The sequence below is a fragment of the Agaribacterium sp. ZY112 genome (assembly GCF_041346925.1).
Lineage (GTDB): Bacteria > Pseudomonadota > Gammaproteobacteria > Pseudomonadales > Cellvibrionaceae > Agaribacterium.
The window spans coordinates 3,549,117-3,590,000 of record NZ_CP166840.1 but is presented as its reverse complement, the minus strand read 5'-3'; the positions used below and the strand labels follow the sequence as shown (position 1 = coordinate 3,590,000).

General features: G+C 45.0%; 39 protein-coding genes (2 of these 39 running past the window's edge). 27 read left to right on the top strand and 12 right to left on the bottom strand.

The window, feature by feature from the left end; genetic code table 11:
* Positions 1–241, bottom strand: partial view of a hypothetical protein gene (locus tag AB1S55_RS15605; protein WP_370979107.1) — the start only. 746 nt of this gene lie to the left of the window's left edge; the window shows 241 of its 987 coding nt (coding positions 1–241); its start codon is at positions 239–241; its stop codon lies off the left edge, out of view.
* 304 nt (positions 242–545) lie between these two features.
* Between AB1S55_RS15605 and dbpA the strand changes: the two genes are divergently transcribed.
* From dbpA to AB1S55_RS15590, 3 genes are all read left to right on the top strand, one after another.
* On the top strand, positions 546–1,928 hold the full coding sequence (dbpA, locus tag AB1S55_RS15600; RefSeq protein ID WP_370979106.1) for an ATP-dependent RNA helicase DbpA: 1,383 nt from the start codon (positions 546–548) through the stop codon (positions 1,926–1,928).
* 32 nt (positions 1,929–1,960) lie between these two features.
* Complete coding sequence (arfB, locus tag AB1S55_RS15595) at positions 1,961–2,374, top strand: alternative ribosome rescue aminoacyl-tRNA hydrolase ArfB (RefSeq protein ID WP_370981609.1); 414 nt, start codon at positions 1,961–1,963, stop codon at positions 2,372–2,374.
* 233 nt (positions 2,375–2,607) lie between these two features.
* On the top strand, positions 2,608–2,817 hold the full coding sequence (locus AB1S55_RS15590; RefSeq protein ID WP_370979105.1) for a cold-shock protein: 210 nt from the start codon (positions 2,608–2,610) through the stop codon (positions 2,815–2,817).
* Positions 2,818–2,883: 66 nt separating this feature from the next.
* Here the strand turns inward: AB1S55_RS15590 and pfkA are convergent, their stop codons facing one another.
* Entirely contained in the window at positions 2,884–3,852 is a 969-nt protein-coding gene (gene pfkA, locus AB1S55_RS15585; protein ID WP_370979104.1) for a 6-phosphofructokinase, read from the bottom strand.
* Positions 3,853–4,552: 700 nt separating this feature from the next.
* Between pfkA and AB1S55_RS15580 the strand changes: the two genes are divergently transcribed.
* The 3 genes from AB1S55_RS15580 to AB1S55_RS15570 all read left to right on the top strand — a co-directional run bounded on the left by AB1S55_RS15580 (position 4,553) and on the right by AB1S55_RS15570 (position 8,566).
* Entirely contained in the window at positions 4,553–5,155 is a 603-nt protein-coding gene (locus tag AB1S55_RS15580; protein ID WP_370979103.1) for a peroxiredoxin, read from the top strand.
* A gap of 298 nt (positions 5,156–5,453) precedes the next feature.
* Complete coding sequence (locus tag AB1S55_RS15575) at positions 5,454–7,499, top strand: hypothetical protein (protein WP_370979102.1); 2,046 nt, start codon at positions 5,454–5,456, stop codon at positions 7,497–7,499.
* Positions 7,500–7,612: 113 nt separating this feature from the next.
* On the top strand, positions 7,613–8,566 hold the full coding sequence (locus AB1S55_RS15570) for a diguanylate cyclase domain-containing protein (RefSeq protein WP_370979101.1): 954 nt from the start codon (positions 7,613–7,615) through the stop codon (positions 8,564–8,566).
* Positions 8,567–8,588: 22 nt separating this feature from the next.
* Here AB1S55_RS15570 and rnt read toward each other — a convergent pair whose 3' ends face one another.
* A complete protein-coding gene (gene rnt / locus AB1S55_RS15565; RefSeq protein ID WP_370979100.1) occupies positions 8,589–9,254 on the bottom strand; it encodes a ribonuclease T in 666 nt (221 codons plus the stop codon).
* Positions 9,254–10,300 (bottom strand): dihydroorotase, encoded by a 1,047-nt coding sequence (gene pyrC / locus AB1S55_RS15560; protein ID WP_370979099.1) that lies wholly within the window; start codon positions 10,298–10,300, stop codon positions 9,254–9,256. The genes rnt and pyrC overlap by 1 nt, the downstream gene beginning before the upstream one ends.
* Positions 10,301–10,477: 177 nt before the next feature.
* On the opposite strand from pyrC, the gene AB1S55_RS15555 reads away from it, so the two are divergent.
* The 13 genes from AB1S55_RS15555 (at position 10,478) to AB1S55_RS15495 (ending at position 22,918) form a co-directional block, all read left to right on the top strand.
* Positions 10,478–11,389: an OmpA family protein gene (locus AB1S55_RS15555; RefSeq protein ID WP_370979098.1), complete on the top strand. Its 912-nt coding sequence runs from the start codon at positions 10,478–10,480 to the stop codon at positions 11,387–11,389.
* A gap of 184 nt (positions 11,390–11,573) precedes the next feature.
* Positions 11,574–12,803, top strand: a complete 1,230-nt coding sequence (locus tag AB1S55_RS15550; protein ID WP_370979097.1) for an argininosuccinate synthase — start codon at positions 11,574–11,576, stop codon at positions 12,801–12,803.
* Positions 12,804–13,018: 215 nt separating this feature from the next.
* Positions 13,019–14,464 carry a cytochrome-c oxidase, cbb3-type subunit I gene (ccoN, locus tag AB1S55_RS15545; protein ID WP_370979096.1) on the top strand — a complete coding sequence of 482 codons (1,446 nt, stop codon included), beginning with the start codon at positions 13,019–13,021 and terminating at the stop codon, positions 14,462–14,464.
* 16 nt (positions 14,465–14,480) lie between these two features.
* A complete protein-coding gene (gene ccoO / locus AB1S55_RS15540; protein ID WP_370979095.1) occupies positions 14,481–15,092 on the top strand; it encodes a cytochrome-c oxidase, cbb3-type subunit II in 612 nt (203 codons plus the stop codon).
* Positions 15,093–15,094: 2 nt separating this feature from the next.
* Positions 15,095–15,283: a cbb3-type cytochrome oxidase subunit 3 gene (locus tag AB1S55_RS15535; protein ID WP_370979094.1), complete on the top strand. Its 189-nt coding sequence runs from the start codon at positions 15,095–15,097 to the stop codon at positions 15,281–15,283.
* A gap of 2 nt (positions 15,284–15,285) precedes the next feature.
* Complete coding sequence (gene ccoP / locus AB1S55_RS15530) at positions 15,286–16,179, top strand: cytochrome-c oxidase, cbb3-type subunit III (RefSeq protein ID WP_370979093.1); 894 nt, start codon at positions 15,286–15,288, stop codon at positions 16,177–16,179.
* A gap of 147 nt (positions 16,180–16,326) precedes the next feature.
* Positions 16,327–17,793 carry a cytochrome c oxidase accessory protein CcoG gene (gene ccoG / locus AB1S55_RS15525; RefSeq protein WP_370979092.1) on the top strand — a complete coding sequence of 489 codons (1,467 nt, stop codon included), beginning with the start codon at positions 16,327–16,329 and terminating at the stop codon, positions 17,791–17,793.
* A 10-nt stretch (positions 17,794–17,803) separates the two neighbouring features.
* Positions 17,804–18,310, top strand: coding sequence for a FixH family protein (locus tag AB1S55_RS15520; protein ID WP_370979091.1), 507 nt, complete (start codon positions 17,804–17,806; stop codon positions 18,308–18,310).
* An 8-nt stretch (positions 18,311–18,318) separates the two neighbouring features.
* The gene (locus AB1S55_RS15515) at positions 18,319–20,748 is read left to right on the top strand and encodes a heavy metal translocating P-type ATPase (protein WP_370979090.1); all 2,430 of its coding nucleotides are present in this window, start codon (positions 18,319–18,321) and stop codon (positions 20,746–20,748) included.
* A 15-nt stretch (positions 20,749–20,763) separates the two neighbouring features.
* On the top strand, positions 20,764–20,982 hold the full coding sequence (gene ccoS / locus AB1S55_RS15510; RefSeq protein ID WP_370979089.1) for a cbb3-type cytochrome oxidase assembly protein CcoS: 219 nt from the start codon (positions 20,764–20,766) through the stop codon (positions 20,980–20,982).
* Positions 20,979–21,836, top strand: a complete 858-nt coding sequence (locus tag AB1S55_RS15505; RefSeq protein ID WP_370979088.1) for a sulfite exporter TauE/SafE family protein — start codon at positions 20,979–20,981, stop codon at positions 21,834–21,836. The genes ccoS and AB1S55_RS15505 overlap by 4 nt, the downstream gene beginning before the upstream one ends.
* Positions 21,837–21,853: 17 nt before the next feature.
* On the top strand, positions 21,854–22,237 hold the full coding sequence (gene gloA / locus AB1S55_RS15500; protein WP_370979087.1) for a lactoylglutathione lyase: 384 nt from the start codon (positions 21,854–21,856) through the stop codon (positions 22,235–22,237).
* A 60-nt stretch (positions 22,238–22,297) separates the two neighbouring features.
* Entirely contained in the window at positions 22,298–22,918 is a 621-nt protein-coding gene (locus tag AB1S55_RS15495; protein WP_370979086.1) for a ParA family protein, read from the top strand.
* 92 nt (positions 22,919–23,010) lie between these two features.
* On the opposite strand, the gene AB1S55_RS15490 is transcribed toward AB1S55_RS15495, so the two are convergent.
* The 4 genes from AB1S55_RS15490 to AB1S55_RS15475 form a co-directional block, all read right to left on the bottom strand.
* Complete coding sequence (locus AB1S55_RS15490) at positions 23,011–23,706, bottom strand: MBL fold metallo-hydrolase (RefSeq protein WP_370979085.1); 696 nt, start codon at positions 23,704–23,706, stop codon at positions 23,011–23,013.
* A 115-nt stretch (positions 23,707–23,821) separates the two neighbouring features.
* The gene (locus tag AB1S55_RS15485; protein WP_370979084.1) at positions 23,822–24,643 is read right to left on the bottom strand and encodes a sulfite exporter TauE/SafE family protein; all 822 of its coding nucleotides are present in this window, start codon (positions 24,641–24,643) and stop codon (positions 23,822–23,824) included.
* Between the two features lie 30 nt (positions 24,644–24,673).
* Positions 24,674–25,237: a rhodanese-like domain-containing protein gene (locus AB1S55_RS15480; protein WP_370979083.1), complete on the bottom strand. Its 564-nt coding sequence runs from the start codon at positions 25,235–25,237 to the stop codon at positions 24,674–24,676.
* A gap of 12 nt (positions 25,238–25,249) precedes the next feature.
* Complete coding sequence (locus AB1S55_RS15475) at positions 25,250–25,555, bottom strand: ArsR/SmtB family transcription factor (RefSeq protein WP_370979082.1); 306 nt, start codon at positions 25,553–25,555, stop codon at positions 25,250–25,252.
* 453 nt (positions 25,556–26,008) lie between these two features.
* On the opposite strand from AB1S55_RS15475, the gene AB1S55_RS15470 reads away from it, so the two are divergent.
* From AB1S55_RS15470 to AB1S55_RS15450, 5 genes are all read left to right on the top strand, one after another.
* The gene (locus AB1S55_RS15470; protein ID WP_370979081.1) at positions 26,009–26,464 is read left to right on the top strand and encodes a hypothetical protein; all 456 of its coding nucleotides are present in this window, start codon (positions 26,009–26,011) and stop codon (positions 26,462–26,464) included.
* A gap of 105 nt (positions 26,465–26,569) precedes the next feature.
* Complete coding sequence (locus AB1S55_RS15465) at positions 26,570–27,373, top strand: DUF2971 domain-containing protein (protein WP_370979080.1); 804 nt, start codon at positions 26,570–26,572, stop codon at positions 27,371–27,373.
* A gap of 127 nt (positions 27,374–27,500) precedes the next feature.
* Positions 27,501–27,977, top strand: a complete 477-nt coding sequence (locus AB1S55_RS15460; RefSeq protein WP_370979079.1) for a hypothetical protein — start codon at positions 27,501–27,503, stop codon at positions 27,975–27,977.
* Positions 27,974–28,279 carry a hypothetical protein gene (locus AB1S55_RS15455; protein ID WP_370979078.1) on the top strand — a complete coding sequence of 102 codons (306 nt, stop codon included), beginning with the start codon at positions 27,974–27,976 and terminating at the stop codon, positions 28,277–28,279. The genes AB1S55_RS15460 and AB1S55_RS15455 overlap by 4 nt, the downstream gene beginning before the upstream one ends.
* Before the next feature lie 317 nt (positions 28,280–28,596).
* Positions 28,597–29,256, top strand: a complete 660-nt coding sequence (locus AB1S55_RS15450; protein ID WP_370979077.1) for a hypothetical protein — start codon at positions 28,597–28,599, stop codon at positions 29,254–29,256.
* Positions 29,257–29,458: 202 nt separating this feature from the next.
* Here AB1S55_RS15450 and AB1S55_RS15445 read toward each other — a convergent pair whose 3' ends face one another.
* Complete coding sequence (locus tag AB1S55_RS15445) at positions 29,459–31,177, bottom strand: protein kinase (RefSeq protein ID WP_370979076.1); 1,719 nt, start codon at positions 31,175–31,177, stop codon at positions 29,459–29,461.
* A gap of 181 nt (positions 31,178–31,358) precedes the next feature.
* A complete protein-coding gene (locus tag AB1S55_RS15440) occupies positions 31,359–32,840 on the bottom strand; it encodes a NarK family nitrate/nitrite MFS transporter (protein ID WP_370979075.1) in 1,482 nt (493 codons plus the stop codon).
* Positions 32,841–33,210: 370 nt separating this feature from the next.
* Here AB1S55_RS15440 and AB1S55_RS15435 point away from each other — a divergent pair, with 370 nt between their 5' ends.
* From AB1S55_RS15435 to AB1S55_RS15425, 3 genes are all read left to right on the top strand, one after another.
* Positions 33,211–33,885, top strand: coding sequence for a DUF1461 domain-containing protein (locus AB1S55_RS15435; protein ID WP_370979074.1), 675 nt, complete (start codon positions 33,211–33,213; stop codon positions 33,883–33,885).
* Positions 33,886–34,063: 178 nt separating this feature from the next.
* Positions 34,064–34,735: a putative glycoside hydrolase gene (locus AB1S55_RS15430; protein ID WP_370979073.1), complete on the top strand. Its 672-nt coding sequence runs from the start codon at positions 34,064–34,066 to the stop codon at positions 34,733–34,735.
* Between the two features lie 289 nt (positions 34,736–35,024).
* Positions 35,025–37,853, top strand: a complete 2,829-nt coding sequence (locus AB1S55_RS15425) for a DUF5060 domain-containing protein (RefSeq protein ID WP_370979072.1) — start codon at positions 35,025–35,027, stop codon at positions 37,851–37,853.
* 83 nt (positions 37,854–37,936) lie between these two features.
* Here AB1S55_RS15425 and AB1S55_RS15420 read toward each other — a convergent pair whose 3' ends face one another.
* Together AB1S55_RS15420 and AB1S55_RS15415 are read right to left on the bottom strand one after the other, a co-directional pair.
* Complete coding sequence (locus tag AB1S55_RS15420; protein ID WP_370979071.1) at positions 37,937–39,109, bottom strand: alginate export family protein; 1,173 nt, start codon at positions 39,107–39,109, stop codon at positions 37,937–37,939.
* Between the two features lie 47 nt (positions 39,110–39,156).
* On the bottom strand, positions 39,157–40,884 hold the 3' portion of the coding sequence (locus AB1S55_RS15415) for an ABC transporter ATP-binding protein (protein ID WP_370979070.1). It continues 45 nt past the right edge of the window; the window shows 1,728 of its 1,773 coding nt (coding positions 46–1,773); its start codon lies off the right edge, out of view — the gene reads right to left on this strand; it ends in the stop codon at positions 39,157–39,159.

Genomic DNA, 40,884 nt, shown 5'->3' with positions numbered 1-40,884 from the left:
CCGCTTGTTCTACATGTTCGGTACTGAATTGAGCTGAAAATGCACTTGTAGGCTGTAATTGCGTTTGGGTTAGGTACTTTGTTGTATGTTGATGAACAACACTGTCTTGCCTGTAGACATGTTGCTGGCTTGTTGCTTTTTCACTGCTACTACTGAGTGTATTAAATTCGCTGCTATCAATGGTAAAAGCTTGGCTAAGTGCAGGTAGCATGCTTGCAGCAAGAAAAAGACATCGAAACAACTCGTTTGACTCCTAGTAGGTTTGCTTAAAAAGTGAGCGCATTTTAGGGGGCATTGGTGGTTTTGTAGAATATTGTTTTGTTATCGAAAAGATGAAAATCGTGCCATGAGGTTATACCTGCTTTGTTTTGGTTTGTATGGGGGTATTTCTTAGAACTTAAGTGCAGTTTATGATCGATTCATTTTTATTGATTGCATGATGGATGTTGCTTTAGAGCTGTTTTACTGTCGCTTCAGAAGGCTCATCGGGTATGGGGCAAATGTGCTAATATGCGCGCCTACCAATATCTTGTTTGAGTATTCCTTTGTCTTCCTTTTCTGATTTCCCTTTACGCCCTGAATTACAAGTAAACCTTGCAAGCTTGGGGTTTAAATCGCCAACAGCAGTACAGCAGTTGACCTTGGAGCCAGCCCTTGCCGGACGTGATCTGATTGCTCGGGCAAAAACGGGATCGGGCAAGACCCTTGCTTTCGGTTTAGGGCTGTTAAATAAATTAGATGTGAAGCGCTTTCGTGTGCAGGCCTTGGTGCTTTGTCCTACACGAGAATTGGCGGACCAAGTTGCCAATGAGTTACGTAAATTGGCAAGGCAACTACCTAACGTCAAGATTCTAACTTTATGTGGTGGTCAGCCAATGGGGCCACAAATAGGCTCTTTAGAGCATGGCGCTCATATTATTGTTGGCACACCTGGGCGTATTGATGACCATGTACGTAAAGGCCGTTTGGCTTTAAATAATGTTGAGACCTTAGTCCTAGATGAAGCTGATCGCATGCTCGATATGGGCTTTCGCGATGTGCTTGATGAGCTTATTTCGCTTACGCCTCAGTCGCGACAATCGCTGTTATTTAGTGCGACCTATCCGGATGGCGTTGCTGATATTGCTAAGCGTTATTTAAGTAATATGCTTAGCTTGGAAGTCGAAAGTGAGTCTAATAACACGAATATTGAGCAGCGCTTTTATCAGATCTCACACGGATCAGATCGCTTTGATGCTGTTATGCGTTTGTTACATGAGTTGCGCCCGAGTAGCGCTATTTTATTTTGTCACACTAAAAAAGAAGTGGCAGAGTGCGCGGAGCTGTTATGTGAACAGGATGTGGAAGCTCTTCCTTTACAAGGAGACATGGATCAACGCGATAGGGATAGAACCTTAATTCGTTTTGCTAATCACAGTGCGACGATTTTAGTCGCGACAGATGTTGCGGCACGCGGTTTGGATATCGACAACGTTGACCTTGTGATTAACTACCAGTTAAGTCGTGACGCTGAAGTTCATGTTCATCGAGTGGGTCGTACCGGCCGCGGTGAAGAAAAAGGGGTGGCGTGTACGATTTTTACTGAGCGTGAGCAATACAAACTTGAAGAGTTAAATCGTATTCGCGGTCAAGAAGCCGAGATGTGGGAGCTGCCACATGTTTCTGTATTGGACGAACCTTTAGCTAAGCCAAGCATGCATACCTTGCAGTTGGATGGTGGTAAAAAACAAAAGATTCGTCCCGGTGATATTGTTGGAGCTCTGTGTGGCGATAAGACATTGAGTGTTGATGATTTGGGTAAGATAAAAATCGAACCGATGAGTTCCTTTGTGGCCGTTAAGCGTAAGCAAGCAAAAAAAGCGCTTGAGCGTTTGAAGAATGGCAAGATAAAAGGCCGCCAACTTAAAGCACGGCTTTTACGCCGTTAATAGTTACGTAGGAAGCCCTTGTGCCGGAAGCTCTGCTTGTTCTCTCTAATGCCGTTTCTCTGTCTCTTGATGAGATAGAGCTCAATGGTATTCGCGCTCAGGGAGCGGGAGGGCAAAACGTAAATAAAGTGAGTTCAGCCATTCACTTGCGCTTTGATGTTCGTGCCTCGTCTTTACCGGAATTTTATAAAGAACGTTTACTGGCATTAAGCGATAAGCGCTTAAGTAGTGATGGTGTGCTAGTTATTAAAGCTCAGCAATATCGCACCCGAGAGAAAAATCGTCTTGACGCGTTAGAGCGTTTGCAAAGCTTAATTCGTGATGCGGTCAAGCAGCAGAAATCCAGAAGGGCGACAAGGCCGACACGCTCTTCTCAGCGCAAGCGTGTTGATAATAAAACGGCTAAGGGGAAAAAGAAGGCTTTACGCGCCAAACCCAGTTATTAAGTACTTTAGCGTGACATAGAGCGCTTAACAGCGTTGACCTCAGGATTCTCGCCTATATATACTCAGCCTCGGCTAGAAAGTTTGGCTTATCTCTTTTGTTTCGACCTGCCGCCCTTTTACCTAATCAGTTGAGCGTAGGAAGTACTAAGCAGTAAACCACTTTTTGCATAGGGCCTGCATAGGATCTGCCTAGGAAAGGCTAAGTTTATTTTTTTGTTTTATAGGAAATGATTATGTCAGAGAAAGTGACTGGTACCGTTAAATGGTTCAACGATAGTAAAGGTTTTGGTTTTATTGAGCAGCAAGGTGGCGAAGATGTTTTTGCTCACTTTAGTGCTATTCAAGGTGACGGTTTCCGTACCTTGGCCGAAGGTCAAAAAGTTGAATTTAAAGTGACGACAGGTCAGAAAGGTCTGCAAGCAGAAGAGATTGTTGCTATATAAATCAGCACTACTCCGAGCTTAACTAAAAACGCCTGCATAAGCAGGCGTTTTTGTTTCTACAACTAACTAGCTAAGCTTGTGGCAAAGCTCTAATAGGTGAGGGTTATAAGGGCGAGTCATATTCTCAAGAGCATCGATAATATCGTGATGTACAAGTTTGTTTGCTTGAGTACCGATACAGCGCCCACCGTGACCTTGGATTAATAGCTTAACTGCATAAGCTCCCATGCGGCTGGCAAGTAAACGGTCGAAGGCTCCGGGTGCGCCTCCTCGTTGAATGTGGCCAAGAATCGTGCCGCGAGTTTCAAGGTTGGTGATCTTCTCTATCTTTTTAGCTAATTCATTAACGTCGCAGATCTTTTCGGTCACACAGACAATAGCGTGATTCTTTTTGCCTTCCTGTACGTGAGCTCGTAAATCTTCAAGCAAAGTCTCTTCGTTGTATTCAACCTCGGGAACAATTGCAAACTCAGCGCCAGAACAAACAGATGCCGCAATGGTTAAGTCGCCACAGTAACGGCCCATAATTTCAACTACTGAGATACGCTTATGAGAGCTGGATGTGTCACGCAAGCGGTCAATGGCATCAAGTACGGTGTTGAGCGCTGTAAAAAAGCCAATAGTGTAGTCGGTGCCGGCGACATCATTATCGATAGTGCCTGGAATGCCTATGCAAGGGAACCCCATTTCTGTGAGTTTTTTGGCCCCCATATAAGAGCCGTCACCACCTACAACCACAAGTGCTTCAATGCCGTGTTTTTGTAAGTTTTTTATCGCGTCTTTACGAATGGCTTCCTCTTTAAATTCAGGGAAGCGGGCGGAGCCTAAAAAAGTACCACCGCGGTTTAAGGTGTCGGCGACAGAGCGGCGGTTAAGTGTTTCGATTTCATCATGATAAAGGCCGTAATAGCCGTTATAGATACCCGCAACCTCAATGTCATGATGGATAGCGGTGCGCACGACGGCGCGCACGGCTGCGTTCATGCCAGGCGCATCGCCACCACTTGTGAGAACACCGATTTTTTTGATCATCATCGCTTCCTAATTTGTCGAAAATTCACTGAAATTGTCTGTGAGTATGGCCGTAAATGGGCCGCTTTTCGCAGCATCATAATGTGTTTATCTGCCAGCAAGAATAGCTGATAAACATAAATAAGAAATGACAGTGGAAAAGTAGTAATTCGAGCACAAATTTTAACAGAAATTTGGTGCTGGGCGTGGAGATTTATCTGATTTGAAACAAAGAGGAGGGGGGCTTTTCGCCCCCTGCCTCTCCAAAAGGGAGAGGGGGGCGCTTCCATTGACCGTCACTGGCCTTACGAGTCGTCCGTGAATACTTCCGTGTGTTCGTCCTTGATTGCTTCCATAAATGCTTCCTAGCTGGTCGTCCTAACCAATTAAGTCTGCGTCCTGCAATCCATGAACACATTATGGTCGAGAACATTCAAAAGTTCCTCCGAAGCTGACACCGCAGTGTGTAAGCCAAACGACTTTTGTTTTGTGAGATATATCCTACAAAATAAAGGTTATGGTTAGAGACTATGGCACTTATTTAGAAATTTAATGAGCCTGCCATAAAAGAGGGTGTATGATTAGCCCGCTCTATCAAAGTGTCTTTACTCATTGTTAGTCTTGAGTGTTTAGTGAGCGTTTTGATGGCAGAAAGAACACATAACTGCGAGTAAGTTTCTATACTCGCAGCTACCCCAAAATTTAAACTTGTATGGAGATAACCATGGCGGTATTAGTTGGAAAACCAGCACCGGATTTTACTGCACCTGCAGTACTTGCTAGCGGCGAAATCGTAGACGCTTTTAACTTGGCAGAAACCATTAAAGGTAAGAAGGCTGTTGTTTTCTTCTACCCGTTAGACTTCACCTTTGTTTGTCCTTCTGAGCTATTGGCTTTTGATCACCGCGTTGCTGAGTTTGAAAAGCGTGGTGTACAGGTTATTGGTGTAAGTATTGATTCTCACTTTACTCACAATGCATGGCGTAATACTGCTATCGAAGATGGTGGTATCGGTGCGGTTAAATACCCTCTAGTTGCCGACATCACTCACTCAATCTGTCAGGCATACGATGTTGAGTCTGAAGGTGGTGTTGCTTTCCGTGGTTCATTCTTAATCGACGAAGACGGTCTTGTACGTCATCAGGTTGTTAATGATCTTCCTCTTGGTCGTAATGTTGATGAAATGTTACGTATGGTAGATGCGTTAGCTTTCCATCAGGAGCACGGTGAAGTTTGTCCTGCTGGTTGGAGTGACGGTGATAAAGGTATGGACGCAAGCCCTGAAGGTGTTGCTGCTTACCTTAAAGAGAATGCCGATAAGCTGTAATTGCTTTTCAGCTCACTCTTTCGAAGACGCCGGCTATATGCCGGCGTTTTTCTTGGCAAAACATTATCACTCGTTTTGTTTCCCCTCATATTTTGTTGCTTTTTTATGTGCCATAGCTCCGTTTAGGTGTAATTGCAGTGTCATGCTCCATGCTTTTAGCCGGTTTGTCGTTGTAGAGTGACAGAAAGTCTGTGGTTTTTTTGTACAATCTAAGTATATAAATAGAGCTTGTGCAAGCGATGACCTTGCTCGCAGGGCTCACAGCCAGATAATTATAATTTATGGTGGGGGGCTCTTAATGATGGCTTACTATAAGCGTATAAGTGTTTTTTACGTTCTTGCTTTTTGTGTCTCTGCTTGTAGTGGCGGGGCAGGTTCAGCATCGCAGCCAACGCCTAGTGCGAGTCCTGTAGCTTCTCCTAGCTCGGTGCCATCTCCAAGTAGCCTTCCAACTGTTCTTCCTTCACCAGTGCCATCAGTGCCGCCAACACCTGAAGCTTCAGCTTCTCCAGAGCCTTATTTTCCGAAACCCTTAAGTATCCCTTCGAACCGAGATTTCTCTAAATCTGCGGTTTGGTATACCTATCCAAGCAATCAAAACCTAGCGGGTTATGGTGATTTTGGAGCTAATGGCGCATTCTGGGGGCACCCACCAAATACTAATTTTTATGATGATGCGACCATTAATAACTGGGTTGCCTACGTGCAGTCAGTTCGTGATTCGGGGCTGGATTATGTTGCTCGTGGTGAGTTTGATTGGGCTTGGAAGTGGTTTATCGAATACGAGAGTGAGCCTGCCGATGATTGGGTTCGCACCTTAGATGGTGAACTTGTTTCTTGGCATTTTGGTTCCGATGAGCCTTTGTATTATATGGGGCAGCCATCTGGTTGGGTGAGTAACCACAGCCCAGTTTTTGTTGATTGGTTAAAGTCCCAGGTCGATCAAATTTTAAAGTCGAATGCATCTTATATTATGTTTGATTCACAAACGTCTTCGACGCGTTCTACGGATTTAAATCAATTTGGCGGTGACTTTTCTACCCACGCGATGACGGCATTTCGCGAGTATATGCATGAGCGCTACAGCATCGAGCAGCTAAGTGCTTTAGGTATTGATGATATAAGCACGTTTAATTATCGCGATTTTTTAATCTCTGAGGGCTACACCCATAGTTCGTATTCGGCTGCTGCCAATCTAATCAGCGGTGGGGTGCCCTTATTTGATGATTTTATTTACTTTAATCGCCAAGTTTTAAATCAAAAAATGGCTGAGGTTTTTCGCTATATTCGCACTATTGATGCAGATATAGCTATTGGTGCAACAACTGCTGTAACTGAAGCCCGTGGTTATATTTTTGATGAAAACCTTACCTTTCTGGCTGGGGAGCACGCTGTTGGTGCTAGTACCTTTGCCTCCGAAATACCTATTAATATTATCTCTCACTTAAAAGCGGCTGAGGCGGTCGATAAAACGCTGGTCTATTTTACTTATCCTTGGGAATTTCAAAATTTACGAGAGCGTAATGCACCCCAGGCGGCACGGGGTTGGATCGCACAGTCTTATGCCATGGGGGCAATATTTTCTATTCCCGCAGCGGTATGGGTTGGGGGGGATGGTACATGGAATATTCCAGCAGATAATTACCGCGATATTTATCGTTTTGTAAGTGATAAACCTGATTTGTTTGATGCTTATATAGACTATACAAAAGTGGCTTTAGTATCGCCGATGATGGCCTACCTAGATTCAACTTGGATTGATGGTAGCTCGACAATGCATAGAAGTATTCGCTACTTGTTAGAGCGTAACTTGAATTTTTCTTTATTGCTTTTTGGTGATGAAGGGCGCCCTTTAGTACCGAGGTCTGAAGAGTTTGAGCGTTACGATACGATTGTTGTCGATGCTGACCTGAGCTACTTAAATGCTGAGCAAAACGCTTTGTTATCTGAGCACAGCGATAAAATTTTAGATTTACATGATCCTGACGATCAGGCAGCCATAGAGGCTCTCAGAGCTGAAAACATATCCGTGAGTATTGCCAATGCCCCTGCAGATAATATCGTTAGTGCGTTGTCGCGTGTTCATAAGAGTAACAGTGGTGCGCCTTATATCATTCACCTATTAAATCGCCCAGTGAATGCTACGGATGGCACAACACCGGTTTTAAGCAATGTCCGTGTTTCTATTCCGCAAAACTATTTTTCTGAGGATATTCGCTCTATTACCTTGCATGCCTTGAACGGCGCTGGCTTAGAGCTGCCTCTATCGGTTAATGCTGATGGTGACTATCTGTTTATTGTTCCTAATCTTGGCGTCTGGGCCATTCTTGAGCTTGAACATTAAGCTCCCGTGTTAAAACAGTGTGTTCTTAATCAGTTCTGTGAATGATAGAAGAACTGCTAAGCAGGCTTTTTTCTGCATCTTTGCCATACTTTGATAAATAGCTCTACTTTCATATGTTTATGGCTGATTTTTATAGCGGCAAGGACGCTAAACTGGTTACTACGCTTCTTAATGCTTCTCCAGTAGGAATGTTGCTGGTCGATAGCTCTATGCATATTGCTTTTAGTAATCAGCGTATTCATGACATGCTTGGTTGGTCGAAAACAGAGCTTCAGGGGCAAAGTATTTTACTTATGATTCCGCCTCGTTTTCATGAGCGTCACCAAGGCTATGAACAAGCTTATTTGTCTAAGCCTTCTGCTAAGGGCATGCAGTTTGATCGTGATGTACTTGCCTGTGCGAAAGATGGAACTGAGCATCCTGTAGAAATCAGTTTATATCCCATTGAGCTTGAGGCCGGTTCCTATACCTTGTTGGGGGTTTTAGATGTCAGCGACAAGCTGCGTATCGAAGCGGTAGAGGCGCTGAATGAGCGGCTTAGTGAAAGTGCGAGTCGGGATGCATTAACTGAGCTACCTAATAGGCGGGCTATCTTGCAAAGCTTGACCCGGGCAATTGCTGAGTTGCGCAGAGACAGTGAAACCTTAACAGTCGCTTTTTTAGATTTAGATGGATTTAAAGCGGTAAATGATGAGCTTGGGCATGCTGCCGGTGATCAGGTGCTTAAGGCGGTAGCTAAAGCCCTGACGGCTAGGATTAGGCGAACAGATCTTGTTGGGCGTCTTGGTGGAGATGAATTTTTATTGGTCTTGCACAATGTCCAGGGGGAAGTGGATGTTCGCCAGCTTGGGGGTAAACTGATTGCCGATATTGAAGCCATAGATAAATGGTGTGAGCATTCAATACACATCAGTGCAAGTATTGGAGCGGTGAGCTTTGGCCCAGCAGTAGGTTTAAATGCTGATCAGGTCGTGCAGATTGCCGACGAACTTATGTACGATGCGAAACGAAAAGGGCGCTCAAGGCTGGAGTACCTGTTTTATTCTGGTGAAAGCCAGCCCTGTTGATATTCTGTTGCTACGCGTCTTTCTACTCTTCTAAAGGCCAGCCACCGAGTGTTTTCCACTTGTTGACGATATGGCAGAACAGGTCAGCTGTCTTTTCTGCATCGTAAGCCGCACTGTGAGCGCTTTTGTTGGAAAACTCGATACCGGCACTTTCACAAGCTTTAGCCAGTACTGTTTGGCCAAAGGCTAAACCCGAAAGGGTTGCCGTATCAAAACAAGAAAAAGGGTGGAAGGGGTTGCGCTTGATTTTGTTTCTATCTGCGGCGGTATGCAAAAAGCCTAAGTCGAAGTGGGCGTTATGGCCAACTAAGACGGCGCGATTACAGTCTTGTTGTTTGACTTCGTCACGAACGGCGCGAAACACCTCTTTGAGGGCGATGTCTTCATCTACGGCGTCTCTACCGGCACAGTCTAAATCAATACCGGTGAAGTCGAGCGCGCTTTGTTCGATATTAGCGCCATCGAATGGCTCAATATGAAAGGCGATGGTGTCGCCTCGCTGCAGCATACCACGACTATCCATGCGAACTAATACGGCTGCAACTTCAAGTAAGGCATCGGTATCTTTGTTAAAGCCGCCGGTTTCAACATCAATAATGACAGGCAAAAACTTGCGGAAGCGGCTGGCTAGATCACAGTCGCTACTGTCGTTAGGCAAGAAGGAAACTTCATCCGTGTCATTCAGCATTAGGCGTCCACCAGCTTCCAGTTGAGCGTTTCACCCGCACACAGGGGGCGAATGCATTCGTCTAAATAAGGGAACTCTTCAGGTACTTGCCATTCTTGGCGTTCGAGCACAACTTTATGTGTATTGCGTGGCAATTGATAAAAGTCAGGGCCATAAAATGATGTAAAGGCTTCAAATTTATCGAGCGCATCGGCTTGTTCAAAGGCCGTGGCATACAGCTCTAGAGCGCTAAACGCAGTATAGGAACCTGCGCAGCCACATACGTTTTCTTTCTTAGAGCGTGCATGAGGGGCACTGTCTGTACCAAGGAAGAATTTTGCTGAGCCACTGGTTGCTGCATCTATTAGCGCTTGCTGATGCTTACCTGCTTTAAGAATGGGTAAACAGTAATAGTGAGGGCGTATGCCACCGGCAAGCATGTGATTGCGGTTGTAGAGCAGGTGATGGGCGGTGATGGTCGCGGCAACGTTATTACTTGCTGAGCGAACAAAGGCGGCGGCATCGGCGGTGGTGATATGTTCAAACACCACTTTTAGCTCTGGAAAGCGTGCGACAAGAGGGGCCAGTTTTTGTTCGATAAACTGCGCTTCACGATCAAAGATATCAACGTGGCTTTCAGTGACTTCACCGTGTACAAGCAGTTTCATGCCGACTTTCTGCATGGCTTCGAGGGCAGGGTAGATGTTTTCAATCGCGGTCACACCGCTGTCGCTGTTTGTGGTTGCGCCAGCTGGGTACAGTTTACAGGCGACAACACCGGCAGCGGCAGCCGCTTCAATATCTGCAGCGCTGGTATTGTTGGTGAGATAAAGCACCATTAAAGGCTCAAAAAGGCTACCTTTAGGCAGCTCTGCAAGAATACGCTGTTTATAAGCTAGAGCCTGCTCCGCATTACATACTGGAGGTACAAGGTTGGGCATAATAATCGCCCGAGCAAAACTACGCGCTGCATGAGGCGCGGTAAGCTTCAGTGAATCACCGTCGCGAAGGTGAATGTGCCAGTCATCGGGGGCAATGATCTCTAGTCGATCTAAGGTTGTATTCATAAAGCGTATATTTTTGGAAGGCTTTTAAATTAAATTCTGCGGCGCATGCTAACGAATTTTCATGGCTTTTGCACTGCTAATGCTCTGATTGGCTGAGGAATAAAGGGCTCAAGCTTATCGCTTTACTGCCGAGAACTATAAAAGGCTTTGTCTTATTGTTTGGGTGCGGGTGTTTGCATGTCTAAGTTAATGCTGTTTTTAATAGTCGTGGCAAGTGCTTTGTTGGCCGCTTCCTCTCAGGCTCTTAGTTATTCGAATGGCATTAATGACAGCAGTTGGCATTTGCATGGTTCGGTACAATCGTGCCGGCTCGAGCACAACATTCCTTTTTATGGTCAGGCTGTTTTTCGCACCCGAGCGGGTGAAAACTCGGCCTTTTATTTACGCTCTTCTTCTGCGCGAATGAAAACCGGTGAGGCCCAGCTCTATGCTGTGAGTCCTGTTTGGAAACCAAGCTATGTTGAGCAGCCCTTGGCAACGGTGGCGGTGAATAAAGGTCGCAGGCCTCTGTGGCTGGATACCAGTTTGGCAGAGCGGCTATTGCGTAATCTTTATCAGGGTAATGAAATAGAAGTGCGAGGCTCAACCTGGTTTGATCTGCAAGCTCAACCGGCAAGGCTGGCTTTGAGCACGATTGGTTTTCAGGAACAGTACCGTGACTACCTTCGTTGTGTGACGGCCTTATTGCCACGTAATTTTGATCAGCTACAGCGAACATCCTTACTTTTCCCAGGCGGCGAACTCGATGAACTTCCCAGAGCCTTAACCATGAAACTCGATCAAATTCTTACGTTGGTGAAACACGATAGCAAGGTTCGCTATTTTTATATTGATGGTCATGCCGATAGCGAAGGGGATAGGGACGATAATTTAGAGCTATCTAAAAAGCGGGCGGAATTAGTTGCCCAATACCTACAACGCAGAGGTGTTCCTGAAGATTGGATTACCTTGCGTTGGCATGGAGAGCGTTACCCCGTAGCCAGTAATGGCAGCGCAGCAGGCCGAGCAAAAAATCGTAGAGTCACGGTGAGGCTAGAGCGAGTTAAAAAAATTGATGTGCTGCCTCTAGCGGATGCATCAAATAAATAAAGCGTTCTATTCGTTTGTTTATTGAGCGACTTTGCTAGTTAATGGAAGCTCGCTTGGGCTTTTAAAAAGCGATAAGCCGCTCGCTTCAGTTTATCCCTACTTCAGCAGTGGTTTAAGCGCGATAAAATCGCTATAATCCGCGCCCCATAAGCCTTTGTATATTCTTTGAACATGTGGAGTAGAGATGTCCTCTTCCGTTAAAAAAGTCGTGCTCGCCTATTCGGGCGGCCTAGACACCTCGGTCATCGTAAAGTGGCTACAGGAAACTTATCAGTGTGAGGTTGTTACCTTTACCGCTGATATCGGCCAAGGTGAAGAAGTAGAACCTGCTCGTGCGAAAGCCGAAGCTCTAGGTGTAAAAGAAATCTATATTGATGATCTACGTGAAGAGTTCGTTCGTGATTTCGTTTTTCCTATGTTCCGTTCTAATGCGATATATGAAGGCGAGTACCTACTAGGTACTTCTATTGCGCGTCCTTTAATTGCTAAGCGCCTTATTGAAATTGCCAATGAAACCGGCGCTGATGCCATCAGCCACGGTGCGACTGGTAAAGGTAATGATCAAGTTCGTTTTGAACTTGGTGCTTATGCCCTTAAGCCTGGCATTCAAGTGATTGCTCCATGGCGCGAATGGGATCTGACTTCTCGTGAGACCTTAATGGCTTACTGTGAAGAGCATAAGATCCCAGTAGACTTTGCCAATGCCAAGAAGAAGTCTCCGTATTCAATGGATGCGAACTTATTACATATCAGCTACGAAGGTGACTTGTTGGAAGATCCTTGGGCTGAAGCTGAAGATGATATGTGGCGCTGGTCAGTATCGCCTGAAGAGGCGCCAGATAAAGCCGAATACTTAGAGCTTCGCTTTAAAAATGGTGATCCTGTTGCCATTGATGGCGAAGAGATGAGCCCAGCAACGCTCTTAGAGACCTTAAACAAGCGTGGCGGTGCTCACGGTGTTGGTCGTTTAGATATCGTTGAAAACCGTTATGTAGGTATGAAGAGCCGTGGTTGTTATGAAACACCTGGCGGCACGATTCTGATGAAAGCGCATCGTGCGATCGAGAGCCTAACCTTAGATCGTGAAGCTGCTCATCTGAAAGACAGCATCATGCCTAAATATGCTGAATTAGTTTATAACGGCTATTGGTGGAGCCCTGAGCGTGAGATGCTTCAAGCGCTTATTGATGAAAGCCAAAAAGTTGTAAACGGCGATGTGCGCCTTAAGCTGTATAAAGGTGCTGTTAGCTGTGTAGGTCGTCGCTCTGAAGACAGCCTATTTGATGAAAAAATTGCTACCTTTGAAGATGATGCGGGTGCTTACGATCAAAAAGATGCTGAAGGCTTTATTAAGCTAAATTCTTTACGATTGCGTATTGCTTCAGAAAAGGGTCGTAACCCGCTCGAGAGTTAATCGGGTAGGAACACTTCGCAGTGAAATGCGCAGGCTCCAGTTTTTTGATGTAGATCAAAAGACTGGAGCCGTTCGTTTTTCTGCTGATGGGAAAACGGCATACTTCATTATCCCAGTCTTTTCTTTTTTTTGGACTGGATAATAGGTTTGCTTTGCTTACTTTGGCCGCTATGCGGTTATAACAATTATTAATTAAACAAACGTGGGAAGTTGATATGACGAGTGACGCATCTGCTGCTCAAACTGAAGTCACATACAACTACGATGTGGTACGTCAATTTACTGTTATGACAGTAGTTTGGGGTATCGTAGGCATGGCAGTCGGCGTACTGCTAGCTGCGCAGTTGTACTGGCCTGAGCTCAATGACATCCTCCAACCTTATACGCATTTTGGTCGCTTGCGTCCTTTGCATACTAATGCGGTTATTTTTGCTTTTGGTGGCTGTGCTTTATTTGCTACCTCGTATTACGTGGTGCAACGTACATGTCAGGCTCGCCTCTGGGGTGGATTCTTAATTCCATTTACCTTTTGGGGGTGGCAACTCATCATTGTACTTGCTGCTATTACGCTTCCTCTTGGTTATACCTCAGCCAAAGAGTACGCGGAGCTAGAATGGCCAATCGATATTTTGATTACCCTAGTCTGGGTGGCCTATGCCATATGCTTCTTTGGCACCATTGTTAAGCGTAAAACGTCTCATATCTATGTAGCGAATTGGTTCTTTGGTGCCTTTATTGTCACCGTAGCCGTTCTTCACGTTGTTAATAGCATGGCCGTACCTGTGAGTGCCATGAAGTCTTACTCTATGTACAGCGGTGCGATGGATGCGATGATTCAGTGGTGGTATGGCCATAATGCGGTAGGTTTCTTCCTGACGGCGGGTTTCTTAGGCATCATGTATTACTTTGTTCCTAAGCAAGCTGAACGCCCGGTTTACTCTTATCAGTTATCCATTGTTCACTTCTGGGCTTTGATTTCTATCTACGTTTGGGCCGGTGCTCACCACTTGCACTACAGTGCACTTCCAGATTGGGCGCAAACCCTTGGTATGGTGATGAGCTTGATTCTATTGGCTCCTAGTTGGGGTGGTATGATCAACGGTGTGCTTACCTTAAGTGGCGCATGGCACAAATTGCGTACGGATCCTACTTTACGTTTCTTAGTGGTGAGTCTGAGCTTCTACGGCATGTCGACCTTCGAAGGTCCAATGATGTCGATCAAAACTGTAAACGCCTTATCTCACAACACCGACTGGACCATCGGTCACGTACACTCAGGTGCTTTAGGTTGGGTTGCGATGATTTCAATCGGCGCCTGTTATCACCTGATACCTCACTTGTTTAACCGTAAGTCTATGTGGTCAGTACCTTTAGTTAATGTGCACTTCTGGTTAGCGACTATTGGTACCGTATTGTATATCGCCTCTATGTGGGTAAATGGTTTACTTCAAGGTCTAATGTGGCGCGCATTCAACTCCGATGGCTCTTTGACCTACAGTTTTGTAGAGGCCTTAGAAGCGAGCTACCCAGGTTACTTTGTACGTTTCCTTGGTGGTGTGTTCTTCTTGTCGGGTATGTTTTTGATGGCGTACAACTTATACCGTACTGCCGAAGATGAAGACAACGCGGTTGTGCCTGCTGGCACAGCAAAAGCGGCATAAATAGGGAGGATCAATAATGAAAAATCATGATTTAGTTGAAAAGAATATTGGCCTTCTTGTTCTGTTGACAGTATTTGCCATTAGTTTTGGTGCTCTTGTTGAAATCGTACCTCAGTTCTTCTTAAAAGAGACCACTGAGCCGGTTGAAGGCTTGAAGCCACTAACGGCTGTTCAACTTGAAGGTCGCGATATTTATATTCGTGAAGGTTGTCATGTTTGTCACACGCAAATGGTTCGCCCCCTGCGTGCTGAAGTTGAGCGCTACGGACATTACAGCGTGGCAGGCGAGAGCGTGTATGAGCACCCATTCTTGTGGGGGTCTAAGCGTACTGGGCCTGACCTTGCTCGTGTAGGTGGTCGTTATTCAGATACTTGGCACAAGGCGCATTTGTATAACCCTCGCAACGTCGTGCCTGAGTCAAATATGCCTGAGTTTCCTTGGTTGTTTGATGCCGTCTTAGACGGTGAAGACACTGGCAAGAAAATGGCTGCGTTACGTAGTGTGGGTGTGCCCTATACCGACGAAGACATTGCTGGTGCAAAAGACGCAGTTAAGGGTGTAAGCGAGATTGATGCGCTTGTAGCTTATCTGCAGAATTTGGGTACTTTGCTGACTCACAAGCGCTAAGTATGGATATCAATACTGTTCGCGGCTTATCGACTGTTTTTGTATTAATCGCTTTTATAGGCGTGTGCTGGTGGGCGTTTAGCCCCAAGCGTAAAAAGAAATTTGATGAAGCCGCCAATCTGCCTTTTGCAGATGAAGAACAATCACAACAAAGTGCTCGCAAAGAGAGCGAGCAGAATAGGGGCGAATAAACATGAGTACATTTTGGAGCCTTTGGATCACAGTCTTAACCCTGACCTGCCTTGCATTGGTCATTTGGGTCTTGATGGCTAACCGTAAGGTGGCTGTGAGAGATGACGAAGATCCGGAAAATAAAACAACGGGCCACGTTTACGATGGCATTGAAGAATACGACAACCCACTGCCTAAGTGGTGGTTCAACATGTTTGTTGTCACCATTATTTTTGGTTTTGTTTGGATGTTTTTATACCCAGGTCTTGGGTCGTATAAAGGTTATTTGAACTGGACTTCGGCTGGTGAGCTCGCTGCAGACCAAGCGGCTGCTCAAGAAAGTTATGAGCAGAGTTATGGTGTCTTTAACCAAATGAGCGTTGAAGAGTTGATCGATAACCCTAAAGCAATGAAGATGGGCGCCCGTTTATTTGCTAACAACTGTGCTGTTTGTCATGGTGCAGATGCCGGTGGTAACTTTGGTTTCCCTGATCTGAGCGACAATGATTGGTTGTACGGTGGTACGCCGGAGCATATTCAAGCCAGTATTACTCACGGCCGTAATGGTGCGATGCCTGCTTGGGGCCCAATCTTAGGTGAAGAGAAAACAGCACAGATCACAGAGTATGTTTTGCAAGCGAGTGGTCAGGAGCATGACGCTGATGCGGCTGAGCTTGGTTCAGATTTGTATGCTCAGAATTGTGCAGCTTGTCACGGTGCAGATGCAAAAGGCATGATCGCAGTCGGCGCGCCAAATTTAACCGATGATATTTGGTTATATGATGGTAGTCGTGAAGGCATTATGCAGAGCCTGCGCAATGGCCGTGCGAACCAAATGCCGGCTCAAAAAGATTTGTTGCGTGAAGATAAAATTCACGTGTTAACAGCTTATGTTTATTCCTTATCAAAGGATTAACACAGGACAAGTAGTATACATATAGCTAGCCCAAGGGCCGTAACTCGGCCCTTATCCCTTCTTTAGGTCGCGTGCAGCGACCACAATGCTGCAGTTAGTGACCTAATATTTTGTGCACAAAAGCGTTGCTCAAGATGGAGTAAGTCGATGACTGACCAGCAGGACCCTAGTCTAGAAAACAAGCAGAATAACAAGCAAACCGATCAGGAAGATGCTGTTATTCGTTATGTCAATTTATACGAATCTGAAAGTAAAGTTTATACCCGTAAAATTTCTGGCTTTTACCAAAAAATTCGACGTTATACAGGTATACCTTTAGTTCTTGGTTTTTTGATCTTACCTTGGCTAGTTCTCGATGGGCGCCCCCCGGTCTTTTTTGATTTACCGACACGGCAATTTCATATCGGCTTACTGACGTTTTGGCCTCAAGACTTTATGTTGCTGGCTTGGATTTTAATTATCGCCGCCTTTGCATTATTTACAGTGACGGCACTTTTCGGCCGTGTTTGGTGTGGTTTTACCTGCCCACAAACCGTCTGGACCTTGATTTATATCTGGATCGAACACCTTTTTGAAGGTGATAGAAACAAGCGAATTAAGCTTGATAAAAAGGCCTGGGGTTTTGAAAAAATCTGGCGTAAAACAGCTAAGCACGCAGGCTGGTGGTTGGTTGCCTTTTTAACGGGCTTAACCTTTATGGGGTATTTCTTCCCCATTCGAGACTTATTAACGGGCATGATTCCCACTCTTAATAGCGAAACAGGTATGCCTGAATTTGGCGTATCTGGTTACGCTATTTTTTGGACTTGGTTTTTTGCAGGCATGACCTATTTGAATGCCGGTTGGTTGCGTGAGCAAGTGTGTAAATACATGTGTCCTTACGCACGTTTTCAAAGTGTTATGTATGACAGAGATACGCTTGCCGTGCTCTATAACCAAGTGCGTGGAGAAAGTCGTGGCGCGCGTAAAGCTGGTACTGACTATAAAGCTCAGGGGCTAGGTGATTGCATAGATTGCTCTTGGTGTGTGCAAGTGTGCCCAGTGGATATTGATATTCGCGATGGTGCTCAATACGAGTGTATTAACTGTGGTTTGTGTGTTGATGCCTGTAATAGCATCATGGATAAAATGGGCTACGAACGTGGCTTAATTGACTTCACATCAGAGGATGCGATTGAAACAGGTCATACCAAGGTTATACGTGCGCGAGTCATCGGTTATGCCATGGGGGTATTAGCAATGATCAGTGCCTTCACCTATGTGGTTTCTAATCGCAGCCCTGTTGGCGTAGATGTTATTCGCGACCGAGGTGCACGTTTATTCCGTGTTCGCAGCGGCGAAGTTCAAAATGTCTATACCGTTAAAATTAATAATATGGATAACAGCACCCACAGTTACGACATTAGCGTTGAGGGTGATTACGACTTTGAAATTAAACGATATCGCCCAGTACCGATTGAGGCGGGTGAAGTATTTACCGTGCCTGTACGTGTTGTAGTAAATAAAAAAGCATTTGATACAGAAAAAACAGAGCTGACCTTTGTGGTTCGCTCTAAAGATGATGAGACTATTATGGCCAGTGAAACATCCAGTTTTATTGGGCCTGCACGCTAGAGATATAACGATGCAAGAAAGAGATATAGGGCCTTGGTATAAGCAATTTTGGGCGTGGTTTATTTTCACGCCTTTAATTGTTGTGGTGATTGTTTGTAGTGTATTTGTCACGATTGCTTTTAAACACAAGCAAGATGTTGTGAGTGATGACTATTACAAAGTAGGCAAAATGATTAACCAAAGTTTTGCCCCGCAAGAACAAGCAAAAAAGCTAGGTGTTGATGCTCGCTTAAGTGTTGATGGAACTAACTCAGTACTGAGCGTAATGGCAGTGGCAAATGAGCCTATCGCTGAAGATAGTTTAGTGCTGGCTTTTAGTCACCCTGCGGATGCTGATAAGGACTTTTTTGTTAGTTTAAAACCTCAAGGCAATGGTCAATGGTCTGCAAACAAAGTACTTGAGAGTGGTTCGCGCTGGTATGTTCGATTAAGCTCATTAAATGATGCAGGCTTAGAACTGTGGCGTTTACAAGCAGACTTAGACCTATCACAAAAACACTCAGCTGAGTTTGAATAAGCTTAGTTATGTCAGCCGATAGCGTTAGCTGTTTTCATTGTGGGCTTCCCGCTGACAAGGCCTTTAGCAGCGAATTAAACGGCGCCAAGCGCCATTTTTGTTGCCCTGCTTGCCAAGCCGTGAGTGAGGCCATTGTTCATGGTGGTCTGGGTGATTATTACCTCTACCGCGATGGTCCCGATACACGACCTGAAGAGGGGCGTGAACGCTTTGATGCATATGACAACGAGGTTCTGCAGCAAAGCTTTACTCACGAGCTTGAAGGGGATTGGTTTCGAGTCCAGTTAAGTATTGGGGGTATTCACTGTGCAGCTTGTGCTTGGCTAATTGAAAAGCAACTTAGCCAGTTAGATGCCGTCGATCAGGTGCGGGTTAATGTGAGTACGCATCGTTGCTCTTTGCGCTGGAATAAAAGCAAGCTCAAGCTTAGCCAGATCTTTGAACAGCTTCATCGTATTGGTTATAAACCGATTCCGGCCAATGAAAACAAAGTAGCCGAACAGCGTCGGCAAGAGCGTCGCTCGGCGCTTATGCGCATAGGCGTAGCTGGTTTAGGTATGATGCAAGTTGGTATGGTTGGCATTGCGTTGCATGCGGGTGCCTTGCAGGGCATGGATGACTACTGGCAGCATTTCTTGCGCTGGATCTCTTTAATCTTTGCCTTACCGGTGATGTTGTATAGCGCCCAGCCTTTTTTTATTGGTGCTTGGCGAAGCCTTCGTTTGCGTCATTTAAATATGGATGTGCCAGTGGCTCTGGCGCTGTCTTTGGCATTTATAGCCAGCGTATCGGCAACCTTAAATAATAGTGGAGAGGTGTATTTTGATTCAGTCTCCATGTTTACCTTCTTTTTACTTTTTGGTCGTTTTCTCGAAATGAATGCGCGCCACACCAGCGCTGCAGAAACAGAAAAACTCACTCAACTCTTACCGAATGCTGTTGAGCGTGTGTGCGATGAGCATGGTAAAGAGCGCGAAAGTATTCCTTTGACATCGGTAAATGTTGGCGATCGCTTGTTTGTCTCCGCTGGGGAAGTGGTGCCCTGTGATGGTGTTTTATTAGACAAACTGGCGATGGTTGATGAAGCGCTTTTAAGCGGCGAGTCGGAGCTTCAGAAAAAACAAAAAGGCGATGTGTTATTAGCTGGTGCGGTTCTTGGAGAGCCCTCGGCCATGATTAAGGTGACAGCAACAGGCAAAGAGACTCGCCTTGCCGGTGTGCAACATTTATTAGAAGAGGCGCTCAGCCAAAAACCTAAACAGCAACAGTTTGCCGATAAAGTAGCCGCTTGGTTTGTTGCTGCTGTATTAGTGGTGTGTGGCACGGTCTATATCACTTGGTTGCAGATCGATCCTGAGCAGGCCTTTTGGATTGCTTTGGCTGTATTGGTGGTAACGTGCCCCTGTGCCTTAAGTTTGGCAACGCCTGCGGCGTTGGCGGCGGGCTTAAACAAACTTAGAGAAAAAGGCTTATTGCTGGTATCCCCCAGCGCTTTAGAGACCTTGCCGAAGATTCGTCACTTGGTGATGGATAAAACCGGCACCCTGACTCTGGGTGAGCCCGAATTGGTTGAAGTTCGGCTTTTACAAGAAGTGCTTGATCTTAATGTGGCTTTAACGCAGCAGCAGGTGGTTGATTATGTTTGCGCGCTAGAGAAACACAGCCGCCACCCTTTAGCCAAAGCTTTTGAGGGTAAACAAAGCCCTTATCTTGCCGTGGATGCCGAAAGTTATCCGGGGCAGGGCATCGAAGCATATATTGAAGGGCGTTGTTATCGCTTTGGGCGTGCAGACTTTGCCAGCCAAGATGCTCCTGGTTATCCTGGGGAAGGTTTATGGCAGTTATTGGCTGAAAATGGCAAAGCGTTGGCGTGGTTTCGCTTTGAAGATATGCCAAGGCCGGGCTTAAGTTCGTTTTTAAATACGGCCCAGCGTTCGGGGTTAGCGCTTAGTGTATTAAGTGGTGATAGGCAAAAAAACGTTGATCGTTTTGTTGCTAGCCATTTTACTGGGGATCAAGATACAAACACGGCCTTTGTGAAGCGCAGTGGCGAGCTTACGCCTGAAAATAAACTCAGCGCGCTTAAAGAATTGCAGCGCGATTCTGGCCCTGTACTTATGTTAGGTGATGGTATTAATGACGTGCCCGTGCTCGGTGCGGCTGATTTAAGTGTGGCTATGGGGGCCGCTTCACAGTTAGCAAGAGTGAGCGCCGATGCGGTATTACTTTCACCTAATTTACAGACATTAACAAAGGCCATGTCGTTTTCTAAAAAAGTTAAACAAGTTATTCGGCAGAATTTTTGTTGGGCTTTGGGTTACAACCTAGTGGCTCTACCGGCTGCGGCTATGGGCCTAATTCCGCCTTGGCTAGCAGCAATAGGCATGAGTTTAAGCTCCTTGGTGGTGGTGCTAAATTCACTTCGCTTAAGTAAATAATTCACGAGATAGTTAATGGAAAGTCTTTTTATTTTAATCCCTATTGCCATTGTTATTGTTGCAATTGCAGTCTTTGTATTTTTTTGGGCGGTTAAAAATGGCCAGTTTGAAGACCTAGATACCGAAGCGAAACGCATCTTGTTTGATAATGAGCAGCAGGGCTCACAAGCGCATTCTGCCGATAAAAGTAAGCCCAGCAAGCAGCCCGTAGAGCAGAAGGAGCAAGAGCAATGAGTTTGGAGTTATTCGTTTCGGCCTTGGTTTTAGGCTTATTTGGCGCGGCTCACTGTATTGGCATGTGTGGTGGCATAGGCGCGGCACTTAATGTGGCTATTTCTTCAGAGCAGCGTCTTAAACGTATTGGCACCATTGTAAGCTATAACTTCGGCCGTTTATTCAGTTACAGCTTGATTGGTGGTTTGGCTGCGAGCCTAGGCGCTTTTGCGATGCCTTCTTTGTTACGCATTATTGCGGGCGTATTATTAATATTAATGGGTTTGTACTTAGCCGATATTAGCCATGTATTAAAAAAAATAGAAAAACTGGGCTCGCTACTTTGGCGACACATTCAGCCCTTAAGCAGCGCCTTATTACCTGTTAAGAATCCAGCTCAGGCTTTATTACTAGGTATGTTGTGGGGCTGGTTGCCCTGCGGATTAGTGTATAGCGCCTTGGCCATGGCCTTGGTTCAAGGTTCTACTATGGGTGGGGCTGCGTTTATGTTGTTTTTTGGTTTGGGTACTTTACCTGCGGTGGTGGCCGGTGCGATTGCTGCAGATGGCCTTACTCGGCAACTGCAGAAAAAAGGCCTGCGTTTACTCTTAGGCTTGTTGATGGCATTAATGGGGGCTTGGACTATCTTTGGTGTCTTTCAGCACGCAGGTCACGCTAATCACTCTGCTCATGCAGGGCATTCGGCTCATAGTGAGCACACGGCAAATGCTATGTCGGCTGATGATCACAGTGGGCATGAGCAGCATATGAAAACTGCCCCTTCTGGCGCTGAGTCGTTAACAGAAGAATCAGTACAAGCTAGCCCAGATCAAGTCTCAGAGCCGAGCCAAGATCACTCTCATCATCACCATTAATCGATAAGGAGATTTATATGCGCTTACTTCACACCATGTTGCGCGTTGCTGATCTAGATAAGAGCCTAGAATTTTATACGTCGGTACTAGGCATGACGTTATTGCGTCGAAATGAATACCCAGAAGGGCGTTTTACTTTAGCGTTTGTAGGCTACGGAGATGAAAGCAATAATACGGTACTTGAGCTGACTCACAACTGGGATACAAATGCTTATGAGCTGGGCGATGCCTATGGTCATATCGCCATCGCCGTTGATGATGTTTATAAAGCCTGTGAACGCATAAAAGAAGCTGGTGGAAAAGTAGTGCGTGAAGCAGGGCCTATGAAATCGGGCACAACCATATTGGCTTTTGTAGAAGACCCAGATGGTTACAAAATAGAGCTATTAAACGACAGGTAGGCTAGAGTTAGTTAAGCTCGCTCAATATCCTTTCTCACTTATTTTTAGGTTCGGCACACCATGGATCAGGTGTTTGTTGTTAATCCCAAAGGCGGTTGTGGCAAAACCACCATCGCCACTCAGCTTGCAGCTTATTACGCAGCACAGGGGCGGCGTGTGTTATTAGCTGACCATGACGCTCAAAAAAGCAGTAGCGACTGGTTAGCAAGCAGGCCAGAGTCTTGCTCTGTGATTCGTTGTTGTGCACTAAAACCTGAAGCCACATTGGACACCAGCAGTGCCGATATTGTTGTACACGATATGCCAGCAGCATGGGGTTTTAAAGAGTTGAGGCACTGTGTACAAGCCGGAGATCGCCTGTTGATTCCGGTGCTGAGTTCACCGACAGACATTAAAGCCTGTTTACGTTTTATTATGAGCCTGAGTCGCGACGGCCTTATGGATAGCGATGTTCGAGTTGGGCTTATTGCTAATAAAGTTCGCAGTAATACAAACTACTTTCACGTATTAGAGGCTTTTTTAGAGCGTGTAGAATTACCCTTAGTGGGGCAGGTTCGCGATACACAAAATTACATCCGATTAATGGATAAAGGTTTGAGTCTGTTTGATTTTCAAAATGCGAGGCTTAAACGCTATCAGGGCGAGTGGCAGCCCATCGTGCAGTGGTTAGCGCTCAGTTGATGTTTCAAAAGCACTGAATAGATCCAAGGGCCCATAGCCGAGCCCTTAATTTATATATGTTTCTCTTGTTTGCCGCCTTCTTACTCAAGTCGCTAAAGCTTACCGCAAGCCTGATTAGCTGGTACGGCAATGTCCATTAGCTTAGGGTTGGGCAGCTTTAAGTTATTCATCAACTCGATATAAGCTTCTTTATTTTTCACTTGCAAGCGAGGGTTATTCGCTCTTTCGTTTGCCACTGTACTTTGTGTTTGGCCATGATAGTCATGCCCAGGAAGCACAATGCTTGAATCGGGGTAGCTCAGCAGGGTATCAAAAATACTGTGGTATTGAGTACCTGCATCGCCTTGTTGAAAGTCGGTTCGCCCGCTGCCGTTAATCAATAAGGTATCACCTGTAAATAAATAATCTTGCTTGTCATTATTTACGTGGAAGCTGTAACTGTCATCGGTATGGCCAGGCGTATGCAGTGCGGTAATATTTAAGTTACCCAGTTTAATAAGCTGCTTGTGATGAAACTTTTTATCTATGCACTCAGAGTGGCTTTCTTCACCTAAGTAAGTGGTGCAGCCGCTTAATTCTCGTAACTTACCGTTTGCACTGATGTGATCGGCATGTGTATGAGTGTCTAATACATAGACAAGGGTGAGGCCTCGAGCGTTTAACTGCTCGATATAAAACTCACTTAGCTCTAATACAGGATCAATAAGCGCAGCTTTAGCACTTTGCTCATCAGCAATTAAATAGGTGTATGTGCTGCTTTCTTTTTCAAAAAACTGTTCGAGTATCATCGTTATCACTCCTGGTTTTTTAATCTTGGTCTTGCTTATTACGACACACTGCGTTTTTGCATTATGTTTTAACAAGATGTTGATCGTGTTTTTACATGAGCCTTTTAACAGCCGTTCACATTAAAAATAGCTGTTTGGCAAGTAACAGCGCCGACACAAGTATGAGCAGCAGCGCAAAGCTTTTTTGTAAAACTGGGCCTGCGATAAAGCGGGCTAAACTAATGCTTGCAAGCATGCCAACAATAGCCGCTGCTAAAATCGGCCACATAAGCGCTAGTTCATTTAAGCCCTCAAATACAAGATGGCTGATAAAACCAACACTGCTAATAACACTAATACTGGCCAGTGAGGTCGCAATAGCTCGCTGCATAGGGATGGCACTTAAAAACAAAATAAGGGGCACAATTAAAAAACCACCACCTACACCAAATAAGCCACTGGCTAGGCCTATGCTCAAACCGCCTATAAGCAAACCACTCATACAGCGAGGTTTAAGCTGAAACTGCCCTGTGGGGCTTAAGCGACAAGCCATGCTTTGTTCGCTGCTAACAGAGCCACCACTGCTGGCGCGAATATGTTTACTGGCTTCTGGGTTTAATGTTGCTTGGCGCAACATGCGAACAGCAATAAACATAGCCAGCGCGCTAAAAGCAGACACTAAAACCGTGTCGTTCAGTTGTGTTGCAAGCCACTTCCCAAGTGGCGCACTTAACATGCCACCAGCAGAAAGTAATGCGGCTGGCCACCACAACACCAGCTTGCGCTGGCTCAGTGTGCCAATAAATGCACTGGCGGCTACGGCACCTAAGGCCAAGCCCATGGCATCACTGGCACTTAAACCTAAAAGGAGTATCAGTAAGGGCACCGCAAAGATAGACCCGCCAGCCCCAGTAAGGCCGAGCAGGGCGCCGATAAGTAAGCCGATAACAATGACCATTACTGTGCGCTCCTCTTGCCTAGTGTGGGTTTAAATACTGCAGTTCTTTTTGCCTTTACTGGCTTTGTTCCAAGGCATTGCCGCAAGCATCATTGCCATACCACAGGTATCGGTAATACCTGCAAACATAAGGCCTGCACCGACAAAGGCGCTAAGGGCATAAAAAGCCGGAGCCAGCATGCTGCCCAGCACAACACCCAAAACAACTAAAAACCCGGCGGCAATACGTACTTGGCGCTCTAGGCTCATTACCTTGCGGCCACTGCCTTGTAAGCGTATGCCGTTCTCTTTACAGGCATTTAGACCGCCTTCGATAATGACAAGCTCGTAGTCGGCCTCATTTTGCAGCTTATCAACAGCCATTTGTGCGCGGCGGCCACTTTGGCAAAGTAAATAGATAGGCCCTTGTTGGTAGCCAGCCTCAGTTAGTGTTTTTGCAAAGCTGTCTTTATCTAGCTCTTGAACGGGTAGGCTAAGGCAATTACCTAAACATTCACTTTCGGTTTCTGCAGCGGTGCGTAAATCGATAATGGTGATGTTTTCTTGCTGGTGTTGGGCGATAAAGTCACCGGCATTAATCGTGCTTACACTCATGTTAGGCTCCTCTTAATCAGGGCAGTAAATAGATTTTAACGTGTGAATTATTTTGCCAACATTATTGTTAGCCACACGGTAATAAATAGTTTGTGCTTCACGGCGAGTACTTAAAAAACCCGCCTCACGTAAACGAGCCAAATGCTGGCTTAAGGCGCTTTGGCTAAGCGGCACCAACTCATTTAATTGGCTGACACTCATCTCACCATCACCTAAGCAGCAGAAAATCATCAGGCGCTTTTCATTGGCCATTTCTTTAAGTAATGCCGTTGCATCACTGGCATGGACGGCCAGTTGTTCTAGATCTTTGTTTGTCATAGTGGGCTCCGTGCTAGTTATTATTAGTAAACACTAATATTTGTGTATTAGCAAGTGCTAAATTAGTGTTTTTTTAGCTTAGCCATCCACTGGGTAGGGCAGGGGCCTTATCGGCTCTTGACTTGATGCTTGTGTACACTTGGCTGGTTACGCGTTAAAGCTGGTACTAGCTATGTACATACAATACGGGTTGCTGCCTCATTGGTACTACTATATAAGTGCATATAGAGCCTTGGCTTAGTTATTCTAAAGCCAATAGCTTAAGTGATTGATTTAATGGCTTATTTTTAAAACGGCCCAGAATTACTAGGAAAGTGTCAACTAGGGAGATGGGACTTTACGTGCCATATTTGGCTAAGCCTTTGATTTGTATGGAAAATGACAAAATATGGGGGTAGATTATGTGGTTTATTAATGGGACAGTGTCCTATTAACTAACTGTTATGTTTCACCATGAATAAAGTACAGCACACGATTCTAGTCTCGATTTTATCAAGCACAGTAAGTGCTACTGATATGCCTCCACGCTGTAATGGTCAAGAGGTCGCTGACGGGAGTAGCGAGCTATTGGCAGGTTTATCTATGCCAGCCGAAAACTACAATATCACCAGCGAGTCAGATGGCGAGGTTCACTATCTAAAAGTGTCAGTGCCTTCCAGTTACGAAGGACTACCGATCAGCCAAATAAATTTAAAGCGCATGGCTTCTGGTAAGCCCGTTCTTGCTGCAGGCCTAGCCCTAGACATAATCGGTAATGCGGCCACAACTAAGAGCATTTTGGTGTGGCCTTCTGAAATAGAATTTATTGGCTTCAATGTGGTTTACGCCACATACCAAAAGTGCCAAGAAGGTTATTCGAATTTAAAGGAGTCCAGAGCATATGATCTGGTCTATAAACATAACAAGTAAAGGCAGTATCGCCCTCCGGGCTGGACGCGCTAACGCGCGCCGCTGCTTTAGGCGTTATGTGCAAATTGAAATGTCATCATTCATCACTTCTAAAAAAAGATAACTATGAGTAACTCTTGCTATCACTATACGAGTATTGAAGCTCTTTATAATATCGTTACGAATAAATCATTGCACTTTGGTAGTTTTGGAATGATGAATGACCCCCTTGAAACAAAAATAGATGATGAGTTGTTACGTCAAACATATGAAAATGAGTTTAGTGAAGCGGAGCTTCATCCCAAGTTTTACTTTAAACGTAACAACACTGATGAGTTTCAATACAGATCATTCGGTTTCTCTACATCTAAATTTGGAGATGATTTAACGCAATGGAGATCATATACGCAGAAAGGCTTAGGAGTTTGCATTGAGTTTGATAGAGTTGAATTGGAGAAGCAGCTATCCAAATTACTAAGAGATGAAATGGCCGTTTCGTATGAATGTGTATACAGCAAAGACGAAGAGTTGGCCTTATTTGAAAACTATGTACAGTCTGTAAGAAATAACGACTGGTATAAAGCCATGAACCAGTTTCACCCCGACTATATGAATCATATTCAGTCCGGTTCAAAATATATAACAGCGTTACAAGAAATGGCCATCCAAATTAAGCACAAGTCATTTGAAGCAGAGTCCGAAGTCCGTTTTTTCATTCTTCAAGATAACTTTACAGGAAAAATAGAAATTAAGCCTTGCTCCTCAGGCTTGACTAGATATGTCAGTGTACCGATTACTCCTGAGTGTATTAAATCAATTCGAACAGGTCCTTTAGTAGACAAACGAAATAATTTCATGATCTCAGAGTTGTTCTTTTCTAATATGGGAAAACTTATAACGATTACTGAGACGACTTCTCCGTATGTATAATGCACATAACAAGCACTTTAAACGGAACAAAAACAGTTGGCTGTTTCGCTCCGCTTCACAATTATAGCCAACAATTTTTGTCCGCTTAAGTGGGCGTTATGCACACCAAGATTCAAACTAGGAAGATATGAATACACATTTCAGTACCATTGATGACCTTAGTGAAATCATCAAAGAATACGAAGGAATGCTATTGCGCCCTACGCGACATATGAGCCATCCAACCCTTTATCGCCGCCGTGATGCAGGCCCAAGTGAAAGAGTTCTCAAGGGAGTCAGAGTTAAGGAGTGGTTAATGTCTGAAGATGAGGCTTGGGTGCTTCCTCATGACCAAATGGGCCTTTCTTTCTCTTCTACGTATAAGAACCTAAAAAGTGTGTACAAGCTTAAGAAAAAACACTCCCAAGGCGCAAACTTAAATATTTTTTGGGTTCTAGAGGCGGCTGACCTACCCGCAGGGCTTAAGTTTGAAAAAGACAGAAACAAAAAGGGGCACTACTTTTTAACGGTCTCTGAGCAAATGCTTCTTACTCAGCTGGTGTCTAAACTTAAGATTGTTGCCCAGCGAATGGCCTTAATTCGAGAAGGTGTTTCTGACCTATGATTACTTATAAATTTCCTGAAGAAAAAGAATACGCAGAGTTCTATGCAAAGAAGCTGGCTGATGATCTGAGCCTAAAGTTTCTGCAAGATGGTCTTGTCTCCGATAAGGCTCAAGCCGAGCATATCTGCAGTTTCTTTTGGGCAATGGTTGACGCATCAATTGAAGATGAAAACAGCGGTGTAGAGCTCCAATGGAGCGAGGGGGCTGAATTCTGGAATGAAAAAGTAATGAATTCAATCTCAGCACGTCTTGAAGCCTTAGGCTACGAGGATGAATGGGAACAGGAAGTCGACAAACAATAGCATAACAAGTCAAAGCACTAGGGCTTCTAAAGCTTCGCGCCTTTTGGCATGGCTTCGCCATTTTATGCCAAAAAGCACAAAACTTTAGCAGCCTGTGTTTGAGGCGTTAGCTGTTCTACCTACCCACAAAAAGTGGACACCTCATTCCCACCAATAAGTTAACAATGAAGGGGGGAATATTAAATTTACGTAGTCAACATCGAGATTATTCTTATACTTATTATCTCAATGTTGACCGAAGATAATAGCAGCTTAATCCGGCTCGCTGTGTCGTTTAGGGCGGCTTAGCTGGGCATTATTACTTCAAGGAAGATCAGATGAAAAGTGTTGTACCCGCCATAATATTTCTATTTTTTGCCACTACAGTTAATGCCGGATTTACAGGTGCCATCATTGCCTATGGTTCAGGTGGTGTACCTGTAAACACATCAATTGATATGAATACGGACTATGTTGCCATACCCGTATATTTATCAAGTGATGCAAAGTATCCATCACAGCTAGCTAAGCAGATTGCTCAGCTAGAGGCGTCGATAAACAAGCTTGCCTCATTTGAGAAGGGGATTGATTTCCAGCAAGGTTTGATCTCTCTGTCGCCACGCCAAAAGTCTTCATTTTCAATCTCGAAATCCTATGGTAGGCATTCAGGTTCAAACTTTTATATCTTTTCCAAACTCGATGAAACACGTGATGTATATGCTGCAACTCAAGCTGTTTACTCATTTATAAGTAAGATTCAGGTCCCTGATGATGCCGAATATAGCTTGGGTAATACTTCGCTAGCGATCAGTAATCCTTCGCAATATCGAGAGAAGCTTCTTGCAGGGATAAACGCTGAAATAGAATCTACTCGTAAGATCTTTGGATCTAATTATGAGGTTTCTATATCGGGACTGGAGAACCCTGTTATTGTTCGTCAGAAGAATGATAGGCAAGTTACGGTTTATATTGACTATAGGCTGGAGTTTACCGAATAGGCACAGACAAATAATAGGGCAGTTAAAGCGTATTTGTAATATTAAAGGTAAGCCTGCCGCTCTTAACAAGAGTTGCCACAGTGCTTGAGCTTTAAAAGGAGTTTGTGCTGCCTTAGCTTGGCTTACTTAGGCTCTTGTCTTGAGTGGCTAGGCGCTTTGTAAGCCCTTTTTTATTAGAAAAGGGCTTTAATTAAAGGCAGGTTTATTTGGTCCATGGAATTAATTGTGCTAAGGCCGCTGCCCAGCCTATACCTGCTAAGACTTGCCAAACTAAGACTGGGTTGCTCTCCATTAAGGGGATGTCTTCTTTGCTGCTCCAGCTTGGGTTGGGGCGTTTTAGGTCCTTGGCCCATTCGCTCATACTGCTGTACCGATTAGAAGGGTGCATAGAGACGGATTTTTCGATCGCGTAATCCAACCAAGGCGGTACTAGGGGGTTGTGTTTACGCGCAGGTGTGTATTTTAATTTTTGGAAGGTTTTGTAGTTGGTGGCGTTTTCATAGGCGTCACCATAAGGCAGTTTGCCGGTGAGCATTTCATAAAACATCATGCCTAAGGAGAATTGATCACTTTTTTGGCTGATGCTGCTGCCCGAGCGGTACTCAGGCGCTGAATAGCGTAGGGTGCCTAAGATGCTGTCGCGTTGAAAGGGGGCTCCGGCCTCAGCAATACCTGCCACCCAGCAGGAGCCAAAATCGAGTAGGGTGGCGCCTTTGGGGCCTATCACGATGTTGTCGGGTTTTAGGTCTTGATGAAGGGTGTCTTTGCGGTGGAAACCTCGCACGCCTTTTATCATTTGTTCAAGCAGCTCTACAGCATCGGGAATGGCAAATGGTGCGCGTTCTTTGATTAGTGCACTTAGTGTTGGGCCTGCGACGTGTTCGGTTAAATAATATAAGAAGCTGCGTTGTGCCGGTGGTGTTATTACCCCAACAACATGAGGGTTGTGGATGCGAGAGCCTACCCAAGCTTCCATCACAAAGCGCTCGATATAGGCTGGGTCATCGTTGTAATTATCTGAGGGGGTTTTCATTACCGCTAAGCGCCCGTCTTCTAATTCAACCACGTAGACTTGGCTGCGCTCGCTTTCGTGGATTACTTTTTTCACCAGCATGCCATCAATTTTTTGGCCTACTTCTAATAGGGGGGGGAAGGGCAGTTGGCTTAATACCTGTACAGCATCACTTTGTGAGGGGGTACCGATGGCTTCTATGTTGACTAATTGGCAGCTGATATTGTCTTTGCTGCCGGCCTCAAGGGCCTCTTTGGCGAGCCGTTCACAGCGTTTTTGCTCATCGCCATCGCTTTCGATGATGCTTTGAATATCTTTGTCTTTAAGTACATCGTGCACACCGTCGGTGGTAAGTAAAAAGATATCACCAGCTTGGGTTTGCTCTTTATGGACATCAATTTCTAGGTGTGGGTCGGCGCCTAAAGCGCGACTTAAATAGGTGGTTTTTTTATCAATGCGCTGAGCGTGATCACGAGTGATTTGCTCTAGGCTATTATCCCGTAAACGATAAACACGGCTGTCGCCGACGTGGAAAATAAAGGCCGTATCCCCTTTTAGTACAACACAAGAGAAGGTGGTTAAAGAGGCTTCTTGGCGAACATTGTTACGGCTTTGCCCCCAGAGATAGTTATTGAGTGAGCCAATAACTTGCTTGGCACTTTTCTCGGTCGACCATGTATCGGGTGTTGCATAATAATCACTTAAAAAGCCACTCACGGCACTTTGGCTGGCTTGTTTGGCTGCATCTGATGTACTGACGCCATCGGCGATGGCAATTGCGATGCCTTTACTAACCAGAGCGTTACCATCGGGAATACGGGCGGCGACGGTATCTTGGTTTTCAGGTTTGATGCCTTTATCACTGTATTGCCCAAGTTTGATTTTTAATTCGCTGTGTAGGTGATCCATGTTGTTCTCTTTTATCTGACTTGAGCTAGGGCTTTTGTTGATGTTTATTATCTTTGTATCTAGGTTTTGTGCAATGTTCTGAATGGGTGGTTAGGTTTAATATCGGAAGCAGGCTGTAAAGTAAGTAAATACAAAAACGGCCCATAAAGGGCCGTTTTGATTTGCTATTAAGATGTCGCGTTTAAGTAAGCTCAATCTTTTGTACAGTACCGTCTTCAAGTACCTCAGTCATATGACCTTCTGGCTCTTCAAGGAACTGAACAATGACAAATACTGCTAATGCACAGCCACCGATGATCATAAAGAAGGTCGAGGCGTCTACGAAGCTGTAGATAGTAAGGAAGGTTACTGCACCTACGTTACCGTAAGCACCCGCCATACCGGCGATCTGGCCAGTCATACGACGCTTAACAAGAGGAACGATAGCAAATACTGCACCTTCACCAGCCTGTACAAAGAAAGAACAGAACATGACGGCAACAACCGCAAGAGCAATTGGCCAGCTTCCGTCAACCTGCGACAGAGTGAAATAACCGATGGTTAGGCCGATGATAAATACAGACATAGACTTGCGACGACCAAATTTATCACTCAGGTAACCACCGCCTGGGCGGGCAATAAGGTTCATAAAGGCGTAAGCGGAGCCGAGCATTGCAGCGGTGGCCATGGTTAGGCCGTCAAAGGTATCTAGGAAGAAGCCAGGAAGCATAGACACAACGGCTAGCTCAGAACCGAAGGTAACAAAATAAGCCCAGTCTAATACCGCAACTTGTTTAAACTTGTACTTGTCGTGCTCAGGCACAACAACGGTACCGTTAAGCATTTCTTTGTTAACTTTGTAGATTTGGCTGAACTGGAAGGCACATAGGGCAACAAGACCGACATAGATGGCGTTTACAGCGGTTTCACCAAGAAGGCCAACACCTGAAGGGCTTAGTTTCCAAGCCAATACAGCAAGAATGATGTACATAGGCAGGTTCATAGCCAAATAGAAGTAGAAGTCTTTCTTAGAGCTAACTTCCAGGCCACCGCTCTTCTTAGGTTTAAAGTAAGTAGAGCCTTTAGGGGTGTTACGTGCGCGCCAGTAGAAAATAATGCCGTAGATGAAAGCAACCACACCAACTGATGCGATCGCGTAGCGCCAGCCATCGTCACCACCAAAAACAAGTGACGCGATGGTAGGAAGAGTAAATGCTGCCGCTGCAGAACCGAAGTTACCCCAGCCTCCGTAAACACCTTCAGCAAGGCCTACTTGGCGAGCAGGGAACCATTCACCCACCATGCGGATACCAATTACGAAGCCTGCACCCACAAAACCCATCGCAAAACGAATCGCGGCAAGTTGCTCATAAGTTTGAGCAGAGGCAAAAGCGATACAGAGTACGCCTGCGCTTAACAATAGGATGGAGTAAGTAATACGAGGGCCGAATTTATCAACGGCAATACCGATGGCGATACGGGCAGGAATGGTCAGAGCCACGTTGAGAATCAATAGGGCTTTCCACTGAGGCATGGTTAGATCAAAGGCTTCCATGATCACAGGGCGAAGTGGTGCGTGAGAGAACCAAACCACGAAGGTTAGGAAAAACGCAAACCACGTCAGGTGGAGTAAGCGAATGTTCGCTTGTGAAAAGTCCAGGAGATTAAGCTTTTGCGAGCTCATTGGGTGTCCTCGGTAAATGGTGAGTTTTAAATAAAAGTCTGTGGCTGGATGTTAGCAACGATCGTGCCAGCCCTGAAATGGGGCGCTTGCCCGCGTTTTTTCTTAAGCTCCACCCCGCCTGACTGAAAAGTGATCAGGTGTTTTGCTCTTACTTGATGCATTTGCACTTCATTGGTGCCTGTTTGTAAGTTGTGTTCTGTTTTTTGTCTCACTAGATGTGTATTTATGCTGTGGTTTAGGCTGCTTGCTTGACTTATGATGGGGCATCTAAAACTAAGGCGTATTTTTTGTACTCATGCACTTTGCTCGGCTCTTCTTTGGGGCTCTTCCCAAATCACGGTTCTTTCTAATAGCAATCTATTCTTTATCTGTGTTGATATTAGCCTTTAGTGTTTCTTGGGTGGCTTTAGCAAAAGTCGATTTTTTGTACCCACTCTGGCATGACCATACCGGTATTGCTTCTGGCATCGAACGCTTTGCACCTCAGAACCGTTATAAACAAGGTTTTGCAGAAACAAGCGCGGAACAACGCTACCAACTCTTTGCCGAGATTAATCGCAGTGTGCATCAGCATGGTGAGGGTTTAACAGAGATTAGTTATGAAACCGCGACCAGTCATGGCAAGCAGGCTTTATTGCGTGATGCCGAAGTTGTGCACCTAGAAGATGTCGCTAAGCTGATTGACCGTTTAACTTGGTTGGTACTTATAAACGTAGTTGTGCTTAGCCTTATGGTGTGGCTGTTTATAAAGCGTTCTCTTCCACTGCCAAGCATAAAACAGTGTTTGCTTGGCAACGCCTTTGTTTTTACGGCCTTGGCCTTGGCTTTAATTTTTATTGGCCCAACTCAGTTATTTTATCTTTTTCATATTTGGGTGTTCCCTAAAGAGCATCAGTGGTTCTTTTATTATCAAGACAGCTTAATGTCGACCATGATGTTGGCACCTGTTCTTTTTGGTTGGATAGCGGCTGCTTGGGTGTTTTTAAGTTGTTTGCTCTTACCCTGCTTTATTCTCTTGTTAAGACTGTTGACCAAGAAGGCTTGACCTGAATCAGTACCCCTATTTTTAGCATAGTTACCCTGTTTCTAAGATGAATACATCACCCAGCTATAAGTAGGTTTTACTTTAGAAGTTAAATGTCTGGATTCGTTTCTTGTCGGCCCTCTATTGGGCCTGTTGTAGCCTAAGCTGTTAATAATAAGTTTAGATATAGGAGCCTTAGATGAAGGTGATAAAAGCCCATATTCGTTCTGCGTGTAGCTTGTTTCTTATTTTGTGTGCTTCTCAGTTAGTTTGGGGGCAAAATGTAGACCCCACGACCAATTATTTTATATCTGGCCAAGGGGTTGCTCCTTGGGAGTTCTCTTTGCAATTTGGTCAGGTTAAGCTCGAGAATAACAGTGGTAAGACAATAAAAGGGGCATTAAAAGCATCACCTGCTAAGCGCCATGCAGAGGGCGATAGTATTCGTCTTAAGTGGACACCCAAAGATGTACGTACGGAGTGGGGCAGCCAGAATGAAAATATTTATTATGCAACTTTAAATAATGGCGCCAAACACTTTGATCTTAGTTCGGTGAAAGACCAAGCCGCGTTAGTGTTTGATGTAAGAGTTATTAAAGCTCCTAAAGATCATGTAAATATTAGTATGGAGTCTGGTTGGGATTGGAAGACTCGTAGCTCGATTCCGATCAAGGCACCCTTAAAAAAATTACCTAAAAAGAAATGGGTAAGTTTTCCCGTACCCTTGCAGTGCTTTGATAATGGTAAGTTGGATTTTAGTAAAATCACCACCGTTTTTATGTTAAACACCAGCGACAAGATGGAGTTGGAAATTGGTGATATTCGTTTGGCTGCGTTTCCTGCTGATAAAGTAACTTGCGCTAAACGGTAATCGTTTGTAGTTAGAGTAAGGCCCTTTGGGTCTTACTCTCTTCTCCTCTTTGTTATCTCTTTCTTACTCTCGTAGCTATTTATGCTAGGGATGCTAACGCTCCTGATTAATATTTGGGCTAAGGGGCAAGAGTGATTTTTATATAGGAACACCCTTTCATAGAGAGCGTTCTCCGTGCACTGGTTCTCATTATGGAGTTCATTTAATCACTAAGCGTGAACGCCGCCGCGCTTGGCTTCTGCTAAATAATTATGATGCTTTTGAATTAAATAACTCGAGAGCGCTAGCGGTGACAATATATAGAGTCTTTTTAACGTTTATACTGAGCCTACTGTTAATAGCCTGTGGTGGAGGTTCGGAAGGAGGGCTGGTTAATGCTCCTTCTGCTCCTGATGCACAGAACAGCCCTATTATTGGTCAGTCACCGATGCCTGCTCCGAGTGCGAGTATCGTTGCGACTCCTAGCCCCTCTGTGTTACCGAACCCTAATAACTCAGTTTTGCCTTCTCCTGAGGCGAGCGCAGTCAGCTCGCCCGAATCTACGCCAGAGAGCACGCCAGAAACGACACCAAGTACAGAGGCGACCCCTGAACCTAGCCCTGTTATCGATGAATGTGACTTTACCTCTCAGTGTCGAAGTGTTTGGGGAGAAACGGCCACCGACTGTCGTAACAGTGGCACACTCACCAGTGTATGTATGTGTGGTTCTGAGCCATGCTCGGATGTTTTTAACGGAGGTGGCGGTGAAAACGGCGGCGGAGAGAGCGGTGTATGTAGTGTCGAAGGTGATTTAAATCAGTGGCATAAAGTCAGTGTTATTTGCCAAGGTTATGAAGCGAATGAAAGTATTGATGCAACCTATAAAGACTTACGTTTTGATGTGCGCTTTTATCAAGGTGAACGTGAATATTGGGTGCCTGGCCACTTTGCAGCTGATGGGGATGCTGCTAATAGCGGTGCTGCTTTAGGTGATGTATGGCGTGCGCACTTTATGCCGCCTAAGACGGGAGCGTGGAATTACGAAGTTAGTTTCCGTGAAGGTAATAATATTGCAGCCAGCCTTACTCGTGATGAGGGAAATCCATTAACGGTTTTTGATGGTGAAAGTGGCCGTTTTAATGTGGCTGATAGTGCGGCAAGCGGTCGTGATATGCGTGCGCGTGGTTTACTTCGTCATATAGACGGGGAGCGCTATTTACGCTTTGCCGGTGATAATTCAGTTTATATAGAAGCCGGTATGGATAGCCCGGAAAATATTTTTGGTTATGCTGATTTTGATAATACAACTAAGCATGACAATGTAGGCTCGTGTAAAGGCGTGTTACATCGCTTTAGTTCACATGAAGCCGATTGGGATAATGGTGACCCTACTTGGAATGGCGGTAAAGGCAAAAGTTTAATCGGTTTACTTAATTATATTAGCGGCCGTGGTGTTAATGCTGTTTATGTTATGGCAATGACGGCAAATGGTGATGGCTGTGATGCTCACCCTTGGGTTGAGTACAGTGGTAATCGTCGTCACTTTGATGTCAGTAAATTAGATCAGTGGGAGCTCGCTTTTAGTCATATGAGCCAAAAGGGTTTATTGATTCATATGATGACTCAGGAAACCGAGAACGATCAATTACTTAATGGTGGTGATCTTGGACTTGAGCGTAAACTTTATTATCGAGAGTTAATCTCTCGTTTTGCTCATCATCCTGCTTTGCAGTGGAACTTAGGTGAAGAAAACACCAATACCGCAGCACAAGAAAAAGCGTTTGCCGACTATATTCGTGCTTTAGATCCTTATAAACATGCGATATTTATGCATACGTATCCTGGTGAGCACGATAGATATGAGGCTTTATTAGGTCATGAAACAATCGATGGCCCGACCTTCCAGTTTGGTGGCATACCGGAGAGCGCAAGTGGTGGTGTTTATGGCAAGGTCTTAGAGTGGGCACAAAAGTCAGCTGATGCCGGTAATCCTTGGGTCATTACCATGACAGAGGCTTCGGGTGGGCAAGCCCCAACACCCAATACGTCTGTTACTAAACGTCAGCGTGTGTATTGGATGTGGGCCAATATTATGGCTGGGGGTGCGGGTTTTGAATGGTATTTAAAAAATAATGGTTCAGGCCACGCATACGACTTAGCCGTAGAAGACTTAAGAGAGTTTGACGCACATTGGCAGCAAAGTGGTCATGTGGCTACGTTCTTCCGCGATGTTGTTCAGGGCGGATTGAACATTGATTTACAGGCTATGCAAGCCAGTAATGAACTCACTTCGACAACGGATGATTGGGTATTAGCCAATGAGGGAGAGGCTTATTTAATTTACCTTCGCAATGGTGGAGCAACTAACCTTAGCCTGCCAGATAATGCAAGCTATAAGCGCCTTTGGTTTAATCCGCGCACGGGTGAGACTCATAATGACACTGATATACAAGGGCCTGGAGCAATTAATTTAGGTGCGCCTCCTAGTGAAAGTAGCAGTGATTGGGTCTTGTTGGTTTATAAACAAACAGCTAGTTCAAGTGCTTATAACGAGCAAAATGGCTTAGTTATTATCGATGTTGAAAATACTGATTCAGACCTCGATTTATGGCAACGAGCCACTGACATTGCCAATTACAGCGGCAGTGGCTATTTAGAGTTTCTTGGTAATAACCCGCAAAGTGGCCCTGCCGCTTCACCTTTAACATACAGTTTTAGAATTAATAAGGCGGGTTTGTATTATTTAGACATGCATATTGCCAAGGTTAATATGGACTTTAATGGCAAATTCAGAAGTGATATTGCTAATGATGCTTACGTTCGTTTAGATGGGGATTATTCTGCAGGGCCAGAGGCGGGCAATGCTCATGGTAATCAAGCGCCTCTTTCTGCTTTGACTAGCAACACAAAATTTTATGGTGGTCAGGACAATAATTTTGTTTGGGCCTCTGGTAACCGCTTGGATTTAGGGGGGCATAACAATAAGCGTGTTGCAATTTATGATTTAAAAGCGGGGCAGGATTATGTCTTTACTCTTTCTGGTCGCTCGAAGTTTTTTAAGGTCGATAGAGTGATGTTTAGACATCAAGATAACAATGTGAGTGCCGCGAGGGATTTATCAAATTCGGAAACGCGCTAATTATATAGCGATTCTAAATGGCAAATAAAAACGGGAGCGTTAAGCTCCCGTTTTTATTTCTTGCTAAGATCTTGGCGCAAGGCTTAGAACTTAGTGGTAGCTTGTAACCAAAGCTTCTGAGTATCGGTACCGTAATCATCAGATGAGCTGTAGTTGGCGTACTTAAGTAACAAGCCAACAGGCCCTGCTTTGCCTTTTACAACAAAATCGATTTCCGAACCTAGATCACCAGCGCCTACACTGCTGTCGTCAGACTCGTAGTCATGATAGATAATCGCGCCGCTAACAGGGCCAAACTTACCGCCAACACTACCGTAAAGGTCTACTAAACCACCTGTCGGAGTCTTTAAGAACATGTCTGCCCAACCGTTAAACTTGTGGTTGGTGCCGTAAGCAAAACCAACTGAACCATCAGCACCATCAGCACCAAGAACTTCGTAACCAAGACCTAGCTTAACTGCGCCTGCTTTATAGCTACCTTTTAAGTGACTATACATAGCGCTATATGCATCGGTTTCTTGTTGCGCCGCTTCTGCGCGGTATTCAAAGCCTCCGGCTTTACCAGTAAAGCTAGCCCCAATGGTGTCGTTATCACTTTTATCGACGTTTTCTTTACTTAGAAAATAGCCGTAACCTGTTAATACTGCAGCAGGGCTAAATTTGTACTGTACGTTTAATAAATCATCCTTAGTGTCATCGATGTCACCAACAATGTTGAGGCGGTTCATGATGTGAGCGTAAGTAAGGGTAAGGTTGTCGTTTTTGTAATCTGCAGCAAACGCATCAAATGTCTGTTCGTTTTGACGCCATGCTACACCACCAACAAAACGTTGGTTATCTAATAAGATACGAGTACGGCCGTATTTAGCACTGGCTCCTGAATTAGAGTATTTTACGTAACCCTGGTTCATCGCTGTGTACTCAGGGTCTTTAATTACGGGGTAATCAGTCTTACCGTTTAGACCATCGTCGTAGTCTTTTTCGGCAAGTTCACTGACACTATCAAACTCTAAGAAGGCACCAAAACCGTTGTATTCACCTGTCTTATAGTTAAGGCGAGTTTTTAATGTATTGGCTAAAGCATCTTCAGGTTTAGCATCTTGGGTAACGCTTTCCATACGGTAGCGAAAGCTAACGCTGGCGTCTCCATCGGCCATAGTTTCCATAAAACCTTTTTGCTCTTCGGCGATTGCTGCAGTAGCTAATGTAGATGCTGCAATTGCGCTAGCAAGAATAGATTTTTTCAAATTAAGCATTGTTTACCCCTTGTGGTAAGTGTTTCTTATCAAACTTTGTTAAATTATTAAGCTGGTTCAGCTATTTGCTCTTTTTCTTCCGTGTTACTTTGAGCCGTTTCTTCCGTGTTGGAATTCTTTGTTGTTTCTTTTGGGGCTTCGCTCTTTTTTGCTTTTGCGGGCCCGTGTTCATATTCTTCGAGGAAGCTTAGCACTTCTTCTCGTAATTTATAGTAATCAGGGTGCTCTAATAGTTGTTTGCGTGTTCTAGGTCGCGGTAAATTAACTTCTAATACCTTTCCGACTTTAGCATTGGGGCCATTGGTCATCATGACAACACGGTCTGCAAGCAAGATTGCTTCATCCACGTCATGGGTTACACAAACGGCAGACACTTGTGTACGTTTCCAAACGTCCATTAAAACTTCTTGTAACTCCCAGCGAGTTAATGAGTCAAGCATACCAAAAGGTTCGTCAAGCAGCAGTAATTTGGGGGAGAGGGCAAAAGCGCGAGCAATACCTACACGCTGTTTCATGCCATTACTGAGTTCAGCGGCCTTTTTATCCATCGAATCGGCCAAGCCTACACGAGACAGATAATATTCGACGATCTCTTTTCGCTCTTTTTTTGATCCATGTGGATAAACTCGCTCAACACCGAGCTCGACATTTTGACGAGCGCTAAGCCAAGGGAAAAGAGAAGGGGCCTGGAATACTACGCCTCGGTCTGGGCCTGCGCCACTCACTTCTTTACCGTCAAGGATAATGCCGCCATCACTTATCTCATTTAGGCCGGCAACCATACTTAAAACAGTCGACTTTCCGCAGCCACTGTGACCAATTAATGAAATAAACTCACCTTTTCGCATTTTAAGGTCAAAACCTTCAACAACGGTTAGTGGTCCTTTAGGTGTTGGATAAACTTTGTGTACATTGGAGAACTCGACATAACGATCCAGTGCGATAGAGCGAGCTTTTGCTGCATTTTCTGCTACTTTATTCGGGAACTCTGATGCTGTATTCGGTTGTATGTCAGGCAGCTTCACATTGTCATCGTCGCTGGCTGCTTCCATTCCTACTTTAAGTAAGTACTCGGTAATATCTTTTCTTAACTTCTTAAATGTCTCGTCGTTATTCATTGCGGTACGATCGCGAGGGCGGTCGATATCAATAACAAACTCTGGGCCAAGGCTAGCTTTAGGGCCTGGATTTAAAGGAATAACTCGGTCAGCAAGTAAAATAGCTTCATCTACATCATTGGTAATCAGCAAAATTGTTTTTTTCTCAATCTGACTAATTATCTCAATCTCGTCTTGTAATTTTGAGCGGGTTAATGCATCCAGTGCTGATAGGGGCTCGTCTAATAAGAGCATATCTGGTTGGGTGGCTAAAGCTCGTGCAACGGATACTCGTTGGCGCATACCGCCACTTAGTTCAGCGGGGCGTCTATCAACCGCATGGCTTAAGCCAACCATATTTACGTATTTTAGAACGTGTTCTTTACGCTTGGATTTTGACCAAGAGGGGAATACTTGGTCGACTGCAAGGGCAATGTTGCCAAATACAGTGAGCCAGGGCATCAATGAATAGTTTTGAAAAACAAGGCCTCGCTCTGAGCTAGCCCCTGTTACAGGTTTGTCTTTAAAGATTACTTCACCTTGGTCGGCTTGGATTAAGCCTGCAATGGTGCTTACAAGGGTTGTTTTACCCGAGCCAGAGAAACCTACAATGGCAACAAATTCACCCTCTTTAATATCGAGATTAATATCATGCAGTACTTCGGTTACGTTGTTACC

Coding starts and splice junctions, on each gene's coding strand:
- AB1S55_RS15590 (WP_370979105.1), top strand. CDS start 2,608: ATGTCAGAGAAAGTGACTGGTACCGTTAAATGGTTCAACGATAGTAAA.
- pfkA (WP_370979104.1), bottom strand. CDS start 3,852: ATGATGATCAAAAAAATCGGTGTTCTCACAAGTGGTGGCGATGCGCCT.
- AB1S55_RS15580 (WP_370979103.1), top strand. CDS start 4,553: ATGGCGGTATTAGTTGGAAAACCAGCACCGGATTTTACTGCACCTGCA.
- AB1S55_RS15575 (WP_370979102.1), top strand. CDS start 5,454: ATGATGGCTTACTATAAGCGTATAAGTGTTTTTTACGTTCTTGCTTTT.
- AB1S55_RS15570 (WP_370979101.1), top strand. CDS start 7,613: ATGTTTATGGCTGATTTTTATAGCGGCAAGGACGCTAAACTGGTTACT.
- rnt (WP_370979100.1), bottom strand. CDS start 9,254: ATGCTGAATGACACGGATGAAGTTTCCTTCTTGCCTAACGACAGTAGC.
- pyrC (WP_370979099.1), bottom strand. CDS start 10,300: ATGAATACAACCTTAGATCGACTAGAGATCATTGCCCCCGATGACTGG.
- AB1S55_RS15555 (WP_370979098.1), top strand. CDS start 10,478: ATGTCTAAGTTAATGCTGTTTTTAATAGTCGTGGCAAGTGCTTTGTTG.
- AB1S55_RS15550 (WP_370979097.1), top strand. CDS start 11,574: ATGTCCTCTTCCGTTAAAAAAGTCGTGCTCGCCTATTCGGGCGGCCTA.
- ccoN (WP_370979096.1), top strand. CDS start 13,019: ATGACGAGTGACGCATCTGCTGCTCAAACTGAAGTCACATACAACTAC.
- ccoO (WP_370979095.1), top strand. CDS start 14,481: ATGAAAAATCATGATTTAGTTGAAAAGAATATTGGCCTTCTTGTTCTG.
- AB1S55_RS15535 (WP_370979094.1), top strand. CDS start 15,095: ATGGATATCAATACTGTTCGCGGCTTATCGACTGTTTTTGTATTAATC.
- ccoP (WP_370979093.1), top strand. CDS start 15,286: ATGAGTACATTTTGGAGCCTTTGGATCACAGTCTTAACCCTGACCTGC.
- ccoG (WP_370979092.1), top strand. CDS start 16,327: ATGACTGACCAGCAGGACCCTAGTCTAGAAAACAAGCAGAATAACAAG.
- AB1S55_RS15520 (WP_370979091.1), top strand. CDS start 17,804: ATGCAAGAAAGAGATATAGGGCCTTGGTATAAGCAATTTTGGGCGTGG.
- AB1S55_RS15515 (WP_370979090.1), top strand. CDS start 18,319: ATGTCAGCCGATAGCGTTAGCTGTTTTCATTGTGGGCTTCCCGCTGAC.
- ccoS (WP_370979089.1), top strand. CDS start 20,764: ATGGAAAGTCTTTTTATTTTAATCCCTATTGCCATTGTTATTGTTGCA.
- AB1S55_RS15505 (WP_370979088.1), top strand. CDS start 20,979: ATGAGTTTGGAGTTATTCGTTTCGGCCTTGGTTTTAGGCTTATTTGGC.
- gloA (WP_370979087.1), top strand. CDS start 21,854: ATGCGCTTACTTCACACCATGTTGCGCGTTGCTGATCTAGATAAGAGC.
- AB1S55_RS15495 (WP_370979086.1), top strand. CDS start 22,298: ATGGATCAGGTGTTTGTTGTTAATCCCAAAGGCGGTTGTGGCAAAACC.
- AB1S55_RS15490 (WP_370979085.1), bottom strand. CDS start 23,706: ATGATACTCGAACAGTTTTTTGAAAAAGAAAGCAGCACATACACCTAT.
- AB1S55_RS15485 (WP_370979084.1), bottom strand. CDS start 24,643: ATGGTCATTGTTATCGGCTTACTTATCGGCGCCCTGCTCGGCCTTACT.
- AB1S55_RS15480 (WP_370979083.1), bottom strand. CDS start 25,237: ATGAGTGTAAGCACGATTAATGCCGGTGACTTTATCGCCCAACACCAG.
- AB1S55_RS15475 (WP_370979082.1), bottom strand. CDS start 25,555: ATGACAAACAAAGATCTAGAACAACTGGCCGTCCATGCCAGTGATGCA.
- AB1S55_RS15470 (WP_370979081.1), top strand. CDS start 26,009: ATGAATAAAGTACAGCACACGATTCTAGTCTCGATTTTATCAAGCACA.
- AB1S55_RS15465 (WP_370979080.1), top strand. CDS start 26,570: ATGAGTAACTCTTGCTATCACTATACGAGTATTGAAGCTCTTTATAAT.
- AB1S55_RS15460 (WP_370979079.1), top strand. CDS start 27,501: ATGAATACACATTTCAGTACCATTGATGACCTTAGTGAAATCATCAAA.
- AB1S55_RS15455 (WP_370979078.1), top strand. CDS start 27,974: ATGATTACTTATAAATTTCCTGAAGAAAAAGAATACGCAGAGTTCTAT.
- AB1S55_RS15450 (WP_370979077.1), top strand. CDS start 28,597: ATGAAAAGTGTTGTACCCGCCATAATATTTCTATTTTTTGCCACTACA.
- AB1S55_RS15445 (WP_370979076.1), bottom strand. CDS start 31,177: ATGGATCACCTACACAGCGAATTAAAAATCAAACTTGGGCAATACAGT.
- AB1S55_RS15440 (WP_370979075.1), bottom strand. CDS start 32,840: ATGAGCTCGCAAAAGCTTAATCTCCTGGACTTTTCACAAGCGAACATT.
- AB1S55_RS15430 (WP_370979073.1), top strand. CDS start 34,064: ATGAAGGTGATAAAAGCCCATATTCGTTCTGCGTGTAGCTTGTTTCTT.
- AB1S55_RS15420 (WP_370979071.1), bottom strand. CDS start 39,109: ATGCTTAATTTGAAAAAATCTATTCTTGCTAGCGCAATTGCAGCATCT.